The following is a 56,284-nucleotide window of genomic DNA, read 5'->3' as shown; positions in this document are numbered from 1 at the left end:
AATTAACTCTCTATTATTTATTACGCAAAAAAAGAACGATTTTTTCTTAGAAAAGGTAAAAAATGTCTGAAAATACTGAAACTAAAAAATATTTTACGCTCTCTAACAGTAATGATGGGCAAACAACATCAAGAACTGACTTAGATTTAATTAAGCGTAAGGATGCTACTGTTTGGGTGATGAATCACATTTTTCTTAATCCTGATGAACATGATCCACACGAAATAAGTTTGTTGATGAAGCAAGTGCTTGCATATGTGCAAGAATCAGGCAAAAAAGTTTGGCCACTCGATCCAATTGCCATTAAATACTTTGAAAAGCATCCCGAATTAAATGATATTTGGTATCACCATCCATTTACAAAATAGACGCCTTTCTTTTTATAGGCTAAAATATAATTAGATTTCCATAAAAAGGGAGGAAAAATTAATGGCAAAAGAAATTTCTAATGATACAATCGAAAAATTTAAGAACGATTTAACCAATCATCCTGCATACAAAGTAGCTAGCCGTGCAGCTCAAGAAAACGGCATTTTTAAGGCAAGTCAAGACTTACAAACTAAAATCGACCTTGACCCAACCTTCTCAATTGAAATCGACACTGGTAAGCCAGCTGACCAAAAGCAATCAGGTCGTTGCTGGATGTTCTCAGCTTTGAATACCATGCGTCACCCACTTCAAAAGAAGTTTAAGTTAAAGGACTTCGAATTATCTCAAAACTACACTAACTTCTGGGACAAATTTGAAAAGTCAAACTGGTTCTTTGAAAATGTAATTGCAACTGCAGACAAGCCACTTGGCGATCGTAAAGTTTCATTCTTGTTTACTACTCCACAACAAGATGGTGGTCAATGGGACATGCTTTGCGGCATCATCGAAAAATACGGTATCGTACCAAAGAGCGTTTACCCAGAAACTGCTAACTCAAACAACTCTAGCGCATTAAACGATACTTTGAACACCTTGCTTCGTAAAGATGGTCTTGAATTGCGAAAGTTAGTTAACGATGGCAAGTCAGAAGATGAAGTTCAAGCTCGCAAGGAAGAAATGTTAAACGATGTCTTCCGCGTACTTTCAATCTCACTTGGTGTTCCACCTACAAAGTTCAACTTTGAATACAGAGATGACGACAAGAATTACCGCATTGATAAGGATATTACTCCAAAGGAATTCTTCGACAAGTACGTTGGCATGGACCTTGAAAACCACATTTCAACTATTAACGCTCCAACTAGCGATAAGCCTTTCCACAAGGTATTCTCAGTTGAATACTTAGGTAACGTTGAAGGCGGCCGTCAAGTTCGTCACTTGAACCTTAAAGTTGATGAAATGAAGGACTTAATCATCGAGCAATTAAAGAGCGGTGAAGTTGTTTGGTTCGGTTCAAACGTTGTTAAGGATTCAGAAAGAAGAGCAGGTCTTCTTGACACTGATCTTTACCGTCGTGACGAATTATTCGACACTGACTTCTCAATGTCTAAGGCTGAAAAGCTTGATTCTGGTGAAAGCATGATGGATCACGCCATGGTTATTACTGGTGTTGACATTGTTGATGGCAAGCCAACTAAGTGGAAGATCGAAAACTCATGGGGTGAAAAGCCAGGCTTTAAGGGTTACTTCGTCATGAGCGACAAGTGGTTCGATTCATTCGTTTACCAAGCCGTTATCAACAAGAAGTTCTTGCCAGATGACCTCAAGAAAGCCTACGATGAAGGCAAGAAGAACCCTATTCAATTGTTGCCATGGGACCCAATGGGTGCTTTAGCATTTGAATATTAATTCAATAATTTTATATAAAGAAAAGAGCTACGTTTTTAAAGCGTAACTCTTTTTTTCGTGTTCTTTTACCAAATATGAAGCAAACGAGTTGCATCAAGTTTGCTTAAATTGAATTGATGCACATGTTGCTTAGGATTTTCTGGAAATTCCTTAATAAAATCAGCAACATTATACAATCCAGTTGAATATGTCCATACACCCTTCACTTTTCTAATTGGGTCAAGCATTTCATTTCTAATTGGATATGCCGAGATCAAGAAATGCTTGTGGTGAAACTTAAAGACAAAATATGGCAACTTGAATTGCTTTACCGCTTCATCCTCAGTCTTAGCAATTGAAACCACATTGCGGTAAGTTCCATACTTCTCAGTAAACTTTTCATTAAATGAGAAGTAGAAGTTCGAGATATGCACATGTGGAAAATCTTCTTCACTTACCTTATCTGGAACGGCAATCACGTGTGAATAACGATCAAGATTGCTTTCCTTTTGTGATAGTGCATGATCCATTTGTGTTGGGATAATCTTATGTGCCCAACTTGGAACTTCTGGATGTGCTTCATATGAACGATACATTTGCTTAACAACTTCTGGCTTTACCCAATCGTAATGCATTCTGGTTTGATTACGCTTAAGTAAGTTTTCCAACGTGTTGTGCTGCATTAAATCAACTACGAAACATTCATAGTGATACTTGTCTACCCATGGCTTGAAATGCTCAATTGCGCTAGGAACAATATGCGTTCCATCAACAATTACAGTTTCCCCATGTTCCATCTTGTGTTCTACAAGGTGATCCACCATTTGCTCAGTACGCACAGTTACGTGCCGCGGAATCACTTGGTGTAATACATCCGCATCCTCTTGATAATAAACTGTTAAATCCGCCAATAATAACCGAATTTGATCACGACTGATCGCATAAGGCGTTAAGTGATGACGGGCAATAAAAGAAGACTTACCGGAGCCAGGTGCACCTCGCAATAAAAATAATTTACGCATGCAAAATACTCCAAACTAATATACTAGAAATCATATTAAATTCTACCATAATTGTAGGTAAATCCCTCTTTAGAGCATTAAAAAAATGCAGGTTCTCTGCATTTTTAATGTAAAATCTTTTTATCAACAATATTTAACTGATCATCCATCGTATAAACAATTGGTTCTGCATTAGGTACTTCAAGGTTAACAATGTCATGATCATTAATGTTTTCAAGCTTTTTGATCAAAGCACGAAGACTTGAACCATGAGCTACGATTAATTGGTCTTCACCATTTAACAATCTCGAAGCAATATGATCATAGTAATATGGCATCAAACGTTTTTGGGTTTGATGTAAACTTTCTGCTCGTGGCATCAAATGTTGATCGCATAATTTATAGCGACGATCAATCATTGGCGAACCTTGAGCAGGTGGAACGGAATCAAAACCTCTACGCCAGAGTAAAACTTGTTCTACACCGAATACTTTACGCGAGATATCCTTGTTAAGGCCACGTAGAGCCCCGTAGTGACGTTCATTTAGTCGCCACGTCTTAGTGATCGGGAGCCATAACAAATTACATGTATCGGCGACAATATTGGCTGTCGTAATAGCACGCGACAAGACTGAAGTATGGATATGCGTTGGAGCAAAGTCTGAGATAGTATTAATTAATTCGCCTGCCTGCTTAGCCTGCTCCTCACCCTTGTGAGTCAATGGAACATCGTTCCATCCAGTATAAACATTTGCGGCATTGGCAACACTTTCGCCATGTCGAACTAATACTAATTTAGCCATTCTATTATCCTTTATTAATCAAACATCTAATAATCATTACGATTCCACCGATGGTGAAAATCACGCCCAAAATCATAAAAGCCCTAATGCCGCCTTTATTATTAGGCTGCTTGCGTCGATTAAAGGCATATGACATATCGTATATGCCCATAACTAAAACGATTATCGCTGTAAAAATATTGACTGAAAACATTTATCCACCTAATTTTCGTTATTACCGCGGCCTGAAACGATCATCTTATCATTACGGCCACGTTCACATTCTGCTTGTAAAGTAATGTGATTGATGCACAATTCTTCTTTTAGCTTTTTACCAATCTTTTGATAAAGCTGTTCCAGTTCGCCAGCTTGCAGATTACGATCGACGTTAATGTGAGCGTCCATCATAATAAAATCATCACTATAGCGCCAAACATGGACATGGTGAACATTCTTTACTTCAGGGAATGACAACATAATCTCGTTAACTTTAGTCAAATCGATATTAGGATTTGATTCCATTAACACATTGGCTGCCTTCATTGTGATTTCATATGCTTCATGCAAAACAAAGAGTGAAACCAAAATAGTCAAAACTGGGTCAAGCCAAGTCACATTCCAGAAGTAAATAAAAATCGCACCAATTACGACCGCTACACTTGATAATGCATCGCTAAGCATATGAATAAAGGTTGAGCGCACATTCAAATTACCCTTAGAATCTCTGTGCATAGCAAACATTGAGATCAAGTTAGTCACAAGACCAATGATTGAGACAACCAGCATAATTCCGCCATGAATATGTTCTGGCTCCCAGAAGCGTTGAATTGCTTCTACGAATAAAACTACACTGATTACGATCAGAATAACGCCATTCGTAAAGGCGGCTAACGTCTCCGCCCGCTCATAACCGAAAGTCTTGTGTTGATTACGACTACGTCTACTAATCAGGTGAGCAACAAAAGATAAAATAATCGCACCTACATCACTTAAATTGTGGACAGCATCTGAAAGCAAAGCTAGCGATCCTGAAAAAATACCACCTAAGAATTCGGCAATAGTAATAACAACATTTAACAGCGTAACAAATACATAGCGCTTAGTTGTATGATCTTTATTCATTTAAATTTTCCTCTCGCTATCAGTGTACCAAAAAAGGCCCTACTTATGCAGTAGGACTTTCTTATAATTTTTCTGCATCAACATTGTAGTCAACAATTTCAAATTGACCATCGTCATGCAAAATTCCTCTAGTAACGCTGCCGTTATTTGGAAAAATGATGTCATGCTTACCATCACTTCTATTCCAATACTTAATCGACAAGGTTTTAATAAAATCGCCGTGTGTAACTAGCAGAACTCTCTTTTCATTTTTGGTAAGATCACCTAATACTTGGATCCCACGGACCATTCTCTTATCGAGCTCTTCCGTATTCTCTGCTAAGTGACGTGGATCGGCCTTCTTAATAGCCTCACGGAAATCATGCAGGCCCACTTGATTGATAATCTTAGTGACATCGTCTTCATGACCGATTCCGGCTGCCATCGCCACTTGATCCCAGGTTTGGTTAATATCATCACCTTCGAAAGTTCCAAAGAAAACTTCACGAAATTCCGGCAACTTTTTAATTTTACCAATATCCGAGACCAAATTAGCGTCTTTCATTAAGTGAACGGTGTCAATTGCTCTTTTCAAATCTGATGAGTACATGTTGTCAAAGTGAACTTGGCTTAATGCATCTGCAGTTCTCTTTAAATCGTTAATTCCCTTCACAGTTAGTGGAGAATCACACCAGCCTTGAACTTTGTTCAGCTGGTTAAACATAGTCTCACCGTGGCGAACTAAATAAACTTCTGTTGCCATCTATTAACCCCTCCCTTTGTATTAATAAATATTGTATCAAACTTAGCGTAGATATGCTGTATAAAAGAAGTAGGCTGATTGAACGAATGCCAAAGTTGCAATAAAAATTCTAACCAGCTTTTCAGGAACACGTCTTAAAATAGCTGGCCCAATATAACCACCAATGAACATTCCGATTGCTAGCGGAATTGCTTGAAGCCAATAAATGTGAGAAGTAAACATAAAGATTATTAAAGCAACTAAGTTAGCAAAGCCACTAATCACATTTTTAATTGCATTAATTACGATAAACTTCTCATTGGTAATGTAGGTTAAAATTACCAATACGATAACACCACCGGCGGCACCGAAATAACCAGTGTAAGCACCCATGATTAAAAGCGTGCCTAAGTAAACAATTCTTAACCAAGTAGGCTGCTTTTCCGTATTTAATGTATTATGCTTTCCCGAAACAAGAATCATAATTCCAGAAAATGCGATGAAGAACGGTAAAAATCGTGAAAAACCATGTTTCCTTCCAATGTCCCTTTAATTCCTTGGTTGAAGAAATGGTTGAGCCAATAATAAGAAAATAGCTGTCCAGATTGTCATTCTTAAATCCTTTCTAAAAATTATCGAGTTCATTATAATTCTTATAGAGATTAACGCAAAAAGAAGGTACTATATGTCAACATTTGAAACATTAATTTTCATCCCTGAGGGTAGTCTTTTAAATCAAAAACTAGCCGAAAAGACTGCTTTGCGCCAAGCCTTAAAGCATTTTGGCCTCGATTGGGGACCAGCCGAACGCTTAAGGTACACTAGTCTGCAAAAACAATTTAAAACTTTATCTGATGACGAGCAAATCGATTTATCTTTAACCACTTTTTTGGATAAGGATATTAAGGAAACACGCCCTGTTTTTGATAGCTTGATGAAAGAACAAACTAGATTAGTTAAAGGGACGCCCGATTTTCTAGATCAACTTAGTTCTTTTCGCTTAATTTTACTTGCTAAAGAAACTAAAGCAGAAATTGAACCGCGCCTGGCACCATCCGAATTACTCAGTTCGTTTGATTATACTTATTTTGCAGACGATTTTGACGAAAAATTACCTAGCAAAAATATTTTCTTCAAAATTCTCAAAGATCATCCCGAAATTGATCCCGACACAGTTTTAGTAATTGGCACCAATACAGATGAAGAAATTCAGGGTGCAGAAAATGCCAATTTGAAGTCATTGTGGCTTGCACCAAAGAAGGACAAAATTCCTATTTCACCACACCCTACTTTGCATTTAAGTAAATTAAGAGACCTCTCATTTTATTTAGACATTAATTAACTAGTATAATTAATGTAATGAAGAAAGGAAGGTTATATAATGACAAAAGTTGCTGTAATCTTTGCAGATGGCTGTGAAGAAGTCGAAGGTTTAAGCGTAGTTGATGTACTTCGTCGTTTGAACGTGCAATGTGACATGGTTGGTTTAACTAGCAAAAAAGTTGATGGCGACCACCACATTGAAATTACTTGTGACAAAGTTGTTGACGATAGTTTACTTGATTACGATTTAGTCGCATTCCCAGGTGGAATGACTGGTTCCGCAAACTTACGTGATAATGAGACGTTGCGTGATTTAATGGTTAAGCGTCACGAAGAAGGCAAATGGGATGCCGCAATGTGTGCTGCTCCTCGTGCCCTCGCACGTTATGGCGTGTTAGATGACGTTGACTTTACCTGCTACCCAGGTATTGAACAAGAATGCTTGAAAGATCAACCAAATGCCCATTTTTCAGAAAAAATCACTGTTACTGACGATAAACACAAGATCGTAACTAGCCGTGGTCCTGCTACTGCTTGGTCATTCGCTTACGCAATCGCTGAAGCTCTTGGCGTTGATACCAAGGACTTGAAGAAAGGCATGCTTTACGACTACTTAGCTGATAATATTCAAGACAGTTTATAATTCTAATCAAAAAGACCAAGTTCACATGAATTTGGTCTTTTTTTATTTCTCAAGCAATTGCATCCGAGCATTGAAGTAGTTTCTATAAGCTAAATAACCGGCAATCACTGCTCCAAGTCCCGTAGCGGATAGCAACATGAACGTAACCATAATCTGATATTTGATCGCATACACAGGATCGACTCCGGCAAAAATCAATCCTGACATCATTCCTGGTAAGTTAACCAAACCAACGGTTTTAGCTGAATCAATTGTTGGCTGCATCGCAGTCTTGATGCTTCTGCGTAAAATTGGCATGCTGGAATCCTTAATGTCGGCCCCTAAAGCCAATTTCTCTAAAACTTGTTGTCGTTGATCATGGAAGCTTTCATTCAAAGTCTTATAGCACAATCCAATCGCGACCATTTCATTTCCGGCAATCATCCCCGTAATTGGAATAATTTGCATTGGCACTAATTTGATCGTCTTCGAAAGCATTAAGACGCCTAGTGTAATATAAGTTCCAACCAACAATGCCACAAACGATTGCCATAACTTTCTATCTGGATTAGGATCTCGTTTATTGGCATTCCATGAAGCATTAAAAATTATCAACAGGGTAATCACAATCGTGAGCCAAGTATTGTTAATCTTAAAGATATATTTCAGGATATATCCCACGATTGTTAATTGAATAATCGCACGAGCAACACTATAAAAGACATCTTTGGTTAAGCCCAGATGCTCTTTCATAGAAATTCCCACAGAGACCATAACTAACGCAAACGACAGAAACAACGATAAATTGCTAACAGCTAAATCTTTCATTTTACTAATTTCCCTTCTGCCACTCTAATGATTTGACCGGCCTGATGAATTTCATCGTTATCGTGGGTAACTTGAATAATCGTCGTATTATCCTGATGTACATTTTGGATTAAATGATGTACGATTTCTTTGCTATTATTGTCCAAACCAGTGGTAATTTCATCTAATAAAAGCACTTCCGGCTTAAATAATAGATTACGAATTAAGGCTACTCTTTGCTTCTCACCACCTGATAATTCAGTAATATTTTTATTCAAAAAATCTGGTTTTAAATCAACAGACTTTAATGCTTGTTCCATTTTATCTTGGTCAGGTTGCTGTTTTCTGATTTTAAATGGAAACTCTAAATTTTCTTTAACAGTTTCTCCAAAGAGACTTGGCTGTTGAAAACAATATGATACCTGACGCCGATAAATTGTTGGTGAATACGTATTAATATTTTCATCTTTAAAATCAATTTCTCCAGAAGTTGGCGAAATCAAATTAGCTAAAAGTTTTAATAAAGTACTTTTTCCTCCACCGGAAGGACCAATAATCGTTAAAAATGTCCCTTTATCAATATCTAGTGAAAAATCCGAGATAATATTCTTATCTTTTACGCGGTAACTAACTTTTTTTAGTGACAGAATCATTTTGTACCTACTTTGAATAATCAGAACTGTTAGTTTAATTTTACATCTTTCTAACTTGGTGATTTTTCTCTTTAATAAAACTTAGAAATAATTTTGGGCACAAAAAAAGCATTCCAATAAGGGATGCTTTTTTGATATATAAACGTAAAATCCACAGATTAACGCTTTGAGAATTGAGAAGCTTTACGGGCTTTCTTCAAACCTGGCTTCTTTCTTTCCTTCATTCTTGGGTCACGGGTTAAGAAACCTGCCTTCTTAAGTGGACCACGGAAGTCTGGGTCAACTTCAAGAAGAGCACGTGCAACACCGAGACGGATAGCTCCAGCTTGGCCTGAGAAACCACCACCGTTAACATTAACGTGGACGTCGTATTGACCGTCAGTTTCAGTTAATGTTAAAGGTTGCTTCAAATCTTTAACCAAGTTAGGAAATGGAATGTATTGATCAACATCTTTACCGTTAACAGTGATCTTACCGTTACCTGGTACTAAACGAACACGCGCAACTGAATCCTTGCGGCGACCAGTACCTATGTATGCAGCTTGTTGTGCCATTATTTAACCTCCTAGATTAACTTGTTAATATCTAACTTTTCAGGCTTTTGTGCTTCATGCTTGTGATCTTCACCAGCATAAACGTGCATCTTCATGAATTCTTGGTGACCAAGAGTATTCTTTGGAAGCATGCCCTTAACTGAGATTTCAACCATCTTTACTGGGTTATTAGCAAGCAACTCGCCGTATGAAGTAGCTTTTAAGCCACCGCGCCATTCTGAGTGGTGGTAGTAAATCTTGTCAGAAGCCTTTTTACCAGTCAACTTAATCTTTGATGCGTTGATAATAATAACATTATCACCGGTATCAACATTAGGTGTGTATTGAGGCTTGTTCTTACCTCTCAAAATAGTGGCTACAGCTGCAGAAAGACGACCAAGAGATACGTCAGTTGCATCAATAATGTACCACTTACGTTCGATTTCACTAGATTTTGCTAATGGTGTAGTACGCAATTTAAATTCCTCCGTTTATTTGCAGTTTGAAAACAATAAGTTTCCGGGGCCTATCGTGGACAAACATACTATATTAGAGTACGTCCTTTTTTGAAAAAAGTCAATTATAAATGCCAGTCTTAAAGAATTTATTCTTGCATTTTTAGAGAAATAAAAAATCATATTTCAGTAAAAATACCAAAATATGATAATTCTTTATTTTGCCAGTCTAGCAAGCTTTTTCGTCTTATATGCATAAGCAGCAGTATAAGGACCAGCGCCAGTAGCAATACGTAATGCTTTTACCTTCTTGCCCTTAACTTTACGCGTAACAGGAATATAGTAGACTCCGTCTCCTGCTAAACTAACCCAATTATTGACATTGAAGCCTTTTTTATAATTGTAGCCAGCATAAATATTCTTAGTTTTCTCAATAAATTGATTACGTTTCTTCTCAGAAGCATTATAGACATGTTTCTCAAAATACTTTTGTGAAGGAACATATAGTTTATCTTTATCAACAGCATGGGCCGTAATTTTAACAGTATAAATCTTTTGGGTTCCCTTGCTATCACGATCAAGATAATACCAATTACCGCGCGTTGCTACAGGCGTGCTATAGGGATGCAAAATTCCGTAGGCAGCTTCTACCTTTTGTGGTTTTAAACCTAATTGAAGAAGTCCTAAGAACACAAAGAATACAACCGAAAATAAGTAAACAAGTCTCTTTTTCATTTTACTTACCTCCTGAAAAAGCACTTACATTTATTCTAATCATATCATTAATCCTTGGTCTTGACGATATTTTTGTGGAATTTCGTCATAAAATACATGATACAAATATAAGCCGCTTGCTTGTGCCGTCTGACGAACTTCTTGTCTATCTTTGGCTAAAATCACTCGTTTTAAATCATGAACTGGTCGACGATCATTGCCTATCTCTAGCAATGCAGCAACCATAATTCGGACCATATTATACAGAAAGCCTGAGCCAATGAAATCGAATATTATTTCATTTTCTTCTTCGTTTTTCCTGATATTGACATAATAAATAGTTCGAACCTTATCTTCTATTTGACCACCACTGGCTGCAAAACTAGTAAAGTCATGTGTCCCAAGTAAATCTTTAGCTGCCTCTTGCATCTTTTTAATATCAAGGTGGTATTGAAAATGACCTGTATAAAATCGTTTAAATGGGTTCACAAAGTGGTCTAAACTAACGCGATATCGATACCATTTTCCCTTAATTGAATATCTGGCGTGGAAATTTTCGTCCACTATTTGACAATCTGTAAAAACAATATCAGTTGGCATCATTGAATTTAAAGCTAAAATCATTCTGTTGGCTGGAATCGTCTTTCCAGGATAGTCGAAGTGAATCACTTGCCCCACAGCATGTACTCCAGCATCTGTTCTACCAGATCCTTGAACAATAACTCGCTTACCCTTAGTCATCTTCTTAAGAGCATCTTCGATTGTTCCTTGGACCGTTCGCTGATCTGGCTGAAGTTGAAAGCCATGAAACAAATGACCATCATACGACATTGTCATTTTATATCTAGTTAACATAATTAGTGATTCCTAAAAATTAATAGTAACAATACTAATGCGATGAAATAGAATAATGAAATCAAATCATATTTTGACCAATTCAAAACTCTATATTTGGTTCGACCACTACTGCCACGATAGCCACGTGATTCCATAGCAGTCGATAAATCAATTGCGGTTTCTAGAGAGTGAATAAACAATGGCACCAATATTGGCGTAATTGCTTTTGCTCTTTTTACTAGACCACCATCATTGAAATCAGCCCCACGTGATCTTTGAGCATTCATTATCTTCAAAGTTTCATCAAACAATGTTGGGACAAAACGAAGAGCAATTGAAATTACTAGCGCAATTTTATCCACTGGCACTTTAAATATTTTTAATGGTTTTAGTAACCACTCCATCGCATCGGCGATTTCAAGTGGCATCGTAGTAACCGTCATGACCGTTGAGATCAAAATGATCAAAGTGAATCTAATAAAAATATAGGCCGCATTAACTAACCCGTAACTAGAGATAGTAAAAATCCACCATTGCCAGTATGTTTTCCCACCGGTCATAAAGAATAATTGCAATAAAGACGTGAAAAAGATTAACCCAATTAACGGTTTAACCCCATCCCAGAACACTCTTACTTTTAACCTTGTTGCGAAAATCGCTGCTAAACAAAATACTGTGATAATAGCGTAAGTTATGGGATTATTTGCCAAAAAAATCACGAAAATAAATAGTATTGTAATCAATAATTTACCACGTGGATCCATTTTATAGACAAGAGAATTTCCCGGGATATATCGCCCAACAATTATTTTACTCATCAAACTCTCCCTTCAAATTCTCCTTGATTCCATCTACAAGTTGATCAAGCGTTAACGGATTCTGTGCAAAATTATAATTTGCTAATTCTGAAGCAAAACGACTAGGGGTTGGTTCCATTAGATAATGCTTTTCCAGCCAATTTTTATCTTTGAAAATATTCTCCGGTTTATCGTGTTTAATTAGCTGTCCATGTTCCATCACTAATACATCATCTGCAAATTCAGCAACATCATCCATATTATGCGTAACTAAAATTACAGTATGGCCAGCCTTTTGATAGTTCAAAAACAACTTCATCATTTCTTTACGAGACCGTGGATCAAGACCGGCAGCAGGCTCATCCAAGCACAGTACTTGAGGTTCATTTACCATTACCCCAGCAATAGCTACTCGTCTCATTTGCCCGCCTGAAAGCTCAAACGGAGATTTAGTTGCTATCTCTTCAGGCAGTCCTACTTTGCTCAGCCATTCAAAGGCTTTGGTTTTTGCTTCTTTTTCTGTCGCACCAAAATTCTTAGGTCCAAATTCAATATCTTCTAACACAGTATTCTCAAATAATTGTGCTTCAGGAAATTGAAAAACTAGACTAACTCGTTTACGCAATTCTTTTAAATTTTTATTACTTGTTTGAGGAGTGATATGATATCCGGCAATATCTATTGAACCTTTGCTTGGCTTCAGCAACGCATTAAAATGCTGCATAAGCGTAGATTTACCACTACCAGTATGTCCAATCAAAGCAATAAATTTATTGTCAGCTAATTCGAAAGAAACGTTATCTAGCCCCCTTTTTTCCATTGTTGTTCCTGGAGAATAAATATAATCTACTTTTTCGAATTTAATTGACATAAGTACTGTTTCAACTCATCTTTCGTTTGTACATCTTTTGGTATTGTAATGCCTAATTGATTTAATTTATATATCAATTTATCTACAAAAGGAATATCTAATCCTATTTGCCGCGGCATCTCTGTTTGACTGAAAATTTCTGTTGGCGATGCTTGTGCCAATATTTTTCCGTCATTTAGCACAATGACATTATCTGCCATATCAGCTTCATCGATATCATGCGTAATAGAGAGAATGGTTAAATTTTTTTCTGACATTAAGCGTTTAATTATCTTTAATATTTGATCTCTACCGCTTGGGTCTAGCATTGACGTCGATTCATCCAAGATAATAATCTCTGGTTCAACAGCAAGAATACCTGCAATAGCTACTCTTTGCTTTTGACCACCAGATAAATTGGCAGGTTCAGCATCAATATAATCCAGCATTCCCACATCAGATAATACCTTTTTAACGGTCTGTACCATCTGGTCCCTAGGAACACCACGATTTTCTAATCCAAATGCTACATCGTCACCAACTGTAGCTCCAACAAATTGATTATCTGGATTTTGAAAAACTATACCAACTTTTTCTCTAATATCCCAAACATTTTCTGAATTTAGATTCATTCCGGAAACAGTAATTACACTGCCAGAATCCTTATCAGGTAAAAGTAAACCATTAATCAACTTGGAAATTGTGGATTTACCACTCCCATTATGGCCTATTAAAGCTGTCCATGAACCTTTTTTTACTTTAAAATTAATTTTCTTAAGGACAGGTGCTTTAGATTCTGGATATGTAAATGTCACATCTTTAAAATCAATAGCATTGCTAATTGTCATATTTCACTCTCCCTTCCAACTCACTTAATAGTAATTGTAACAGAAAAAAGGGTAAAAAAAATCACCCATGAAGAGGGATGATTTTCATCATCTAAGCTAGACTAAGCTTGCGCCATCATCTTTACGCTTATTCTCGCTTTCATGGATAATTCTTAATACGTATTAAGTTTTTGACTATTCTAGACTAATTCAAGAATAACCATTGGAGCAGCGTCACCTTTACGAGGAACTGCTAACTTCAAAATTCTAGTGTAACCACCATTACGGTCTTTGTAACGAGGTGCTACATCGCTGAAAAGCTTTTGCAATGCTGACTTAACAACTACAGTATCCTTTTCTTCGTGGATATCTGCAACTTCGTCACGTACAAATGCTGCAGCCTTTCTTCTTGAAGCTAAATCGCCGCGCTTACCTAAAGTGATCATCTTTTCGGCAGTCTTGCGAACTTCTTTAGCACGAGTTTCAGTAGTAACAATGCGTTCGTTCATGATTAATTGAGTAGTCATTTCTCTTAGCATTGCTTTTCTGTGAGCACTATCGCGACCTAATTTACGGTATGCCATGGGTTTGCCTCCTTTATTGCCTACTTTTAGTCTTCTTGACGAAGTGAAAGACCTAAGTCGGCTAATTTATTCTTAACTTCTTCCAATGATTTACGTCCTAAGTTACGTACACGCATCATATCTGATTCTGTCTTATCAGTTAACTCTTGAAGAGTGTTAATGCCGGCACGTTTCAGGCAGTTGTATGAACGAACAGAAAGGTCAAGCTCTTCAATTGTCATTTCAAGCTTCTTTTCCTTCTTATCGTCTTCCTTTTCCACCATTACTTCGCTGAATTGAGTATTTGCATCAGCTGATTCAAATACCTTGAAGTGTTCAACTAAGATCTTAGCAGCAAAACTAAGGGCGTCATTAGGCTTGATTGAACCGTCAGTCCAAATCTCAAAAGTGAGCTTGTCGAAATCGTCTCTCTTACCAACACGAGTTGATTCAACTTGGTAGTTAACCTTTTTAATTGGTGAGAATAATGAATCAACAGGAATTACTCCGATTGGCATGTCATCACTCTTATTGTCACTTGCAGTTACATATCCTCTACCATTCTTTACGGCGAGTTCCATATGTAAATGCCCACCTTCAGCAATGGTACAAATATATTGATCTGGATTCAAGACTTGAACGTCTGCATCAACTTTAAGATCATCAGCAGTTACTGTGGCAGGACCTTCAACGTCTAATTCAATAACCTTTTGTTCATCTGAAAGAGACTTTAATTCAAGTTTCTTCAAGTTCAGAATAATTTTGGTTACATCTTCTCTGACGCCAGGAACTGTTGAGAACTCGTGTAAAACGCCATCAATTTGCACATAAACAAGTCCAGTACCCGGAATAGAAGTAAGTAAAACTCTTCTTAAAGAATTACCTAAAGTAGTACCAAAGCCTCGCTCAAGTGGTTCAACAACAAACTTACCGTAAGAATCTTCTTGTTCAACAACGGTAATATTTGGTTTTTCAAATTCAATCATTACTGGGCCCCTTTCAAAACGTAACGTCCTATATCATCAAGGACAAAATTAAACACGACGACGTTTTGGTGGTCTGGAACCATTGTGGGGAACTGGCGTAACGTCACGAATTGCAGTAATTTCAAGACCAGTTGCTTGAAGTGATCTAATAGCAGATTCACGACCAGCACCAGGACCTTTAACTGAAACTTCTACATGTTTCATACCTTGGTCCATTGCACTCTTAGCTGCTGCTTCAGCTGCCATTTGAGCTGCAAATGGAGTAGACTTACGACTACCCTTAAAGCCCAATGCACCAGCTGAAGACCAAGCAACTGCATTACCTTGAACGTCAGTAATCATGACTAAAGTATTATTAAACGTTGAGTGAATGTGTGCAACACCGCTTTCAACATGCTTCTTCACACGACGCTTACGTGCTGTTTTCTTTGCAGGCATCAATAAACCTCCTTATAAATAAAATTAACGGTTTCTCTTAGTACCCTTACGAGTACGAGCATTGTTCTTGGTATTTTGGCCACGAACTGGAAGTCCACGGCGGTGACGAATACCACGATAAGAACCAATATCAACTAAGCGCTTAATGTTCATGCTTACTTCACGACGCAAGTCACCTTCAACACGGTACTTGTCAACTTCAGCACGAAGCTTTTCTTGATCTTCTGGAGTTAAATCCTTTGAACGAACGTCTTCAGATACACCAGCATCAGCACAAATCTTCTTAGCAGTTGTGTCACCAATACCGTAAATGTAAGTTAAGGCAACAACAATTCGCTTATCTCTTGGTAAGTCAACACCAGCAATACGAGCCATAAACTACACCTCCTCTTTTTTCTATTAACCTTGACGTTGCTTGTGCTTTGGATTTGCTGGGCAAATTACCATAACACGGCCATGTCTTTTAATAACTTTACAATGTTCACACATTGGTTTAACAGATGGTCTAACCTTCATGTTTCCCTCCGTTATATTATTTTATAAATCGATACGTAATTCTACCTTTAGTTAAATCATATGGAGACAATTCAACAGTCACACGGTCTCCTGGCAAAATACGAATGTAGTGCATTCTAATTTTACCGGAAACGTGTGCTAAAATAGTAGCTCCATTTTCCAATTCAACTTTAAACATAGCATTAGGTAAGGTATCAACTACCTTACCTTCTACTTCAATGACATCATCTTTTGCCAAAGTTGTTCCTCCGCAATTAATACAGTCATACTTTGAAATTATAACACGGATAAAAAATTATACAAATTTTTCTTTTATTGATTATTACTCAATACCGCATCAATGTCTTCAAAGACTTTTTCTGGAGTTTGTTCACCATTAATTACAGTAAGCAAACCTTTCTTTTGATAAAAGTCTTTCAAAGGAGCATTCATCTTTTCGTTAACTTCAAGACGATTCTTAACTACTTCTGGCTTATCGTCTTCACGTTGGTAGAATTCGTGTCCACCACAACGATCACAAGTACCTTCAACTTTAGGTTGCTTAGAAATCTTGTTGTAAGTAGCGCCACAATTCTTACACATGTATCTTGCTGATAAACGCTTGATCAAAGTATCTTCGTCAACTTCAAGCGCGATGACATTTGTTAAAGGCTTGTTCAAACGTTTAGTAATGCCTTCAAGAAGTTCTGCTTGTACAGTAGTTCTTGGAAAACCGTCTAAGATGAAACCTTCTTTAATATCAGGTTGACCTAAACGTTCTTCAACTAATCTAGCAGTAACTTCATCTGGTACCAAATTACCTTTGTCGATGTAGCTTTTAGCTTCAAGACCAACCTTGGTCTTGTTAGCCATTGCTTCCCTAAACATATCTCCAGTTGAGATATGAGTTAAGTGATATTTGTCAACGATTCTCTCTGATGCTGTACCCTTACCAGCACCTGGTAAGCCTAAAAGAATTAAGTTAATCATTTTTTCCGTTCCTATCTGATGAATCCAACATATTCTCTCTTCATTAACAAACCGTTAATTTGACGAGATAACTCAAGAACAACCCCAATTACAATTAAAAGACTTGTTCCTCCTAAACCAATGGAACTTGGGAGATTCCAGAAGTTTGTGGCCAATTGAGGCAATAGAGCAACTAAACCTAAAAATACTGAACCTACAGTTGATAATTTAATCAACATCTTTGAAATATAATTCTGGGTATCTTTTCCTGGCCAAACACTAGGAATGTAAGCACCTTGCTTTTGTAAGTTTTCTGCCAGCTTCTCAGGGTTAACCTGTACGAAAGCGTAGAAGAATGTAAATAAGATAATCAATAAGGTGTAGATGATAACCCCAGGAGTAGTTTGTAAACTAAAGATCTGGTTCATTACTTTAAACCATTGTTGATCGCCTTGGGTTCTTTGAAAGGCCATTAAAATTGTTGCCGGTGTAATGATAAATGAACTGGCGAAAATAACTGGAATAACTCCAGATACATTAACTTTTAATGGTAGAAAACTTTCAGAACCACTAATCGTCGCTCTTCTTGTGTATTGAATAGGAATGCGACGATCAGCTTGTTCAACCCATGTAACTAATTGAGTAACTACAAGGATTGCAACTATAACCGCGATGAAGAACAAAATGCCTTTCCAACGATCACTGGAACTATTGTTAATAATTGATTCTTTGTAGATTTGCCATAAACCACTTGGTAATCTTGCAATGATACCAGCAAAAATAATTACTGATACACCATTACCAAGACCTTTATCGGTGATTTCATCACCCAACCATGTCAATAACATGGTACCAGCGGTCATGATAATAGCAATTTCTACATAAGTTTGAGGGGTTTGGTTTTTAACCAATCCCATTTGAGTCAAGGCATTGAAACCTAACGTAATACCAATACTTTGAACAAAAGCAACAACTAATGCTAAATATCTTGTTACTTGATTAGTTTTACGACGACCTACTTCACCTTGTTTTCCCCATTCTACCAATGTCGGTACAATATCCATCTGTAACAGCTGGATTACAATTTGTGCCGTGATGTACGGGGAAACACCCAAAGAAAATATTGAATAGTTATCTAGCCCACCACCAGATACAGTATCTAGCATTGGAACTAATCCAGTTTGAGCAACCTGTGTGATCGCCTTTGCATTAACACCTGGAACAGTGATATTAGCACCGATCCGGTAGATTAATAGAATAAAGAGAGTGAAATAAATTTTATTTCTAATTTCTTTATCCTTAAAGGCGTTCTTCAAGGTCGAAAACATTAGATCACCTCAACAGTTCCGCCAGCGGCTTCAACTGCTTTCTTAGCAGCTGCGGAAACTTTATTAACCTTTACAGTTAACTTAACTTTTAATTCTCCGTTACCAAGTAACTTAACGCCTGATAATTCTTTCTTTACCAAGCCGTTTTCCTTAAGAGTTTCAACAGTTACTTCACTGCCATCTTTGAACTTATTTAAGTCATCTAAATTTACGATTGCGTATTCTTTACGGTTGATGTTCTTAAAACCACGCTTTGGCATAGTTCTGAACAATGGCATTTGACCACCTTCAAAACCTAAACGTGTGTGACCGCCTTGACGAGCCAATTGACCCTTTTGACCACGGCCAGAAGTCTTACCGTAACCACTTGAAGTACCACGACCGACACGTTTTCTATCACGACGTGAGCCTTCAGCAGAATGTAATTCATGAAGCTTCATTAAATTGGGCACCTCCTTGATATCCTATTTATTAATCTCTTCAACAGAGATTAAGTGAGCAATTTTCAATAATGCACCACGAGTAGCAGCGTTGTCTGGAAGAACAACAGTACTATCTACTCTACCCAAGCCAAGAGCTTTAACAATCTTTCTTTGTTCAGGTAGACGGTGAGCAGCACTTCTAATTAAAGTAATCTTTAAATCAGTCATCTATGATCTCCCTAATCTAAGCTCTTTCAGGTTGACGAAGTTTTTCTACTTCTTCACTAGTTCTAAGCTTCTTCAAACCATCGATAGTTGCACGAACAACGTTGATTGGAGTATTAGAACCAAGTGATTTTGAAGTTACGTCTGAGATACCAGCCATATCCATAACGATACGTACAGCACCACCAGCAGCAACACCAGAACCAGCTTCGGCAGGCTTCAATAAAATGTTACCTGAACCGTAGTGACCAATAACTTCATGAGGAATAGTAGTACCAACTTTAGGTACATTGATCATTTTCTTCTTACCGTCTTCTACAGCCTTACGGATTGCTTCTGGGACTTCTTGAGCTTTACCAGTACCAAAACCTACACGGCCTTTCTTGTCGCCAACAACAACAAGAGCAGCAAATCTCATGCGACGGCCACCTTTAACAACCTTAGTAATACGGTTGACAGCGACTAATTGATCTTCGATATCGTCTTTGTTTCTACGATTGTTACGAGAATCATTGCGGTTTGCCATGTGTTAATCTCCTTTCCTAGAATTCTAATCCGTTTTCACGAGCAGCATCAGCTAATGCTTGAACACGGCCGTGGTATAAGTAACCACTTCTATCAAATACAACGGCAGAAATGTTCTTTGCCTTAGCAGCTTCAGCAATTGCCTTACCTACAGCAGCAGCTTGTTCTACCTTAGTTGCATCTTCTGATACGTTTTCATCCAAAGTTGAGGCGCTTGCAAGCGTAACACCCGCTACGTCATCAATTAATTGAGCGTAGATGTTTTTATTTGAACGAAAAATGCTTAAGCGTGGGCGCTCAGCAGTACCAGAAATCTTACTACGAATACGTTTACGACGCTTTAAGCGTAACTTGTTTTTATCTGGTTTAGAAATCACAATTTCACCTCAAAATAAACTACTTATTACTTACCTGTCTTACCTTCCTTACGACGTACGTATTCGTCAACGTAACGAATACCTTTACCCTTGTAAGGTTCTGGTGGACGTACGGCGCGGATTTCAGCTGCAAATTGACCAACATCTTGCTTTGATACACCTTCAACTTCTACATCAGTTGCTGAAGTTGCCTTTACAGATACACCTTCTGGTGCAGTCAATACAACTGGGTGTGAGTAACCAACATTCAAAGTAATCTTGTTGCCTTGTGCTTGTGCACGGTAACCAACACCGATTAACTTCAAAGTCTTCTTGTAACCATCAACTACACCTTCGATCATTGAAGCTAAGTTAGCTCTTTCAGTACCGTGAAGTGCTTTATCGCTTTCACTTGAACGTGAGAAGTTGATCTTACCATCTTTTTGTTCAAAAGTGATCTTTGGATCGAAGTATCTAGTTAATTCACCTTTAGGACCCTTAACAGTAATGTTGTCGCCTTCTTTGGTAACAGTAACACTGTCAGGGACTTCAATAGTCTTTAAACCGATTCGGCTCATTGATTGTTCTCCTTTCTGTCAGTATTACCAAATGTAGGCAATTACTTCGCCGCCAACGTTCTTTTGTCTTGCTTCCTTGTCGGTAATAACACCAGCAGAAGTAGAAACGATGGCAATGCCCAAACCATTAAGAACTTTAGGTAAGTCTTCAGCGCTTACGTAGTTTCTAAGACCTGGCTTAGAAATACGCTTCAAACCTGAAATGACACGTTCTCCATTTGGACCGTATTTCAAGAATACCTTGATAACGCCTTGCTTGTTGTCATCTGCAACTTCGTAATCACGGATGAAACCTTCGCGCTTCAAAATTTCTGAAATAGACTTTTTAATGTTTGATGCAGGAATTTCAACTGAATCGTGCTTTGCCATGTTGGCATTTCTGATTCTAGTCAAGTAATCTGCGATTGGATCTGTCATGACCATTTAAGCTATCCTCCTAACCGTATCCTACCAACTAGCCTTTTTAAGACCAGGGATTTGACCCTTGTGTGCTAATTCCTTTAAGCAAATACGGCATAAACCGAATTTACGGTATACGGAGTGTGGACGACCACATCTCTCGCAACGTGTATATTCACGTGAAGAGAACTTAGCAGGACGACGATTTCTGATTTTTTGTGATGTTTTAGCCATTAATGTCCTCCACTATCTTGCAAACGGCATACCAAATTGAGTCAAAAGTTCACGAGCTTCTTCGTCAGTGTTGGCAGTAGTTACGATAACAATGTCTAAACCTCTAGTGCGGTTAACTTTATCAAAATCGATTTCTGGGAAAATCAATTGTTCCTTGATACCCAAAGTGTAGTTACCACGACCATCAAATGAACGAGTTGATACACCACGGAAGTCACGAACACGTGGAAGAGAAACATTGATCAACTTGTATAAGAAGTCGTACATTCTATCGCCTCTAAGAGTAGCCTTAGCACCGATAGACATACCTTCACGTAAACGGAAGTTAGCGATTGACTTCTTAGCCTTAGTGATTAATGGCTTTTGGCCTGAAATCAAAGTTAATTCTTCAACTGCTTCGTCCAAGTTCTTGGCGTTTGAAACAGCGTCACCAACACCCATGTTTAAAACGATCTTGTCAATCTTAGGAATTTGCATTGATGAAGTGTAGTTGAACTTTTCTTCCAATGCAGGAGCTACTTTTTCTTTGTATTCTTCAGCTAAATAACTTGCCATTTGTGTCCTCCCTTCTACTTATCTTCTTTTTTACTAATTACTTTAACGTTTGATGCGTGAATTGAACCTTCTGATTCAACTACACCACCATTAGCGTTAACTTGTGAAGGCTTTTGGTGCTTCTTAATCTTGTTAACGCCCTTAACAACTACGCGGTTCTTCTTAACGTTAACAGAAAGAACAGTACCTTCTTTACCTTTATCTTTTCCGGCAATAACTTTTACCTTGTCACCAGTTTTAACGAACATCAGTGCACCTCACTATCAATTATAAGACTTCAGGAGCAAGAGAGACGATCTTCATAAAGTCGTGCTCACGTAACTCACGTGCAACTGGCCCAAAGATACGAGTACCACGTGGGCTCTTATCTGCGTTAATAATTACGCCAGCATTTTCGTCGAATTTGATGTATGAACCATCTTCACGACGTGCACCTGATTTGGTTCTAACAATAACTGCTTTTACAACGTCGCCTTTTTTGACAACGCCACCTGGTGTTGCTTGCTTAACAGTACATACTACGATGTCACCGATGTTACCAGTCTTACGCTTTGAACCACCTAAGACTCTAATAACTAAAAGTTCTCTGGCACCAGAGTTATCAGCAACCTTTAAACGGGATTCGTTTTGAATCACTGTGTAATCCTCCCCTCACTAAATCCGCAAATTAAACAGATTTCTTAACAATCTTTACTAAACGGAAGCGCTTCTTACGAGATAATGGACGGGTTTCCATGATACGTACAGTATCGCCAACTTTAGCTTCGTTATTTTCGTCTTGTGCGTAGTACTTCTTTGAATATTTGATACGCTTGTTGTAAACAGGGTGGTTCTTGTAAGTGTCAACAACGACTACGATAGTCTTGTCCATCTTATCAGAAACTACACGACCTTGGTATACGTGACGATAATTTCTTTCGTTTGTTTCGCTCAAGTTAATAGCTCCCTTCCATTAATTGTTTTCTAACGCTTTTTCGCTCAGAATAGTCTTAATTCTGGCGATATTCTTGCGGACTTTGCTCAAGCGAGCGGTATTTTCTAATTGACCCGTTGCTTGTTGGAAACGCAAATTAAAGAGCTCTTCTTTATATTGCTTTTCTTTTTCTAACATTTCATCAGTGGTTAATGCTCTGATATCTTTAGCCTTCATTAGATTCGCCACCTACTTCCGAACTTCTAGTTACAAACTTAGTCTTAATTGGTAACTTAGTTGAAGCAAGACGTAAAGCTTCACGAGCAGTTGCTTCATCAACACCACCAATTTCAAACATAATCTTTTCTCTCTTAACTACAGCTACCCAACCTGCTGGTGCACCTTTACCAGAACCCATACGTACACCAACACCTTTAGCAGTGTATGACTTTTGAGGGAAAATTCTAATCCAAACTTTACCGCCACGCTTCATGTAACGTGTCATAGCAACACGGGCAGCTTCGATTTGACGGTTAGTAATCCAATGTGATTCGAGGGCTTCAAGACCATATTCACCAAAGGCAATATACTTACCACCTTTAGCAGCACCACGCATCTTACCACGGAATTCACGACGGTGTTTTACTCGTTTTGGTACTAAAGGCATTATCTATTTCCTCCCTTCGCTGGCTTTGAAGCTGGCTTATTCTTACGAGTTGGTAAGACTTCACCACGGTTGATCCAAACTTGGACACCAATTTCACCGTAAGTAGTGAATGCATTTACCCAAGCGTAATCAATATCAGCTCTCAAAGTTTGTAATGGAACACGACCTTCTGTGTGCCATTCTCTTCTTGCCATGTCGGCACCGTTCAAACGACCTGAAGTTTGAACCTTAATACCCTTGGCACCAGCACGCATAGCTCTTTGAGTAGCTTGACGCATAGCACGTCTGAAAGCAATACGAGCTTCAAGTTGACGAGCGATACCATCAGCTACTAATTCAGCATCAAGATCTGGTTTCTTAATTTCAACAATATTAATGTGAACTTGCTTACCAGTTAAAGCATTTAATTGTTTTCTTAAAGCTTCAACTTCAGAACCACCTTTACCAATTACCATACCTGGCTTAGCAGTATGAATTGAGATGTTGATTCTGTTAGCTGCACGTTCAATTTCAACAGTAGATACTGAAGCATCCTTCAATTTTTCTGAGATAAATTTTCTGATTCGAAGGTCTTCGTTTAAAGTTTCTTTGTATCCCTTGTCAGCATACCATTTTGATTCCCAATCGCGGATAACACCGAGACGAAAACCGTTTGGGTTAATCTTTTGACCCATTAATATACCTCCCTTAATCGTTCTTTTCTGAAACTACTACAACTACGTGACTGGTTCTCTTGTTAATTGGAGAAGCCATACCCTTAGCACGTGGACGGAATCTCTTCAAGGTTGCACCTTCGTTTACGTAAGCTTCTGATACGTAAAGGTTAGCACTTTCAAGATCGTAGTTGTGTTCTGCGTTAGCAATAGCTGAACGTAAAACTTTTTCAACGATTGGGGAAGCAGCTCTAGGCGTAAATTCTAAGATTGCTAATGCTTCAGCAACGCTCTTGCCACGAATTAAGTCAACGACTAAACGAGCTTTTCTTGGAGCGATGCGAACAGTTCTTGCTTCAGCCTTAGCTGAACTAATTTGTTCTGCCATTTAGATGTTTCTCCTTCCTCTAAGCTTGTGTTGTGGCTTTATCATCAGTGGATCTGTGTCCGTGGAAAGTTCTTGTTGGAACAAATTCACCTAACTTATGACCAACCATGTCTTCAGTAACATATACTGGAACATGTTTTCTACCATCGTAAACAGCTATAGTCAAACCTACAAAGGAAGGGAAAATAGTTGAACGACGTGACCAAGTCTTAATAACTTGTTTCTTATCTGCATCTGCTTGTGCATCAACCTTCTTTAATAAAGATGCATCAGCAAAAGGACCTTTTTTAATACTACGGCTCATTAATTAACCCTCCTTCTATTATTTGCTACCCTTACGGTGACGAATGATTAACTTCTCGCTAGCCTTCTTGATATCTCTAGTCTTGATACCACGAGCCTTCTTACCCCATGGAGTCATAGGTTGTGGACGACCAACAGGAGCCTTACCTTCACCACCACCATGTGGGTGATCGTTAGGGTTCATTACAGAACCACGTGATTGAGGACGCTTGCCTAACCAACGCTTACGACCAGCTTTACCTAATTGGATTAGGGAGTGTTGTTCGTTACCAACCACACCGATAGTAGCACGGCATGATGATAAAATCTTACGAACTTCGCCACTTTGTAATCTAATCAAAGTGTAGTCTCCATCAACACCTAAAACTTGAGCTGAAGCACCAGCACTTCTTACAAGTTGACCACCCTTGCCTGGCTTCAATTCAATGTTGTGAATTGCAGTACCAGTAGGAATGTTCTTCAATGCTAATGCGTTACCTGGCTTAATATCAACTTCGTCGCCTGATTCAACGATGTCGCCAACCTTTAAGCCCTTAGGTGCCAAAATGTAAGCCTTGATACCATCAGTGTAGTGAAGCAAAGCGATGTTAGCAGTTCTGTTTGGATCGTATTCGATTGCCTTTACAACTGCCTTTGCATTGTCTTTGTTACGCTTAAAGTCGATGATACGGTATTTTTGTTTGTGACCACCACCACGGTGTCTTACAGTGATATGACCATATGAGTTACGACCTGCAGTGTGTGATTGTGATTCAAGTAAAGTCTTTTCAGGCTTTGTCTTGGTAATCTCAGCAAAGTCGGAAGAAGTCATATGACGACGACCATTCGTGGTTGGCTTGTAAATCTTAATAGCCAATTGACTGACCTCCTATTACTTGTTGTCTTCTTTATCTTCGTCTTGGAAAATCTTAATGCTGTTTGAATCGTCAGTTAAAGCAACAATAGCCTTTCTACGACGAGCAGTCTTACCAGTGTAACGACCTACTCGCTTGTCCTTGCCGCGAACGTTCATAATGTTAACGCTCTTTACTTTAACATCGAAGATTTCTTCAACAGCACTGCGAACTTGTGTCTTGGTTGCAGTTAAAAGCACGTCGAAAGTGTACTTCTTATCATCCATTAAGTTCGTGGACTTTTCAGTAATGACAGGTCTTAAAATGATATCGCGTGCATCCATTAAGCCAAAACCTCCTCGATCTTCTTAACAGCATCTTGAGACAAGATTAACTTGCCGTAGTTAACAGCATCTTCAACATTCAAACCGTTAACTGGAACAGCCTTAACCTTAGCCAAGTTTCTTGCGGAAAGTTGTACATTGTTATCATCAGTAACAATTAAAACCTTACCGTCAGCGTTTAAGCTGTTTAACATTGATACTAATTCCTTAGTCTTAGGAGCTGACATAGTCAACTTGTCTAAAACGATTAAATCATTGTCAATCAACTTTTGGGAAAGAACTGACTTAATAGCCAAACGACGTTGCTTTCTTGGCATAGTGTATGCGTATGAACGTGGAGTTGGGCCAAATACTGTACCACCGCCACGCCATTGTGGAGCTCTGATAGAACCTTGACGAGCACGACCAGTACCCTTTTGTCTCCAAGGCTTCTTACCACCGCCGCGAACAGCAGATCTATTCTTAACCTTTGAGGTACCTTGACGCTTGCCGGCTCTTTGTCTAATAATTGCTTCAAAAACGACGTTATCGTTAGGTTCAATACCAAAAACTTTATCGTTCAAAGTAACTTCACCAGAGTCTTTACCGTTTTGATCCATAACTTTTAAATTAGCCATTCTAGTCCTCCTTCCTATTTATCAGCCTTAACAGCTTTAGAAGCAGTCTTAACAACGATTAATGAGTTCTTAGCACCAGGAACATTACCCTTAATCATTAATACGTTCTTATCTGCAACAACTTTTTCAATTACTAAGTTTTCAATGGTAACTTTCTTTACACCCATGTGACCTGGCAAACGCTTGCCCTTTGGTACACGGTTAATGATGGAACCCATTGAACCAGGAATTCTGTGGTATCTTGAACCGTGGGTTTCTGGTCCTCTTGATTGGCCCCAACGCTTAATGTTACCTTGGTATCCATGACCTCTTGAAGTACCAGTAACGTTTACAACGTCACCTTCCTTGAATGTATCCACAGTAACTTCTGAGCCGACTTCATAGTCCTTAAGCTCAACACCGCGGATTTCCCGAATGAAGCGCTTAGGCGAAGTCTTTGCTTTATCAGCATGACCTTTTTCTGGTTTGTTGCTCAAAACTTCACGCTTGTCTTGGTAACCTAATTGAACTGCTTCGTAACCGTCTGATTCAACAGTCTTAACTTGCATAACAACGTTAGGAGTTGCTTCTACAACAGTTACAGGAACAAGAACACCATCTTTAGTAAAGATTTGAGTCATACCAACTTTTCTTCCTAAGATTCCTTTGGTCATGTTTACACCTCTTTCTATTATTTTAATTACAGTTTAATTTCGATGTCTACGCCGCTTGGAAGATCAAGCTTCATTAATGAATCAACAGTCTTAGGTGTTGGATTCAAAATGTCGATCAAACGCTTGTGAGTGCGCATTTCAAATTGTTCACGTGAGTCCTTGTTCTTGTGTGGTGAACGAAGAACAGTGAATAAAGTTCTTTCTGTTGGAAGAGGAACTGGACCTGAAATTTCAGCACCAGTTCTCTTTGCAGTAGCTACGATCTTAGCAGCTGATTCATCGAGAATACCATGTTCGTAAGACTTAAGTCTAATACGAATTGTTTGACTTGCCATTAAATTACCTCCTTAACGTCTTCTTTAAAAGATGACTAGCTCGGCAAAAATTCCCCGCACGCCACTGTGGCAATGCAGCCTGGTGTGCCGCAACCTTTTGCGTCAAAGCTTTACAACAATATTCTAGCTTTAGAGCACAATTGCCCCTCAAGCACAAAGACTATTGTACTTTGTCTCCCCTTAAATATCAAGGGTTAAGGGCATTTTTCTAAAAATTTTTTTCAAAAAAAGAGCTATTGAAAAATCTTCAATAACTCTTTTTTGTATGTAATTGTTTTCAATTAAGCTAAAAGCATTTCGGCTTTTTTAACTGAAATTATTCAGCTTCGCCGCCACGCTTCTTGATGATTTCAGCTTGAATTGACTTAGGAGTTGGTGAGTAGTGATCAAATACCATAGTAAATGTACCACGACCTTGAGTTGATGAACGCAAAGTAGTTGCGTAACCAAACATTTCTGAAAGTGGAACAAATGAGTTAATGATCTTAGCACCGGCTCTGTCTTCCATACCTTCCATGGTACCACGACGAGCAGTGATTGAACCCATAACGTCACCTAAGTATTCTTCTGGAGTAGTTACTTGAACCTTCATAATTGGTTCCAAGATAACCGCGCCGGCCTTTGAAGCAGCGTTCTTCAAAGCAAGTGAAGCAGCAACCTTGAAGGCAGCTTCTGATGAGTCGACTTCGTGGTAACTACCATCGTAAAGCTTAGCCTTAACGTCGATCAATGGGTAACCTGCAAGAACACCATTCTTCATAGCTTCTTGTAAGCCTTGGTCAACTGAAGGAATGAATTCACGAGGAACAACACCACCAACGATGGCATCTTCGAATTCGTAACCCTTACCTTCTTCGTTAGGAGTAAAGTCAATCCAAACGTCACCGTATTGACCTTTACCACCTGATTGACGAACAAACTTACCTTGTGCCTTAGCTTCCTTAGTGAAGGTTTCACGGTAAGCAACTTGTGGTTCACCGATTTTAGCATCAACGTTAAATTCACGTCTCATACGTTCAACCATGATGTCAAGGTGAAGTTCACCCATACCTGAAATCAAAGTTTGACCAGTTTCTGGGTTAGTTTCAGCACGGAAAGTTGGGTCTTCTTCAGTAAGCTTTTGCAAAGCAACGTCCATCTTATCACGGTCAGCCTTTGACTTAGGTTCAACTGATACTTGGATAACTGGATCTGGAACTTTCAAGCTTTCCAAAATAAGTGGGTGATCTGGGTCAGTTAATGAGTCACCAGTAGTGGTGTTCTTCAAACCGATGGCACCAGCGATATCACCTGAGAATACTTCTGGAATTTCAGTTCTTGAGTTGGCGTGCATTTGAAGCAAACGACCTACACGTTCACGACTGTTCTTTGAAGCGTTCAATACGTATGAACCTGATTCAAGAGAACCGGTGTAAACACGGATGAAAGTCAAACGACCTACGAATGGGTCAGTAGCGATCTTGAATGCAAGAGCTGCAAATGGCTTCTTATCGTCAGCCATAAGTTCAACTTCATCACCAGTCTTAGGATCGTGAGCAACGTAAGGCTTAACGTCAAGTGGTGATGGCAAGTAGTCAATAACACCGTCAAGCATCATTTGAACACCCTTGTTCTTGAATGCTGAACCAGCGTAAACTGGGAAGAACTTCAAGTCCAAAGTAGCTTTACGGATAGCTGCCTTTAATTCATCGTTAGAAATTTCTTCACCGCCAAGGAATTTTTCCATGATGCCGTCATCAACATCGGCTACGGCTTCAATTAAGTCGTTACGACGTGCTTCAGCTTCTTCCTTGTATTCGTCAGGAACTGGAACAGTATCCCACTTAGAACCAAGCTTGTCTTCGTCGTAGATGTCGGCAACCATGTTGATTAAGTCGATAACACCTTCAAAAGTGTCAGCTGAACCAATTGGCATTTGAACAGCATGTGCATTAGCGTTTAAACGTTCGTGCAATGACTTAACTGACTTATCGAAGTCAGCACCGATCTTATCCATCTTGTTAACGAAAACAATACGAGGAACACCGTAAGTTTCAGCTTGACGCCATACGTTTTCAGTTTGTGGTTCAACACCAGCTTGGGCATCAAGAACAGTTACGGCACCATCAAGAACACGAAGTGAACGTTCTACTTCGATAGTGAAGTCAACGTGTCCTGGGGTGTCGATGATGTTAATTCTGTGGTCTTTCCATTGTGCAGTAGTAGCTGCAGAAGTAATGGTGATACCACGTTCTTTTTCTTCATCCATCCAGTCCATTTGTGAATCACCTTCGTGAGTTTCACCAATTTTGTGGATCTTACCAGTGTAGTAAAGGATACGTTCAGTAGTAGTAGTCTTACCCGCATCGATGTGGGCCATAATACCAATGTTACGTGTCTTTGCTAATGGAAATTCACGCTTGTTAGCCATAAATTATTCTCTCCTTAAATTAAAACGAACAAATTAGAAGCGGTAATGTGCAAATGCACGGTTAGCTTCAGCCATACGGTGAACATCTTCACGCTTCTTAACTGCTGAGCCAGTGTTGTTTGAAGCATCGATAATTTCGTTAGCTAAACGTTCATCCATAGTGTGTTCGTTACGTAAACGAGCGTATGAAACAAGCCATCTTAAACCTAAAGTAGTTCTTCTTTCAGGACGTACTTCAACTGGGATTTGGTAGTTTGAACCACCGATACGGCGAGCTCTAACTTCCAAAACTGGCATAACGTTGTTCATAGCTTCTTCAAATACATCAAGTGGTTCCTTACCAGTCTTGTCTTGAACAATGTTGAAAGCATCGTAAAGGATTGAAGATGCCTTAGCTCTCTTACCATCAATCATTAAGTGGTTGATTAACTTGGTAACAAGCTTTGAGTTGTAAACTGGATCTGCTAAAACGTCTCTCTTAGTTACGTGACCTTTTCTAGGCATTATTTAACTCCTCCTTTAATCTTTCTTAGCACCGTACTTAGAACGGCTTTGCTTTCTGCCATCAACACCAGCAGTATCGAGGGCACCACGAACGATGTGGTAACGTACACCAGGAAGGTCCTTTACACGACCACCACGGATTAATACAACTGAGTGTTCTTGCAAGTTGTGGCCTTCACCTGGGATGTAGGCAGTAACTTCGATCAAGTTTGAAAGACGAACACGAGCGTACTTACGCAAAGCTGAGTTAGGCTTCTTTGGAGTCATAGTACCAACACGAGTTGCAACACCACGCATTTGTGGAGCTGGGTTGAATACTGATTCCTTCTTCATACTGTTGTAGCTGTAATTCAAAGCAGGTGACTTTGATTTAGTAACCTTTGAATGACGGCCTTTTCTTACCAATTGGTTAATGGTTGGCATTAATTTTTCCTCCTAAAAATTACTATTTTGTTCACACATCCGGGAGTTTCTTTTTTGACTCACGGATAGACTGTTCAAAACATACAAAGACTATTGTACTCGGTTTTAAACAGAAATCAAACTTTTTCAAAATAAAAAAAGAAAAATCACCTTTTTTGCGTAATAAATAATGAGGTGATTTTTTTGAATTCAATATATTATTTTTTCAATTTTATGATTGGTAGTTGCTTGGCATCCCATGCCCTAGTTATTTATGAGCGCTGGCCCGAGCAAAACACTATCTTTTCTCGTTCTCATTGCAGCAATTGCAAATTTGAGCTTTTGCTTTTAGATGAAATACCAATTTTTTCTTTTTTATTCTTAAAAGGTCGTTGTCGATATTGCCAATCCCCTATTCCTGCAGAATTATTTTTATTTGAAATAATTGGCGGCATTGCTTTCACTACAATTGATTTTAGTAATAAAAATTGCATTTTAACATCAATCTTACTTTTTTCATTACTATTAACTACAATCGCAGATTATAACCAACAAAGTTTTGATTTGCTTTTTCTTGTTCCCGCTGCTGTAATTACTCTCCTATATAATCAATTCGCTAACTACAAGCTAATAGATTGGATTTCTTTTGGCTGCATCACATTTGTTTTAAGTTGGAATATTTTTAAGCAAAAAATGGGATCTGGCGATCTACTCATTTATTTAATAATTGCAAGCTACTTTTCTGTAACTGCAGCTAGCCTTGCTTTACTTGTGGCTTCTTTTCTAGCAATTACCGTTTTTATAATTGAGCAAAACAATAAAAAGCAGAGTTTTCCTTTTTTACCCTATATCTTTATTGGCTTAATCTTCACTCAATTTTTAATATAAAAAAGCGTTTCTACCAATAAGATAGAAACACTTTCTGTTAGATAAAGCTATTTTTACTTAGCCTTGTCCTTTTCTTTCATTTGTTTTTCGATATCAGCAATTGAGTAAACTGAATCTGGCTTCTTTACATCAGCTTCAGGTTCCATGCTGCGGTATACAGGCATACCAGTACCAGCTGGAATAATCTTACCGATAATAACGTTTTCCTTAAGTCCAAGAAGTGGGTCGTTCTTGCCTCTGATTGAAGCATCAGTAAGCACACGAGTAGTTTCCTGGAACGAAGCAGCTGACAAGAAACTGTTAGTTTCCAAAGCGGCCTTAGTAATACCTAAGATTACGCTTTGTGCAGTTGCTGGAATACCACCAGAAATGATTACTTCCTTGTTGCGGTCTCTAAATTGACCGATATCCATTACTTCACCTGGTAAGATGTCAGTTTCACCTGGGTCAAGTACACGTACCTTTTGAAGCATTTGACGAGTCAATACTTCGACGTGCTTATCAGAAATATCTACACCCTGCATTCTGTAGGCCTTTTGAACTTCAGCTAAGATGTACTTTTCAGTAGTCAAAGTATCAGTTACTTGGATCAATTCCTTAGGGTCAACAGAACCAAGAGTCAACTTATCACCACGGTGAACAGTATCGCCTTCAGCTACGGCAACAGAGGCAGTGTAAGGAACACTGTAACTTCTAGTATCAATCTTGCCCTTAACTGTGATTTCACGAGTATGTTCTGCTGGGTTTTCTTGAATTGAATCAACTACACCATCTACTTCAGAAACGGTTGCACGACCCTTAGGGTTACGTGCTTCGAACAATTCTTGAACACGAGGCAAACCTTGAGTAATATCTTCAGCACCGGCAACACCACCGTTGTGGAAAGTTCTCAAAGTAAGCTGAGTACCTGGTTCACCAATTGATTGTGCGGCAACAGTACCAACTGCTTCACCGACCTCAACTTCTTCACCAGTAGCAAGGTTCATACCGTAACACTTGCGACATACACCGTGAGGAGTATCACAGGTAAGAATTGAACGAATCTTAACGTGAGTTACACCAGCATCACAAATCTTGTGAGCCATAGCTTCGTCCATCATGACATCTTTACCAACGATAGCTTCACCGGTCTTTGGATCCTTAACAGTTTCAGCAGTAAAACGACCAAGTAAACGGTCAAATAATGGTTCGATTAATTCGTCACCTTCCATGATGGCGCTAACTGTAATACCACGATCAGTACCACAATCGTCTTCACGGATAATAACATCCTGAGCAACATCAACCAAACGACGAGTCAAGTAACCTGACTGAGCAGTCTTCAAAGCAGTATCAGTCATACCTTTACGAGCACCGTGAGTGGACATGAACAATTCAAGCACAGACAAACCTTCCTTGAAGTTTGAGGTAACTGGAATTTCGAACAAACCACCGTTTGGAGTAGCCATCAAACCACGCATACCGGCTAACTGAGTAAAGTTAGAAATGTTACCACGGGCACCTGAGTCGGCCATGATTGAAATTGGGTTGCGAGGTGAGTGAATTTGAGCAATTTCGTTTTGGATTTCATCCTTACATGCATTCCAAATACTAATTACTCGATCGTGACGTTCTTGTTCAGTAATTAAACCACGTCTGAATTGCTTAGAAACAATATCAACTTGCTTACGTGCCTTAGCTACCTTTTCATCCTTATCGTGGATTTCAGGAACGTCGTTCATACCAATAGTAATACCTGAAGTAGTTGAACTAGTATAACCTAACTTCTTCAAGTCATCCAAGTATTCTGAAGTTCTTTGAACCTTGTAGTACTTGTAGATAGTAGCAATAGAATCTGATAAGAAGCTACTCTTGAATGGACTAGCAATCAAATAATCGGCAACTTTATCGATTCTGTCCTTAATGTCTTCACCTTCGTCTAAGAAGTACTTAGCATCCAATGGATTGTTCAAATTCTTCTCAGTTGGTTCATTGATGTAGAAGTAGTCATCTGGGAACAATTGGTTGAAGACGATCTTACCATAAGTGGTAATGAAGATACCGTGTTCATGTCCCTTAGGCCATGGCTTCTTAGGCATAGAATCTGCTGACATACCAATAATAGTATGGTAGTGAATGTCACCATTTTCGTAAGCTACAGTTGCTTCTGCTGGTGAACTGAAGATCATGCCTTCACCTTCACGACCACGTTCAGCTTGAGTTAACCAGTAGTTACCCAAAACGATATCCTGTGATGGAGTAACGATTGGCTTACCATCCTTAGGAGCCAAGATGTGGTGAGCTGCAAGCATAAGCAAACGTGATTCAGCAACAGCTTCATCTGAAAGTGGAACGTGGATGGCCATCTGGTCACCATCGAAGTCGGCGTTGTAAGCTTCACAAGCTAATGGGTGAAGTCTGATTGACTTACCTGATACCAAAACTGGTTCAAAGGCTTGGATACTCAAACGGTGAAGAGTAGGGGCACGGTTCAAAAGAACTGGACGTTCCTTAATAACATCTTCAAGTACATCCCAGATATCGTCATCTTCACGATCGATCTTACGCTTAGCATTCTTAATGTTAGAAGCAATACCACGCTTAACCAATTCGTGCATTACAAATGGTTTGAACAATTCCAAAGCCATTGGACGAGGAACACCACATTGATAGAACTTCAATTTTGGTGAAACATCGATAACTGAACGACCTGAGTAGTCTACACGCTTACCAAGCAAGTTTTGACGGAAACGACCTTGCTTACCTTTAAGCATGTGTGAAAGTGACTTAAGTGGACGGTTACCTGGTCCTACAACTGGACGACCACGACGACCGTTGTCAATTAAAGCATCAACAGCTTCTTGAAGCATACGCTTTTCGTTTTGAACGATGATGTTTGGAGCGTTCAAATCAAGCAATCTCTTCAAACGGTTATTACGGTTAATAACACGTCTGTACAAATCGTTCAAATCTGAAGTTGCGAAACGTCCACCTTCAAGTTGAACCATTGGACGAAGATCTGGTGGGATAACTGGAACAGCATCCATAACCATCCATTCAGGCTTGTTGCCTGAGTTCTTGAATGCATCCAAAATATCCAAACGTCTGATTGCACGAGTACGCTTTTGACCAGTTGCAGTTTGAAGTTCTTTCTTCAAATCCTTAACTTCTTTGTCAAGGTCAACCTTCTTAAGCAAATCACGGATAGCTTCAGCACCCATTTTAGCTACAAAGCGATTACCGTATTTTGCCTTTTGTTCACGATATTCAGCTTCAGTTAATAATTGCTTAGGTTCAAGATCAGTATCACCTGGGTCAATTACGATGTATGCAGCAAAGTAAATTACTTCTTCAAGCAATCTTGGAGAAATATCCAATACCAAACCCATTCTTGATGGAATACCTTTGAAGTACCAAATATGAGTTACAGGAGCTGCTAATTCGATGTGACCCATACGTTCTCTTCTTACCTTTGAAGAAGTAACTTCAACGCCACAACGATCACAAACTATGCCGCGGTATCTAACACCCTTGTACTTACCACAAGCACATGACCAATCTTTTGTTGGTCCAAAAATTCTTTCATCAAACAAGCCATCTTTTTCAGGCTTTAAAGTACGGTAGTTGATGGTCTCTGGCTTCTTAACTTCACCATATGACCAGCTTCTGATCTTGTTAGGTGATGCAAGACCAATTTGCATACTTTCAAACTTATTTACGTCGATCAAAAGTTTAACCTCCTACTATTTAGAAACTTTACCGTCAGATTTGTCTGCAGGAGCTGCTGGCTTGTCTGCAGTCTTTTCGTCATCTTTTTTATCTTCTGATTTTTCAGTTTCTTCGGCTAACTTCTTCTTTTCTTGTTCTTCTGCCATGCGTGACAATGTATCGATATTCAAGTGTTCACTTGATTCTCCATCCATATCACGAAGTTCAATTTCCTTGTGGTTCATATCAAGAACACGAATGTCCAAACCTAATGATTGAAGTTCCTTAACAAGAACACGGAATGATTCAGGTACACCTGGCTTAGGAATTCTTTCGCCCTTAACGATAGCTTCATATGCTCTTACACGACCAACAACGTCATCTGACTTGTAAGTCAAGATTTCTTGTAATGTGTAAGCAGCACCGTAAGCTTCAAGAGCCCAAACTTCCATTTCACCGAAACGCTGACCACCGAATTGAGCTTTACCACCCAAAGGTTGTTGAGTAACCAATGAGTAAGGCCCGATTGAACGAGCGTGGATCTTGTCGTCAACCATGTGAGTAAGTTTCAAGTAGTGCATGACACCAACTGATACACGGTTGTGGAATGGTTCACCGGTACGACCATCGTAAATAACAGTCTTACCGTCTTTATCAACACCAGCTTGACGAACAGTATCCCAAACATCGTTTTCGTTTGCACCATCAAATACTGGAGTTGCAACGTGAATACCTAATTGACGGGCAGCAGCACCCAAGTGCAATTCAAGAAGCTGTCCAATGTTCATACGTGATGGAACACCCATTGGGTTCAAACAAATGTCTACTGGAGTACCATCTGGAAGGTATGGCATATCTTCTTCTGGAACAACTGCGGCAACAGTACCCTTGTTACCGTGACGACCAGACATCTTGTCACCAACTTGGATCTTTCTCTTTTGGGCAATGTAGACACGAACCATAGTGTTTACACCTGGAGAAAGTTCGTCGCCGGCTTCACGAGTATAAACCTTAACGTCTTGAACGATACCGCCACCACCGTGTGGTACACGAAGTGAAGTATCACGAACTTCACGAGCCTTTTCACCAAAGATAGCGTGAAGTAATCTTTCTTCAGCAGATAATTCGGTTACACCCTTAGGAGTTACCTTACCTACCAAAATGTCGCCATCGTGAACTTCTGCACCGACACGAACGATACCATCGGCATCAAGATCCTTCAATGCATCTTCACCAATGTTAGGCAATTCTCTAGTGATTTCTTCAGGACCAAGCTTAGTATCACGAGCTTCTGATTCGTAGTCTTCGATACTAATTGAAGTGTAGACATCATCCTTAACCAAACGTTCTGAAAGCATGATAGCATCTTCGTAGTTATACATGTTCCAAGTCATAAATGCGATCAATGGGTTTTGACCTAAAGCAAGTTCGCCGTGATCCATAGTTGGACCGTTAGCAATAACATCGCTTACGTCAACGTGATCACCTAATTTAACATTAGGAGTTTGGTTGTATGACTTAGAGTTGTTTGAACGACGGTACTTTTCAAGAGTGTACTTGTCTAAGGTGCCATCTTCACGTCTAATACGGATTTCGTTGGCATCAACGTATTCAACAGTACCTGCAGCCTTAGCAATTAAAGCGGCACCTGAATCGTGAGCTGCACGATATTCCATACCAGTACCAACAAGTGAACCATGTGGGTTGATCAAAGGAGCAGCCTGACGTTGCTGGTTGGCACCCATCAAAGCACGGTTGGAGTCATCGTTTTCAAGGAATGGAATACATGCTGAAGCAACTGAAACAACTTGCTTAGGAATAACGTCCATGTAGTCAATCTTGTCTGGAGTAACTTCGACGTTATCTTCCTTTTGACGAGCCAAAATAATGTTTTCCTTAAATGAACCATCGTCATTCAAAGGAGTGTTAGCACCGGCAATGATGTAGTTATCTTCTTCATCAGCAGTCAAGTAGTCGATCTTGTCAGTTACCTTGTGAGTATCCCAAGAAACACGACGGTATGGAGTTTCAATGAAACCATACTTGTTAATGATTGCATATGAAGCAAGTGAGTTGATCAAACCAATGTTAGGACCTTCAGGTGTTTCAATAGGACACAAACGACCATAGTGAGTATAGTGAACGTCACGAACTTCATATCCGGCACGGTCACGAGTCAAACCACCAGGCCCTAAAGCTGACATACGACGCTTGTGGGTCAATTCACCTAATGGGTTGTGTTGGTCCATGAACTGTGAAAGTTGTGATGAACCGAAGAATTCCTTGATACTTGCAACAATTGGACGAATGTTGATCAATTGTTGTGGAGTAACAGTTGATGGATCTTGGATTGACATTCTTTCACGAACAACACGTTCCATTCTTGCTAAACCAATTCTGAATTGGTTTTGAAGAAGTTCACCAACACGACGAATACGACGGTTACCCAAGTGGTCGATATCATCAGTAGTACCGATCTTGTCTTGCAATGCAAAGAAGTAGTTGATTGAAGCCAAAACATCAGCTGGAGTTAAGTGCTTAACATCTGCAGCAATATGACCGTTAGACATCAACTTAACTTCACGTTCAGGGTCAACCTTTGAGTAAACCTTAATTTCTTGAACAGTAATAGGATCCGGCAATACACCTTCCTTTGAAGGTTGGTAAGTTACCATCTTGAAGTCATCACGATCAAGGTATGGAGCAAGCTTGTCCATTACTTCGTGGTTAACAACAGTATCCTTTTTAGCAATGATTTCACCAGTATCTGGATCAGCCAAAGTTTCAGCTAAAGTTTGACCGTACAAACGGTTCTTAAGTGAAAGCTTCTTGTTGATCTTGTAACGACCAACTGGTGCCAAGTCGTAACGACGTGGATCAAAGAAACGGGCATATAGCAATGAACGTGATGAATCAGTAGTCTTTGGTTCACCTGGACGAAGTCTTTCGTAAATGTCCTTCAAAGCTTCAGCTACACGTGAGTCAGCTGGGTTCTTGTGAACATCCTTGTCCAAAGTAAATTGCAAAGTATCGCTTTGACCAAACATATCAATAATGTCACTGTCAGAGCTAATACCCATTGCTCTAATCAAAACTGTAAGTGGCAACTTACGAGTACGGTCAACACGAACAAATGAAACATTCTTAGCATCAGTTTCATATTCAAGCCAAGCACCACGGTTAGGAATAACAGTAGTACCAAAGATTTGACGACCGTTCTTGTCGTAGTCGCCAGTGTAATATACACCAGGAGATCTTACTAATTGAGAAACGATAACTCTTTCAGCACCATTAACGATGAATGAACCTGATTCAGTCATCAATGGTAAATCGCCAAAGAATACATCTTGAGTCTTAATTTCACCAGTTTCTTGGTTAGTAAGCTTCAAAGTAACGTGCATTGGTGCAGCATAAGTTGCATCGTGATCACGAGCTTCATCAACTGTGTACTTAGGCTTTTGAAGCTTGTAGCCAACATATTCTAATGAAAGCTTACCTGAGAAGTCACTAATAGGCATAATGTCGTCAAAGACTTCTTTAATGCCTTTATCAAGAAACCACTTATATGATTCGGTTTGAACATCGGTCAAGTTTGGCAGCTTCAATACTTCCTTAATTCGGGAAAAACTGCGTCTAGTTCGATGCTTACCGTAGTTCACTACGTGTCCATTTAACAAGGAAAAACATCCTTTCTGTCTAAGAAAGCAAATATTACATTTCTGTTACAAATTCAAAAAACCGCAATTTTAGGCATAAAAAAGACAAAAACAACGTATGTCGTTTTTGTCAATATCATTTTGCTGGACAATAGATCAGCAAAATCCTGAATCTCAGTTTTTTTAAATCAGCAAAAATTATATGTTATTTTCGGTAAACTGTCAAGGTTAAATGCCTATTACTACTTGACTTTTTCCAATTTTTTGGTAGCTTTAGCAATTTCAAATTTTAACTTGCCATGTTGACTGCCAATCTTCAAAGTATCACCTTTTTGAACTTCACCAGTTATCAACATTTCAGCCACTTTATCTTCAATGTCATTTTGAATTGCTCTTTTAAGAGGACGTGCTCCGTTTTCTGGATCATAACCATCTTGAACAATCTTGTCCAAAGCAGCACGAGAAAGCTTAAGCGTAATACCCTTCTTTTGCAAACGTTCAACCAATTTGTGAGTAAGCAAAGTAACAATGCTACGCAATTGCTTCTTATCCAATTCATCGAAGACAATTGTTTCATCAATTCTGTTCAAAAATTCTGGACGGAAGAATTGCTTGATTGCTTGTTCAACCTTGCTTTGTCTTTCCTTAGCTTGATCTGCATTGTCAGCATTAAAGCCAACTGCGTTTTGATCAAACAATGAACGTGAACCTAAGTTAGAGGTCATGATGATAATAGTATTTCTAAAGTCGACTTTTCTACCCTTAGAATCGGTCAAAAATCCTTCATCAAGGACTTGTAAAAGCAAGTTAAATACATCTGGGTGGGCTTTTTCTACTTCATCAAGCAAAACTACTGAGTATGGGTGACGACGAACTTGTTCTGAAAGTTGACCACCTTCTTCATAGCCAACGTAGCCAGGAGCCGAACCAATCAACTTGCTTGAAGCAATTTGATCCATATATTCAGACATATCGAGTCTGATCATGTTGTCTTCTGAATCAAACATTGCTGCAGCAACTGACTTAGCAAGTTCAGTTTTACCTACACCTGTTGGTCCTAAGAATAAGAATGAACCAATTGGACGATGTTCATCCTTAATTCCACTTCTACTACGACGAATAGCGCGAGCAACTGCAGAAACAGCCTTGTCTTGGCCGATAACACGCTTGTGCAAGAGGCTCTCCAGGTTAGCCAATTGACGTGTTTCGTTACGCTTCATTTGGGTAACTGGCACACCAGTCCAATCTGAAACAACCTTAGCGATGTCTTCAGGCTCAACGATTGCACTTGCACTTACCTTAGAATGCAAAGTATCGATCAACTTTTCACGTTGTGCTTGCAAGTTATTTTGTTCATCTTGCAATTGAGCAGCCTTAACAAAATTTTGACTTGCAGCAGCTTCATTCTTTTGATCGATCAAATTCTTAATCTTATCGTTGATTTGCACTAATTTGTCATTAGAGCCGACATTATTGCGGATCTTTACTGCTGCACTAGCTTCATCGACTAAGTCAATCGCCTTGTCTGGTAAAAATCTGTCAGAAATGTAACGACTTGATAAATCAACAGCGTCTTCAAGGCTAGCTTCAGGAATAGCTACGTGGTGGAACTTTTCATATTTTGGCTTTAAGCCTTGTAAAATAGCCAATGCTTCTTTTCTTGAAGGTTCGTTAAGACGAACTTGTTGGAAACGACGAGCCAAAGCTTGATCTTTTTCAATGTACTTTTGATATTCATCAAAAGTAGTTGCACCAATCATTTGGATATCACCACGAGCAAGTGATGGCTTCAAAATATTAGAAGCATCGATTGCACCTTCGGCACCACCAGCACCAATCAAGGTATGCATTTCATCAACAAACAAGATGACCTTGCCGTCTTTTGCGATTTCATCCAAGATCTTCTTCATTCGATCTTCGAATTCACCACGGTACTTAGTGCCGGCAACCAAGTTACCCATATTCAGTGCCATGACACGCTTATCAAGTAAATCTTCTGGCACCTTTTTCTTAACGATTTCTGTGGCAATTGCTTCAGCTACGGCAGTCTTACCAACACCTGGTTCACCAACCAAAACTGGGTTGTTCTTAGTACGACGAGAAAGAATTTGAATTACACGTTCAATTTCTTTAGAACGACCGATAACTGGATCGATAGCTCCTTCGCGTGAACGTTGATTCAAGTTAATTGCAATCTTATCCAAGGTAGGTGTTGTACTTGCCTTACGTTTCTTTTGTGCTGGTGCTGAGGATGTATTATTGTTGCCTAACCAGTTAGCTGAATCCGCAAAATCTTGGTCTTGTGCCAAACTATCAATTGCATCTTGACGCAAACGACCAATATCAACATTCAAATTCTTTAAAATTATTGCTGATAAGACTTGTTCACTAGCAGTTATTCCTAGCAAAACATGGTTAGTTTGAATTTCCTTGTATCCACCTTGATCCGCTTGTCTCTTAGCGTAGTCTAGTGCCAAGCTCAAACGAGGTGACATTTCCATATAACTAGCTTTAGGTGCTGAACCGTAACCGGTGTAGCGCTCAATTTCTTCACGCACAGCAGTAGGAGTTAAGCCCCATGAACGAAGTATCTTCCCTGCTTCACCGTCTGTTTCAATTACTAAAGCCAATAAAACGTGTTCTGTTCCGATTAAGCGATGATGGAAATTCTGTGCTTGTTCACGTGCAATTTCCAATACTTGATTAACGCTTTTACTATATGAGTTTTCCATACAAACACCACCCCTTTAAAATACGTTATGGTATTTTACTTTTATTTTGTCAGTAAGTAAAATAATTTAACTTATCTCCGTGATCATTATGATCAAAAACGCGCAATTAATCAAAAATTGCGGCGGCAATTTCAGTTAAATATTTTTGATCTGTTTCATCAAAATTTTTTAGCTTAGTAGAATCAAAATCGAAAACGCCCCATAATTTTTCATCCTTAAAAATAGGCACGACGATTTCAGAATTCGAAGCACTGTCGCAAGCGATGTGACCAGCAAATTCATGGACGTTGGGCACAATTTGCGTTTTTTCTTCCTTAGCTGCTGTTCCGCAAACGCCTTTACCCATTTGAATATGCACACAAGCTGGCATCCCTTGGAATGGGCCTAAAATCAACTCGCCGTTTTCAAAGCGATAAACACCAGCAAAATTAACATTATTAAGCGAATTAAACAAAAGCGCAGATAAATTAGCAGTATTGGCAATCCAGTCATCTTCGCCATCAACTAGTGCCTTTGCCTGCTGCACTAACAATTCATAATTTTCTTTCGTAGTAGCTGTCATTCTCATGTCCCCTATAGTTTTAGTGTGTATTATAGCAAAAAGAAAAAAGCTGTCTATTAAGACAGCTTAAATATAATCGGGAAAACGCGATTTGAACGCGCGACCTCTACGTCCCGAACGTAGCGCTCTACCAAACTGAGCTATTTCCCGAAAAAAAGACTCACCATTCGGTGAGCCTTCTATCTTGGAGCGGAAGACGGGATTCGAACCCGCGACCCCCACCATGGCAAGGTGATGTTCTACCACTGAACTACTTCCGCACAACAGTTATTATTATAGCAAATACATTTTTCATTGCAAGGTATTTTGCCAAAAAAGATAAATTTATTTTAGGCACAAAAAAAGCTCACATTCGTGAGCTCTTCATCTTAGAGCGGAAGACGGGATTCGAACCCGCGACCCCCACCATGGCAAGGTGATGTTCTACCACTGAACTACTTCCGCGACAACAGGTATTATTATAGCAAATACATTTTTCTTTGCAATACCTTTTTATCAAAAAAGATAAATTTATTTTAGGCACAAAAAAAGCTCACATTCGTGAGCTCCTCATCTTGGAGCGGAAGACGGGATTCGAACCCGCGACCCCCACCATGGCAAGGTGATGTTCTACCACTGAACTACTTCCGCGATACAAAAAGTATTATAGCAAAGATTATTCTCTTTGCAAATACTTTTTGAAAAAATATTACTTATCTGTTTTTAACTAAGTTAATTTTAGTTATTGTACCGAATTAAAAAAATTGCTACAATATCTTCAATTTAATTAAAGGAGATTTCACATGAGATTACGTACTATTGCTTTCTAAATCAAAATCTTAATATTAGGAAGCGAGAAAAACATGCCAAAATTTAATATCAGAGAATATCAACCAAACGATTATGCTGAAGTATGCCGCATTCACGACGTTAGTCGTAAAGAAGAGCTAACAATTGGTGGTGCGGAAAAATACTTCATACCTTTAGAGACAGCTCCATATAAGGATGATTTTTTCTCCTGCAAAATTTATGTAGCTTATGATGCTGACAGCATATTGGGCTTCGTTGCAGTTCATCCCCAAGAACTGGATTACATTTATGTAGATCCAATTCATCAAAATAAAGGTATCGGGTATGCTTTAGCAACGACAGCTTTGAGGTACATGAGTCGACCAGTTAGTCTTGACGTATTTGCAGAAAATACTAAGGCCAAAAAGCTTTACAAAAAATTAGGCTTTAAGTGTCAAGAAGTTAGATATCAGCAATGGGATTTAAATGATCCTAAAAAATACTCTGATGAAAAATTGATTCTCAATTAAAAAATACATAAACAAAAACTCTTATCCATGCTTAAAACATAGATAAGAGTTTTTTAATTTATAAGATTACTTGTTTTCTTTATTCTTCTTTTCCATATCAGCCTTAACTTCAGCTTCTACGCTTTCAACACGTTCTGGACGCATTGTTGGGAACAAAAGAACATCACGAATAGCTGGAGCATCAGTCAAAAGCATTACCAAACGGTCAATACCGATACCCAAACCACCTGTAGGTGGCATACCGTATTCCATAGCACGAAGGTAATCTTCATCGATCATGTCAGCTTCGTCGTTACCTGCTTCACGTTCTTCCATTTGAGCTTCGAAACGTTCACGTTGGTCGTCAGGATCGTTCAATTCTGAGAAGGCGTTACCGTATTCTTCACCCATGATGTAAATTTCGAAACGATCAGTAAATCTTGGATCGTCAGCATTCTTCTTAGCAAGTGGTGAGATTTCTACTGGGTGACCGTAAACGAAGGTTGGGTCAACAATAGTTTCTTCACAGTACTTTTCAAAGAAGGCGTTAATAATGTGACCAACTTTCCAGAACTTTTCAACGTGGATGTCGTGGTCTTCCGCAATCTTAGTTGCTTCTTCAAGAGTCATTGGCTTCCAGAAGTCAACGCCAGTCTTTTCCTTGATCAAGTCAACCATGTGAACGCGACGGAATGGCTTGCCTAAGTCAATGTCAGTACCTTGGTAAGTGATCTTACCGTCATCTGAAACAACCTTAGCTGCAGCACGGATAATACCTTCAGCTTCATCCATAACATCGTGGTAGTCCCAGTATGCTGCGTAACTTTCAAGTTCAGTAAATTCTGGGTTGTGGTGAGTGTCCAAACCTTCGTTTCTGAATACACGGCCGATTTCGTAAACACGTTCCATATCACCAACAATCAAACGCTTAAGTGGAAGTTCCAAAGCAATTCTCATGTAAAGGTTAATATCCAAAGCGTTGTGGTGAGTAATGAATGGACGAGCTTCAGCACCACCAGGAATGTTGTGAAGTACTGGAGTTTCAACCTCCAAGAAGTTTTGACCATTTAAGTAGTCACGAATAGCTTGAATGATTTGAGTACGGTGAACAAAGCGCATGTAGCTGTCACGGTTAGTGATCAAATCAAGGTAACGTTGACGGTAAATTGCTTCAACATCCTTCAAGCCGTGGTACTTGTCTGGTAAAGGACGAAGAGCCTTGGACAAGAATGTTACGTGAAGAGCTCTAATAGTAAGCTCGCCAGTATCGGTTTTCATAACTTCACCATCGATACCTAAGAAGTCACCGATATCTGATTTCTTGAAGATCTTGTAGTTGTCTTCACCAACGATGTCTTTACGTACGTAAATTTGAATCTTGCCAGTACGGTCGTAAAGGTCAGCGAAACCCACCTTACCCTTACCACGCTTAGCAAGCATACGACCAGCAATTTTGGTCTTAGGCATGTCATCGTTTAATTCATCTTTATCTTCTTTGCCATACTTTTCTTCTAAAGTACTTGCTAAATCTTGACGATCAAATTTTCTTTGGCCAAATGGTTCAATTCCATTTTCGCGCATTTCGTCCATCTTTTGGCGACGAACTCTTAATTGATCGTTCATTTCATTCTTTGCCAATTTATCTTTCCTCCATTTATTTGTTCTTTTTCGCGCGCCGTGCAACACGAGCTTCTTCTCTTTTTTCGTATTCATCTACAAAGTTATCAAGCAAGTCATACACTTCTTGACGCGTCCAGACCTCATTTATTTTAGCACGAGTACGGGCCGAACGGGGAATTCCCTTTAAATAGTATGCAGCTTGTTGACGAAATTCAGGAACTGCCCGCTTTTCGCCGTGAATTTTAATCAATCCTTCAAGCTGATGCTTAGCTGTTTCAACTTTTTCACGCACAGTTTGTGGTGGCAAAGTTTCACCAGTCTCTAAATAATGTACCATATCCTGCAAAATCCAAGGATTACCTAGTGCGGCACGTCCTACCATCACTGCAGTACAACCAATTTCATCTAGAGCCTTCTTAGCAAGCTCAGGGGTTCTGATATCGCCGTTTGCTACGAATGGTACATCCAAAACTTGGGCAACATCATGCAAAACTCCCCAATCAGCTTCACCTTGATACATTTGCTTTCTAGTTCTACCATGCATTGCAATCATGCTGGCACCTGCTTCTTGAGCAGCCAATGCATTTTCTACGGCAAAAATATGCTTGCGATCCCAACCAATTCTCATTTTAACAGAAACTGGTTTTTGCACATTCTGTACCACGGCATGAACCATTTGATAAATCTTATTAGAATCAAGAAGCCATTTAGATCCTGCATCAGTTTTAGTAACTTTAGGTACAGGACAACCCATGTTGATATCAATGATATCAGCATCAGTATGTTGATCAACGTATTGAGCAGCTTGTAGCAATGTTTCTTCGGTCCCTCCGAAGATTTGAATACTCATTGGGTGTTCTCTTGGGTCAACATCCATCATGCTCAAAGTTTTCTTATTTCGATAAATAATCCCATGATCTGAGATCATTTCGCAGACAACCAGCCCAGCTCCGAATTCCTTACATACAACGCGGAATGCTGAGTTTGAAACTCCCGCCATCGGCGCAACAACAACTCGGTTTGGAATGGTGATATCGCGAATTTTCCAGCTGTTATCCACCAAATCATCCTTTCAAAATACCCTATTATAATATCAAAAAAGCCCCAGAGGATAAAACCTTAGGACTTTTTAATTAAAATTAATAATCTTTGTCGTCTTTTTTCTTGGCTAAAATTTCTTTCAATTCATCTTCAGTGTAGTGATATTTGTTGCCACAGAAGTTGCAAGTAAGTTCAGCACCGTGATCTTCATCGATCATAGCTTTTAATTGTGAGGACTTCAAGGTTTCAAGGATTCCAGCGTACTTTTTCTTTGAACAGTCACAGCTGAATGCGACGTCGTCTTTTTCAAGGATCTTGCAGTCAGTACCTAAAATCTTGTGGGCCAAATCTTCTGGAGTCATTCCGTCTAAGAATGAAGTTGAAAGAGCTGGTAATTCATCGATGCGCTTGATAGTTTGATCAATCAAGGCATCACTTGCACCTGGTAAAGCTTGAAGCATAAATCCGCCGGCTTCACCGATTGAATTATTTGGATTTACAAAAACAGACAAACCAACGGCTGATGGAATTTGTTCTGACTTAGTAAGGTAGTATGCAAAGTCTTCGGCAATTTCACCAGAAACGATTGGCACTTGACCAGTGTAAGGTTCCTTTAAGCCGAGGTCCTTAGTAACTTCAAACCAACCTTGACCAACAGCCTTTTTAACATCAATGTGACCATTCTTCTTAGGTGGCAAAGCAATGTGTGGGTTCTTTACATAGCCCTTAACAGTTAAATCAGACTTGGCAGTTACAATTGTTGGGCCAACTGGACCGTTGCCTAACAATCTAACAGTTAATTCTTCTTTATCAGTAAGTTCGGCACCTGCCAAAAGCAATGAACCTACTAAAGTACGACCAAGTACTGCTGCAGATGCTGACCATAAATCATGACGCTTTTGGGCTTCGCTTACCACACCTTTAGCAGTAATTGTTAGTAAACGTAAATTCTTAGTTTTATCAATTGATTTTACTAAATAATCATTCATCATTTATCCTTCTCTCTAAAAAAATAGAGCCTTTTTCAGGCCCTACTTTTTATTTAATTATCTTTGTGCTCATCGTCTTCTGCAGGTGAATCTGTCTTAGTTGAATCAGTGTTTTGATTCTTTTCAGGATTTTCTGCATTGTGTTCTTCAACTTCATGATTCTTTTCTGATGGAGTTTCCAAAGCATCCTTTTCTTGATCAGCTAAAGCTTGATCTGAATCTTTCTTTTCTGCCTTTTCAACTTCACGCTTTTCTGCAGCGGCTTTAGCCTCTTCGTAAGTTGAAGCCTTTGATTCGCTTGGATATTCGCTTTCGTACTTTTCAGGCATCTTACCAGTCTTGTACAAAGACATGATTTGCTTTTCGTCCAAAGTTTCGTATTTAAGCAAAGCTTCCGCAATAATTCTGTGCTTTTCTTTGTTTTCTTTTACGATTTCTAAGGCCTTAGCATGAGCTTCATCCAAGATCTTCTTGACAGCTTCATCAATCTTAGCAGAAGTTGCTTCACTGTATGGCTTGAATCCGTAAGGATTGGTTTCGCCTTCTTTTTCAAGCTCAACCATACCTAAGGAGTCAGTCATACCGTAGTTAACAACCATGCTATGAGCAATTGCTGTAGCTTGTTCAAAGTCGTTTGAAGCACCGGTTGATTTATCACCAATGGTTGCTTCTTCACCAGCACGACCACCCATTAAACCAACAATTTGTTCAAATAATTGTTTCTTAGTCAAAATGAATTGATCGTCTTTTGGAAGCATGATGTTGTAACCACCAGCACGACCACGTGGCACGATAGTTACTTTACGTACAGTTCTTGAATCGCTTAAGACCAAACCACAGATTGAGTGTCCAGCTTCGTGGAAAGCAACTCTACGTCTTTCGGGTTCTGCAATCAAGCGGTCCTTCTTAGCTGGACCAGCGATTACACGGTCTTCAGCTTCATCAATATCTGAAGCAGTAATTTCGGTACCGTTTCTACGAGCAGCTACCAAAGCAGCTTCGTTCAAAACGTTAGCTAAGTCAGCACCTACAAAACCAGGTGTTTGACGAGCAATTTCCTTCAAGTCAACGTCTGGAGCAAGTGGCTTGTTCTTGGCATGTACCTTCAAAATAGCTTCACGACCACGAACGTCAGGACGACCAACCAAAACCTTACGGTCGAAACGACCAGGACGAAGCAAGGCTGGGTCCAAAACGTCTGAACGGTTAGTAGCGGCAATGACGATTACGCCTTCGTCGCCTTCAAAACCATCCATTTCAACCAATAATTGGTTCAAAGTTTGTTCACGTTCATCGTTGCCACCACCGGTGCCGTTACCACGACGACGACCAATGGCATCAATTTCATCGATAAAGATGATACTTGGTGCATTCTTCTTAGCGTTGTTGAACAAGTCACGTACACGACTAGCACCAACACCAACAAACATTTCAACGAAGTCTGAACCTGAGATTGAGTAGAATGGTACGTTAGCTTCACCAGCTACGGCACGAGCAAGCAAAGTTTTACCAGTACCGGGAGGACCCTCAAGTAAAACACCGGATGGGATTCTAGCACCCAATTTAGTGTATTTCGATGGGTCTTTTAAGAATTCAACAACTTCGACCAATTCTTGCTTTTCTTCTTCTTCACCAGCTACGTCAGAGAAACGGACCTTATTCTTAGAAGGATCCTCTGGTTTAACATGTGAGCGACCGAAGTTCATAATTCCGCCGCTGCCACCACGACCAGCACCGCTTTGGTTCATCATCATCCAAAGCATGACGATAAATAAAACAGTTGGCACAAGCATGACAATGGTTGAAATCCAATTGCCTGATTGTGATTCTCCCTGAGTAGTCATCCGAGCATTACTCTTTTGTGCCAAGTTCTGCACATTAGAAACTGTCGAATCATTTTGTAACATGGTAGTAGAGAAGTTAGACACTTTTCTACTTGAGTTATTACTAAAGAAATCAAAACTATTATTTGATTGATTCTTTGTTGTTTGTGCATTCTTGTAACTACCTGTAACAGTGTAGACACCATTAGCAGGTTGAACACTAAAGTTTTTAACTTTGCCTTGGCGTAAATCCTTAACAAATTGGGAGTAGCTGATATTTTCACTACCGCCTCCATTGTTAGAACCGCCGAGTGCCCAGTTGATTCCCCATAGGAGTAGAAGGAACACAACTATATAGAAAAGGCCATTTGAAAGTAGCCTATTCCGGTTATTCTTCATAAAAAACCTCCGCAAAGTCTTCAAGTTATACGTTTAAAATTCTATCACAAAATATGTTGCGACCACTAATATTTTCAACTATTTTGAAGACTTTTTAACATTTATATAAAAAATACTGTTTACCGTTTTCAATCCAATTTTGATTTTGATATGCCACTTCGACAAAAACTGGTTCATCATCTGCATAAATAGTTAGACATAGTGGTCGTAAAGATAATGGAACAGCATGTTCCGCAAATTTTTTCTTTGCTTTGGTTCTTTGACCATCTTGAAGCAAAAGTTTTGCCCCAGGAATCAGTGACCCTGCACTAAAATCCGCTTTTTCTTCAAACCAAAAATCACCTATTTCTGCCTTATCTTTTGCTTTTTGATCAGTTAATACAAATGTCACACCTTGAAAAGCAAACGGAATATTCAATTGAATCGGATAAGGAACGATCATATTTATTTTTGCTTTTTTAGTCAAATAAAAATAGCCCTGATACTCAATTACGGCAAAATTACCTAAATTTTTATTAACGCGGCGGTGGAATTTTTCCCAGATATTCTTCTGCCAAAAAATATTTCGCTCATTTTCTGGTAAAGCAGTTAATTTTTCACTTTTAATGCGATATGCCTGCCCCAAAAAGGGAGTCAATTGACCAATGTCGTCTACTTTTTGGTCAATAAATTCATCTAAATTAGTCATTTTCTTGCTATAGTTCAAAGCATTCGCAATTAAAGCAGGATTTTCTTTTTTTAGTAGCGGAACAACATGGTGGCGCAGTCGATTGCGCATGGTTTCATCCTCGTTGTTAGTCGAATCCGTGATAAACTCAATGCCATTTTTTCGATCATACTCAAACAGTTCTTGCTTGCTATAAGCCAAAAGTGGCCTAAGTAGGGAAACTCCATGCATTACCCCTACTGCTTGCAAGCTATTCATTTCTTCGGGATTGCCCGAGCGAATAAACTTAAGCAAAATATTCTCTAGCAAATCATCACCATGATGGGCCGTTAACAAATAATCTGCCTTTTCTTTCTTAGCTATTTGAGTCAAAAAAGCATAGCGTGCATCCCTCGCCGCTGCCTCAATCCCTGCAGCCGGATGCTCATCTTTTGCCCACACTGCCGTAAACAGCGGAATATCGTACTTCTTGCAATACTCCTGCAAAATCTTAGTCTCGTTTTTACTATCGCTGCGCAATTGATGATCAAAATGAGCCGCAATTACCTGCACCTTCATCTTCTGCAACATATCGAGTAAGGCCATCGAATCCGGCCCCGCACTTGCCGCTACCAAGAATTTTTTATTATTCAGCTCGATGCCGTTATCTTCAAAAAAATCATTAATCTTCATAAATTTACCTAACAAAAAATGGCCCACTACAGGCCATTTCCTAATTTTCAGTTAACACTTGCTTTAACTTGGCAATTTCTTTTTTGGCATCTTTAGCCGTCTTATTTAGAACTTGATCAAATTCAGCAGGCTTTACATCTGAAAATTGATTATCATGATCAATTAACTTCGGATCATTCACACGAGTAATCGACAAATTAAATCTGCCCTTATGAATATGAACGACAACTACGCGGACTTCTTGTCCAACCTTGTATTGCCGTCTTTCTCTTGGCCAATTATTGCCAAAATCACCATGGTGAACTAATCCTGAATGCTTATTTGGCAAAGTAACGAAAATTCCTAAGTCAGTAATATTGTTAATTACTCCCGTTACTCGATTGCCAGCTTGGTATCTTTCCATTAATTATCGTTTCCTTCGTGGACGTTATAAATCTTCTCATTATTTTTAGAGTAATAGAACTTATAACGAATTAGCTTTGCAACATAATTTGGATCCTTTAGATCCTGTCTTTTCGTTGTCAACTCGCGATCTTTAGCTTTCACTTGAGCTAAAGTTTGTTTTTCAGCTTCAACTTGGTTATTTATTCGTCCAGTTTGAGAAATCTTAATTGCAATTTGTACGCCTAATACAACAAAGATAATTGCAAAAACAGCAATTATTCTGTTCAATCTTACGCGATGCACTTCTTTTTCTCTTTTAGCCTGTTTACGTTTTAAACGCGCCCTTTGCTCTTCTGGACTCATCGAATTATAAATACGTGGACCATGATTCATTTTTGTTAATCCCCTATTGCTTGTTACTGTAAATGCAATTAAGTTAAGTATAACAGCGACTCACTTAAAAGTCATTAATCAACTAATTCGTAAAGTTCGCTTGCTTCAGCCTTTTTAGTAGTCTCACGAATATTCAAAACCTTGGCTTTAATAACTCTAGCACCGTAGCCAATTTCAATAATGTCATCAATTTTAACATCATAACTTGACTTAACGACACGACCATTAACCTTGATTCTGCCTTGGTCTGCCATTTCCTTAGCTACAGTTCTTCTTTTAACTAATCTTGAAACTTTCAAAAATTTATCAATTCTCATTTTTATTCCTCGCAATTATCTTTGTACAATATTGCTTGCTGCCTGCAAGAATGTGGCTAATTCATTGAATAAAACACGATTCTTCATTTCATCAGGCATTTGCAGCAATACTACCATCCGTTTTTCTTGATTCATGCTAATACGGGCTTTCATATTCACGTGTTCAAGTGCCTTGAAGATATTAGGTCCTTCTAATTCACGTGAAGCCGCATTATTGAATTCAACTTTAATTTTATCGCCAGTTTTAAGGACAGTCAGCACTTGCGCCAAATCTGCATCAACCTTTAAACCAGCAACCGCCAACAAGTTCTCTACTGCTGTAGGATAATCACCGAAACGATCAATTAATTCGTCTTCAATTTTATCCAACTCATCTTGATCGGCAACAGCTTTAATCTTCTTATAGAATTCGATCTTTTCTTCCTGATCGCCAATATATGAATCAGGAATATATACTTCAAGCTTAAGATCGATTTCAGCATTCGACTTCTTAACGGCCTTTTTGCCCTTACGTTCTTTAATAGCATCACTCAACATTTGTGAGTACAAGTCATAGCCAACACTATCGATAAAGCCGTGCTGCTGGGCACCTAGCATGTTGCCGGCACCTCTGATTGATAAATCACGCATGGCAATCTTGAAACCTGACCCAAGTTCAGTAAAGTCGCGAATCGCATCTAGCCGCTTTTCACCAACTTCAGTCAAAACCTTATTTGGTTGGTAAAGGAAATAGGCATAAGCCAATCTGGCACTTCTACCAATTCGACCACGCAATTGATACAGCTGACTCAAGCCATAGTGATCGGCATCTTCAATGATCATAGTATTAACGTTAGGCATATCAATACCAGTTTCAATGATCGTGGTCGTTACCAAAATATCAAATTCACGATTCAAAAAACGATACAGAATATCTTCCAGCTGGTTCTGACTCATTCTGCCGTGTGCACTAGCGATCCGGGCATTTGGAATCAACTGCTGCAACTTTTCAACCGTTTCGTCGATGTCGCTAATTCGGTTGTGTAAATAAAAGACTTGACCGCCACGCTTCATTTCTCTTAGACAGGCATCCTTGATTACGCTAGGAATTTGTTCCATGACGTAAGTTTGAATTGGATATCTATTTTGTGGTGGAGTTTCCATAACTGATAAATCACGTACCCCAACCATTGACATGTGCAACGTACGTGGAATTGGCGTAGCCGTCAGCGTCAAAACATCGATATTTGCCTTTAATTGCTTTAACTTTTCCTTGTGTTTAACACCAAAGCGCTGCTCTTCATCAACAATTAACAGACCCAAGTCCTTGAAATGCACATCTTTAGACAAAAGCCGGTGAGTTCCCACAACTATGTCGATTTTGCCATCTTCAAGTCCTTCGATGATCTCTTTTGATTCAGCCGGAGTTTGAAAACGTGACAACATCGCCGTGTTTACTGGGAAATCCTTAAACCGATCCTGAATTGTCTCATAGTGCTGCTGAGCCAAAATAGTCGTAGGTACCAAAAAGGCAACCTGCTTATTATCTTGAATTGCCTTAAAAGCAGCCCGCAAAGCAACTTCAGTTTTACCAAAACCAACGTCCCCAACTAGCAAACGATCCATTGGCTTCGGCTTTTCCATATCTTCTTTAATTTCCTTAATTGAACGCAACTGGTCAGGCGTTTCAGGGTATGGAAAGGCATCATCGAATTGGCGCTGCAAGTCATCATCTGGTGAAAAGGCAAAACCTTTTTCAGATTCACGTTTAGCATAAAGTTCGATCAAATCATCGGCAATATCTTCAACCTTAGATTGAACTTTCCGCTTGGTTTTAGCCCATTCGCTACCACCTAGTTTGTTAATATGTGGCGTCTTGCCCTCTGAACCAACGTATTTTTGAACCAAGCTCAATTGATCCGCTGGCACGAAAAGCTGGTCGCCATGCTGGTAAGTAATGGTGATGTAGTCTCGTTTTACGCCATTATTTTCGAGAGTCTTAATTCCTTCAAAACGGCCAATACCGTGATTGACGTGAACAACGTAGTCGCCAGGTTTAAGTTCGGTATAATTACGCAATCTTTGCGCGTTTTCCAAGGTCTTAATTCGTTTTTTACGTTGCGGACGCTTATTAAATAGTTCTCGTTCAGTTAAATAAACTAATTTAACCGTTGGTAAAGAAAAGCCGCTGGCATAGCCACCAACCATGATTTGAGCTCTGCCTTCAACTAATTCGTCTTCACCGACAATTGGCAAATTAAGGCCAAAATCAGCCATTGTTTGATCAATCTGTCTAGCTCTTTTATCATTGTCGGCTTGCAAGACAACCGTTTGACCAGACTTTTGGTAGGATTCAAGTTCTGATTTAATCAACGGCATTTGACTAAAGAATTGTTCCGGCTCACGCGTTTGCCAGTTGAGCATCTGTCCTAAACGCAAGCGTCCCATGCTTCTTTGGAAAAGTGAGAAGTAAATCCGATGATGCTTATCTTTACTTAAAACATCATCAAAATCAGACCGCAATTCTTGATGTGACAACATTGCGCCAGTTTTTAGTTCATCACTAATAAATGCCGCATTTTGCTTATCCACGTCTTCAACTGCTTGCTTAATCAATGGCAAATCATCCAATAAAATTTCACCATTTTTAGGCAAATATTCTAATAAGCTGCTTGGCTTTTCAATTAAGTAGTCGACCAAAAAGGCGTAATTATCCGGCAACCCGCCATCTTCAAGATTATCGAGCGCTACTGCAAAGTGATCTTTTACAGCCTTAGCTGGTGCAGGTGCATCGACCATATCCTTTTTAATTTTTTCCGCTGCATTAAAAATTGCATCCTTGGCAAAAACGCGGTCTTGCGCAGCAGCCACCGTTACCTGCTCAATTTCTTTTTGACTCCGTTGACTTGCCAAGTCAAATTCCTTGATAGTATCAATTTCATCGCCAAAGAATTCGATTCTGACCGGATTTTCACGATCTAGTGGATAAATATCCAAGATATCACCACGAATGGCAAATTCACCAGGACGGGCTACCAATGCCTCTTTTTTATAGCCAGCACCAACTAACCAATTATTCAGTTCGGTTAATTCATATTCTTTTTCTGGTGCAAATTCTCGCCGTGCCTTGGCAAAATCTGCCGGCGACGACAATTTATACTGCAATCCCTGTGGTGTGGTTACCACAATGCCTGGTTTACCGCTCAATAAAAAATTCAAAGATTGGATTCGGCTGCTTAATTCGTCTGGTGAACTAACCGCAGTTTGCGTAGCAATGGTTGCATCGACTGGAAAATAATGGGCAGCATCGTCTTCCAAAATTGAGTTTAATTCACCATATAGGTTCTGGGCCTTGCTTTCATTTTCTTCAATTAAAATTAAAGGCGCATTTGGCTCAGAAACAATTTGCTTTAAGAGTAGACTAAAAGCACCGGCATTAGCGCCAGTGATTAGTGAGTTTTTTACTTGTTTTGTTTTTGCAATAAAATTATTTAAATCTTGATCTTGTTTAAGTATTTCTGTTAAACGCATTTTAATTATATTTATTCATCAAATATTGACTATCGCGACCTGCAATAAAGTCGTCGATAATCTTTACGCTTGTATCAAATGCATCATCCATCAACTTTTGTTGTTCATCATTAAATGGGGTAAGCACCCATGAAACGACAGTTGCATTCTTAGGGTGACGAATACCGATCTTTAAACGGTTGAACTTTTCAGTTCCTAAATCACGGATAATGCTCTTAATTCCGTTATGACCACCAGATTTACCATTGGCTCTAATTCTAATTTTACCAATTGGCATATCCATATCGTCTTGAATGATCAAAATATCTTCAGGATCAACCTTAAAGAAGTTAGCGACTTGACTAACTGAACGACCCGATTCATTCATATAAGTTTGTGGTTCAAGCAAAATTACATCTTCACCGTTAATTTTTTGCTTGGTCCAAAGTCCTTCAAATTTATCCTTATCTAGTGACAAGCCCTTTTCATCAAGATAATGATCCATTGTCATAAATCCTGTGTTGTGCTTGGTTTTATCGTATTTTTGGCCTGGATTGCCTAAACCTGCAATTATTTTCATTAATATATACCCCTCATTACATAATCCCTCATATAATAGCACAAACAATAAATAATAATTTTATTAATGCTTGCTAACATGGTATAATTTGCTTTGTTAAAATTATCACTAATAAAAAGGAGACTTTATTGTTATGGCAAGAGTTGAAAAACCCCGTAAAGTTATTTTAGTCGGTGACGGTGCCGTAGGTTCTACCTTCGCATTCTCAATG

The 56,284-nt window shown here is 39.1% G+C and carries 67 protein-coding genes, 4 tRNA genes and 1 pseudogene (1 of these 72 running past the window's edge); 7 read left to right on the top strand and 65 right to left on the bottom strand.

The features are described from left to right. The first annotated feature begins 62 nt into the window (after positions 1–62). Complete coding sequence (locus BN1206_RS01350) at positions 63–368, top strand: GNAT family N-acetyltransferase (protein ID WP_013437165.1); 306 nt, start codon at positions 63–65, stop codon at positions 366–368. 61 nt (positions 369–429) lie between these two features. Then, entirely contained in the window at positions 430–1,779 is a 1,350-nt protein-coding gene (gene pepC, locus BN1206_RS01345) for an aminopeptidase C (protein ID WP_013437164.1), read from the top strand. Positions 1,780–1,844: 65 nt separating this feature from the next. Here the strand turns inward: pepC and BN1206_RS01340 are convergent, their stop codons facing one another. The 6 genes and pseudogenes from BN1206_RS01340 to BN1206_RS01315 form a co-directional block, all read right to left on the bottom strand. Further along, positions 1,845–2,780, bottom strand: a complete 936-nt coding sequence (locus BN1206_RS01340; RefSeq protein WP_013437163.1) for an AAA family ATPase — start codon at positions 2,778–2,780, stop codon at positions 1,845–1,847. Positions 2,781–2,884: 104 nt separating this feature from the next. Further along, positions 2,885–3,562 carry a 2,3-bisphosphoglycerate-dependent phosphoglycerate mutase gene (locus BN1206_RS01335; protein ID WP_013437162.1) on the bottom strand — a complete coding sequence of 226 codons (678 nt, stop codon included), beginning with the start codon at positions 3,560–3,562 and terminating at the stop codon, positions 2,885–2,887. Positions 3,563–3,566: 4 nt separating this feature from the next. Next, positions 3,567–3,755, bottom strand: a complete 189-nt coding sequence (locus BN1206_RS01330) for a DUF308 domain-containing protein (protein ID WP_013437161.1) — start codon at positions 3,753–3,755, stop codon at positions 3,567–3,569. 8 nt (positions 3,756–3,763) lie between these two features. Continuing rightward, the gene (locus tag BN1206_RS01325; protein WP_022087069.1) at positions 3,764–4,663 is read right to left on the bottom strand and encodes a cation diffusion facilitator family transporter; all 900 of its coding nucleotides are present in this window, start codon (positions 4,661–4,663) and stop codon (positions 3,764–3,766) included. A 61-nt stretch (positions 4,664–4,724) separates the two neighbouring features. After that, on the bottom strand, positions 4,725–5,405 hold the full coding sequence (locus BN1206_RS01320) for a histidine phosphatase family protein (RefSeq protein WP_013437159.1): 681 nt from the start codon (positions 5,403–5,405) through the stop codon (positions 4,725–4,727). Between the two features lie 42 nt (positions 5,406–5,447). Beyond that, positions 5,448–5,967: pseudogene (locus BN1206_RS01315) on the bottom strand (sulfite exporter TauE/SafE family protein); the annotation flags it as partial. A gap of 102 nt (positions 5,968–6,069) precedes the next feature. Here BN1206_RS01315 and BN1206_RS01310 point away from each other — a divergent pair. Both BN1206_RS01310 and BN1206_RS01305 read left to right on the top strand, forming a co-directional pair. Beyond that, on the top strand, positions 6,070–6,726 hold the full coding sequence (locus BN1206_RS01310; RefSeq protein ID WP_052542783.1) for an HAD family hydrolase: 657 nt from the start codon (positions 6,070–6,072) through the stop codon (positions 6,724–6,726). Between the two features lie 39 nt (positions 6,727–6,765). Next, positions 6,766–7,350, top strand: coding sequence for a DJ-1 family glyoxalase III (locus BN1206_RS01305; protein WP_013641488.1), 585 nt, complete (start codon positions 6,766–6,768; stop codon positions 7,348–7,350). 42 nt (positions 7,351–7,392) lie between these two features. Here BN1206_RS01305 and fetB read toward each other — a convergent pair whose 3' ends face one another. The 41 genes from fetB to rpsL form a co-directional block, all read right to left on the bottom strand. Next, positions 7,393–8,157, bottom strand: coding sequence for an ABC transporter permease (gene fetB / locus BN1206_RS01300; protein ID WP_013437155.1), 765 nt, complete (start codon positions 8,155–8,157; stop codon positions 7,393–7,395). Further along, positions 8,154–8,789, bottom strand: coding sequence for an ABC transporter ATP-binding protein (locus BN1206_RS01295; RefSeq protein ID WP_013437154.1), 636 nt, complete (start codon positions 8,787–8,789; stop codon positions 8,154–8,156). Before BN1206_RS01295 ends, fetB begins: the two co-directional genes overlap by 4 nt. A 158-nt stretch (positions 8,790–8,947) precedes the next feature. Continuing rightward, entirely contained in the window at positions 8,948–9,343 is a 396-nt protein-coding gene (rpsI, locus tag BN1206_RS01290; protein WP_013437153.1) for a 30S ribosomal protein S9, read from the bottom strand. 11 nt (positions 9,344–9,354) lie between these two features. Then, complete coding sequence (gene rplM, locus BN1206_RS01285) at positions 9,355–9,798, bottom strand: 50S ribosomal protein L13 (protein ID WP_013437152.1); 444 nt, start codon at positions 9,796–9,798, stop codon at positions 9,355–9,357. 195 nt (positions 9,799–9,993) lie between these two features. After that, entirely contained in the window at positions 9,994–10,512 is a 519-nt protein-coding gene (locus BN1206_RS01280) for a hypothetical protein (RefSeq protein ID WP_013641478.1), read from the bottom strand. Positions 10,513–10,551: 39 nt separating this feature from the next. Beyond that, positions 10,552–11,346, bottom strand: a complete 795-nt coding sequence (truA, locus tag BN1206_RS01275; RefSeq protein WP_013437150.1) for a tRNA pseudouridine(38-40) synthase TruA — start codon at positions 11,344–11,346, stop codon at positions 10,552–10,554. 2 nt (positions 11,347–11,348) lie between these two features. Beyond that, positions 11,349–12,146 carry an energy-coupling factor transporter transmembrane component T family protein gene (locus BN1206_RS01270; protein WP_013437149.1) on the bottom strand — a complete coding sequence of 266 codons (798 nt, stop codon included), beginning with the start codon at positions 12,144–12,146 and terminating at the stop codon, positions 11,349–11,351. Then, the gene (locus BN1206_RS01265) at positions 12,139–12,996 is read right to left on the bottom strand and encodes an energy-coupling factor transporter ATPase (protein ID WP_013437148.1); all 858 of its coding nucleotides are present in this window, start codon (positions 12,994–12,996) and stop codon (positions 12,139–12,141) included. Before BN1206_RS01265 ends, BN1206_RS01270 begins: the two co-directional genes overlap by 8 nt. Next, the gene (locus BN1206_RS01260) at positions 12,972–13,823 is read right to left on the bottom strand and encodes an energy-coupling factor transporter ATPase (protein ID WP_013641477.1); all 852 of its coding nucleotides are present in this window, start codon (positions 13,821–13,823) and stop codon (positions 12,972–12,974) included. The genes BN1206_RS01265 and BN1206_RS01260 overlap by 25 nt, the downstream gene beginning before the upstream one ends. A 179-nt stretch (positions 13,824–14,002) precedes the next feature. Beyond that, positions 14,003–14,386 carry a 50S ribosomal protein L17 gene (gene rplQ, locus BN1206_RS01255; RefSeq protein WP_013437146.1) on the bottom strand — a complete coding sequence of 128 codons (384 nt, stop codon included), beginning with the start codon at positions 14,384–14,386 and terminating at the stop codon, positions 14,003–14,005. A 26-nt stretch (positions 14,387–14,412) separates the two neighbouring features. Continuing rightward, positions 14,413–15,351, bottom strand: coding sequence for a DNA-directed RNA polymerase subunit alpha (locus BN1206_RS01250; RefSeq protein ID WP_013437145.1), 939 nt, complete (start codon positions 15,349–15,351; stop codon positions 14,413–14,415). Positions 15,352–15,399: 48 nt separating this feature from the next. Further along, positions 15,400–15,789: a 30S ribosomal protein S11 gene (rpsK, locus tag BN1206_RS01245; protein ID WP_003625817.1), complete on the bottom strand. Its 390-nt coding sequence runs from the start codon at positions 15,787–15,789 to the stop codon at positions 15,400–15,402. A gap of 24 nt (positions 15,790–15,813) precedes the next feature. After that, positions 15,814–16,164 carry a 30S ribosomal protein S13 gene (gene rpsM, locus BN1206_RS01240; RefSeq protein ID WP_013437144.1) on the bottom strand — a complete coding sequence of 117 codons (351 nt, stop codon included), beginning with the start codon at positions 16,162–16,164 and terminating at the stop codon, positions 15,814–15,816. Between the two features lie 24 nt (positions 16,165–16,188). Then, a complete protein-coding gene (gene rpmJ / locus BN1206_RS01235; RefSeq protein WP_002878160.1) occupies positions 16,189–16,305 on the bottom strand; it encodes a 50S ribosomal protein L36 in 117 nt (38 codons plus the stop codon). A 16-nt stretch (positions 16,306–16,321) separates the two neighbouring features. Further along, a complete protein-coding gene (gene infA / locus BN1206_RS01230) occupies positions 16,322–16,543 on the bottom strand; it encodes a translation initiation factor IF-1 (protein ID WP_002878178.1) in 222 nt (73 codons plus the stop codon). A 74-nt stretch (positions 16,544–16,617) separates the two neighbouring features. Next, a complete protein-coding gene (locus BN1206_RS01225) occupies positions 16,618–17,274 on the bottom strand; it encodes an adenylate kinase (RefSeq protein WP_013641476.1) in 657 nt (218 codons plus the stop codon). 11 nt (positions 17,275–17,285) lie between these two features. Next, entirely contained in the window at positions 17,286–18,581 is a 1,296-nt protein-coding gene (gene secY / locus BN1206_RS01220; RefSeq protein WP_013437142.1) for a preprotein translocase subunit SecY, read from the bottom strand. Next, positions 18,581–19,021 (bottom strand): 50S ribosomal protein L15, encoded by a 441-nt coding sequence (rplO, locus tag BN1206_RS01215; RefSeq protein ID WP_013437141.1) that lies wholly within the window; start codon positions 19,019–19,021, stop codon positions 18,581–18,583. Before rplO ends, secY begins: the two co-directional genes overlap by 1 nt. Positions 19,022–19,045: 24 nt before the next feature. Further along, complete coding sequence (rpmD, locus tag BN1206_RS01210; protein ID WP_003549042.1) at positions 19,046–19,231, bottom strand: 50S ribosomal protein L30; 186 nt, start codon at positions 19,229–19,231, stop codon at positions 19,046–19,048. A 16-nt stretch (positions 19,232–19,247) separates the two neighbouring features. Then, complete coding sequence (gene rpsE, locus BN1206_RS01205) at positions 19,248–19,754, bottom strand: 30S ribosomal protein S5 (protein WP_013437140.1); 507 nt, start codon at positions 19,752–19,754, stop codon at positions 19,248–19,250. A gap of 16 nt (positions 19,755–19,770) precedes the next feature. Continuing rightward, positions 19,771–20,130 carry a 50S ribosomal protein L18 gene (gene rplR, locus BN1206_RS01200; protein WP_013437139.1) on the bottom strand — a complete coding sequence of 120 codons (360 nt, stop codon included), beginning with the start codon at positions 20,128–20,130 and terminating at the stop codon, positions 19,771–19,773. Positions 20,131–20,156: 26 nt separating this feature from the next. Continuing rightward, positions 20,157–20,687, bottom strand: coding sequence for a 50S ribosomal protein L6 (gene rplF / locus BN1206_RS01195; RefSeq protein WP_013437138.1), 531 nt, complete (start codon positions 20,685–20,687; stop codon positions 20,157–20,159). 24 nt (positions 20,688–20,711) lie between these two features. Then, the gene (gene rpsH / locus BN1206_RS01190; protein ID WP_013437137.1) at positions 20,712–21,110 is read right to left on the bottom strand and encodes a 30S ribosomal protein S8; all 399 of its coding nucleotides are present in this window, start codon (positions 21,108–21,110) and stop codon (positions 20,712–20,714) included. Positions 21,111–21,134: 24 nt separating this feature from the next. After that, positions 21,135–21,320 carry a type Z 30S ribosomal protein S14 gene (locus BN1206_RS01185; protein WP_003549037.1) on the bottom strand — a complete coding sequence of 62 codons (186 nt, stop codon included), beginning with the start codon at positions 21,318–21,320 and terminating at the stop codon, positions 21,135–21,137. Positions 21,321–21,332: 12 nt separating this feature from the next. Beyond that, positions 21,333–21,875 carry a 50S ribosomal protein L5 gene (rplE, locus tag BN1206_RS01180; protein WP_013437136.1) on the bottom strand — a complete coding sequence of 181 codons (543 nt, stop codon included), beginning with the start codon at positions 21,873–21,875 and terminating at the stop codon, positions 21,333–21,335. Between the two features lie 14 nt (positions 21,876–21,889). Further along, a complete protein-coding gene (rplX, locus tag BN1206_RS01175; protein ID WP_013437135.1) occupies positions 21,890–22,123 on the bottom strand; it encodes a 50S ribosomal protein L24 in 234 nt (77 codons plus the stop codon). Positions 22,124–22,142: 19 nt separating this feature from the next. Next, complete coding sequence (gene rplN / locus BN1206_RS01170) at positions 22,143–22,511, bottom strand: 50S ribosomal protein L14 (protein ID WP_007126804.1); 369 nt, start codon at positions 22,509–22,511, stop codon at positions 22,143–22,145. Positions 22,512–22,542: 31 nt separating this feature from the next. Next, complete coding sequence (gene rpsQ, locus BN1206_RS01165; RefSeq protein WP_013437134.1) at positions 22,543–22,809, bottom strand: 30S ribosomal protein S17; 267 nt, start codon at positions 22,807–22,809, stop codon at positions 22,543–22,545. Between the two features lie 18 nt (positions 22,810–22,827). After that, complete coding sequence (gene rpmC / locus BN1206_RS01160; RefSeq protein WP_003549032.1) at positions 22,828–23,025, bottom strand: 50S ribosomal protein L29; 198 nt, start codon at positions 23,023–23,025, stop codon at positions 22,828–22,830. Next, on the bottom strand, positions 23,015–23,455 hold the full coding sequence (rplP, locus tag BN1206_RS01155; RefSeq protein ID WP_003625792.1) for a 50S ribosomal protein L16: 441 nt from the start codon (positions 23,453–23,455) through the stop codon (positions 23,015–23,017). Before rplP ends, rpmC begins: the two co-directional genes overlap by 11 nt. After that, entirely contained in the window at positions 23,455–24,129 is a 675-nt protein-coding gene (rpsC, locus tag BN1206_RS01150; RefSeq protein WP_013437133.1) for a 30S ribosomal protein S3, read from the bottom strand. Before rpsC ends, rplP begins: the two co-directional genes overlap by 1 nt. Positions 24,130–24,142: 13 nt before the next feature. Further along, positions 24,143–24,496 (bottom strand): 50S ribosomal protein L22, encoded by a 354-nt coding sequence (gene rplV / locus BN1206_RS01145; protein ID WP_003625788.1) that lies wholly within the window; start codon positions 24,494–24,496, stop codon positions 24,143–24,145. A gap of 19 nt (positions 24,497–24,515) precedes the next feature. Next, entirely contained in the window at positions 24,516–24,800 is a 285-nt protein-coding gene (gene rpsS, locus BN1206_RS01140; protein WP_013437132.1) for a 30S ribosomal protein S19, read from the bottom strand. 18 nt (positions 24,801–24,818) lie between these two features. Further along, positions 24,819–25,655 (bottom strand): 50S ribosomal protein L2, encoded by an 837-nt coding sequence (gene rplB, locus BN1206_RS01135; protein ID WP_013437131.1) that lies wholly within the window; start codon positions 25,653–25,655, stop codon positions 24,819–24,821. Between the two features lie 15 nt (positions 25,656–25,670). Continuing rightward, a complete protein-coding gene (gene rplW / locus BN1206_RS01130; RefSeq protein ID WP_013437130.1) occupies positions 25,671–25,976 on the bottom strand; it encodes a 50S ribosomal protein L23 in 306 nt (101 codons plus the stop codon). Beyond that, positions 25,976–26,593 (bottom strand): 50S ribosomal protein L4, encoded by a 618-nt coding sequence (gene rplD, locus BN1206_RS01125; protein WP_013437129.1) that lies wholly within the window; start codon positions 26,591–26,593, stop codon positions 25,976–25,978. The genes rplW and rplD overlap by 1 nt, the downstream gene beginning before the upstream one ends. Before the next feature lie 14 nt (positions 26,594–26,607). Then, complete coding sequence (gene rplC, locus BN1206_RS01120; protein WP_005720335.1) at positions 26,608–27,246, bottom strand: 50S ribosomal protein L3; 639 nt, start codon at positions 27,244–27,246, stop codon at positions 26,608–26,610. A 26-nt stretch (positions 27,247–27,272) separates the two neighbouring features. Then, entirely contained in the window at positions 27,273–27,581 is a 309-nt protein-coding gene (rpsJ, locus tag BN1206_RS01115; RefSeq protein ID WP_003549023.1) for a 30S ribosomal protein S10, read from the bottom strand. A 316-nt stretch (positions 27,582–27,897) separates the two neighbouring features. Beyond that, entirely contained in the window at positions 27,898–29,991 is a 2,094-nt protein-coding gene (gene fusA, locus BN1206_RS01110; RefSeq protein ID WP_013437128.1) for an elongation factor G, read from the bottom strand. Between the two features lie 33 nt (positions 29,992–30,024). Continuing rightward, positions 30,025–30,495 (bottom strand): 30S ribosomal protein S7, encoded by a 471-nt coding sequence (gene rpsG / locus BN1206_RS01105; protein WP_003549021.1) that lies wholly within the window; start codon positions 30,493–30,495, stop codon positions 30,025–30,027. Between the two features lie 15 nt (positions 30,496–30,510). Further along, positions 30,511–30,918, bottom strand: coding sequence for a 30S ribosomal protein S12 (gene rpsL / locus BN1206_RS01100; RefSeq protein ID WP_013437127.1), 408 nt, complete (start codon positions 30,916–30,918; stop codon positions 30,511–30,513). Positions 30,919–31,101: 183 nt separating this feature from the next. Between rpsL and BN1206_RS01095 the strand changes: the two genes are divergently transcribed. After that, positions 31,102–31,785, top strand: a complete 684-nt coding sequence (locus BN1206_RS01095) for a prepilin peptidase (protein ID WP_013437126.1) — start codon at positions 31,102–31,104, stop codon at positions 31,783–31,785. A gap of 53 nt (positions 31,786–31,838) precedes the next feature. Here BN1206_RS01095 and rpoC read toward each other — a convergent pair whose 3' ends face one another. From rpoC to BN1206_RS01055, 8 genes are all read right to left on the bottom strand, one after another. After that, positions 31,839–35,492, bottom strand: coding sequence for a DNA-directed RNA polymerase subunit beta' (rpoC, locus tag BN1206_RS01090; RefSeq protein ID WP_013437125.1), 3,654 nt, complete (start codon positions 35,490–35,492; stop codon positions 31,839–31,841). Positions 35,493–35,507: 15 nt separating this feature from the next. Next, positions 35,508–39,149, bottom strand: coding sequence for a DNA-directed RNA polymerase subunit beta (locus BN1206_RS01085; RefSeq protein WP_013437124.1), 3,642 nt, complete (start codon positions 39,147–39,149; stop codon positions 35,508–35,510). A gap of 221 nt (positions 39,150–39,370) precedes the next feature. After that, positions 39,371–41,860, bottom strand: a complete 2,490-nt coding sequence (locus BN1206_RS01080) for an ATP-dependent Clp protease ATP-binding subunit (protein WP_013641472.1) — start codon at positions 41,858–41,860, stop codon at positions 39,371–39,373. Between the two features lie 106 nt (positions 41,861–41,966). Then, positions 41,967–42,422 (bottom strand): GAF domain-containing protein, encoded by a 456-nt coding sequence (locus BN1206_RS01075; RefSeq protein WP_013437122.1) that lies wholly within the window; start codon positions 42,420–42,422, stop codon positions 41,967–41,969. A gap of 76 nt (positions 42,423–42,498) precedes the next feature. Beyond that, positions 42,499–42,572: transfer RNA gene (locus tag BN1206_RS01070), tRNA-Pro, on the bottom strand. Between the two features lie 35 nt (positions 42,573–42,607). Next, positions 42,608–42,682: transfer RNA gene (locus tag BN1206_RS01065), tRNA-Gly, on the bottom strand. Between the two features lie 112 nt (positions 42,683–42,794). Further along, a tRNA-Gly gene (locus BN1206_RS01060) sits at positions 42,795–42,866 on the bottom strand. A 111-nt stretch (positions 42,867–42,977) separates the two neighbouring features. Then, positions 42,978–43,052: transfer RNA gene (locus BN1206_RS01055), tRNA-Gly, on the bottom strand. A 212-nt stretch (positions 43,053–43,264) separates the two neighbouring features. Between BN1206_RS01055 and BN1206_RS01050 the strand changes: the two genes are divergently transcribed. Then, positions 43,265–43,720: a GNAT family N-acetyltransferase gene (locus BN1206_RS01050; protein WP_022087079.1), complete on the top strand. Its 456-nt coding sequence runs from the start codon at positions 43,265–43,267 to the stop codon at positions 43,718–43,720. A 66-nt stretch (positions 43,721–43,786) separates the two neighbouring features. Here BN1206_RS01050 and lysS read toward each other — a convergent pair whose 3' ends face one another. The 10 genes from lysS to pth form a co-directional block, all read right to left on the bottom strand. After that, positions 43,787–45,337, bottom strand: coding sequence for a lysine--tRNA ligase (lysS, locus tag BN1206_RS01045; RefSeq protein WP_013437121.1), 1,551 nt, complete (start codon positions 45,335–45,337; stop codon positions 43,787–43,789). 16 nt (positions 45,338–45,353) lie between these two features. Beyond that, a complete protein-coding gene (gene dusB, locus BN1206_RS01040; RefSeq protein WP_013437120.1) occupies positions 45,354–46,379 on the bottom strand; it encodes a tRNA dihydrouridine synthase DusB in 1,026 nt (341 codons plus the stop codon). 79 nt (positions 46,380–46,458) lie between these two features. Further along, the gene (gene hslO, locus BN1206_RS01035) at positions 46,459–47,349 is read right to left on the bottom strand and encodes an Hsp33 family molecular chaperone HslO (protein ID WP_013437119.1); all 891 of its coding nucleotides are present in this window, start codon (positions 47,347–47,349) and stop codon (positions 46,459–46,461) included. Positions 47,350–47,402: 53 nt separating this feature from the next. Next, positions 47,403–49,571, bottom strand: a complete 2,169-nt coding sequence (ftsH, locus tag BN1206_RS01030) for an ATP-dependent zinc metalloprotease FtsH (protein WP_013437118.1) — start codon at positions 49,569–49,571, stop codon at positions 47,403–47,405. A gap of 94 nt (positions 49,572–49,665) precedes the next feature. After that, complete coding sequence (tilS, locus tag BN1206_RS01025) at positions 49,666–50,910, bottom strand: tRNA lysidine(34) synthetase TilS (protein ID WP_052542801.1); 1,245 nt, start codon at positions 50,908–50,910, stop codon at positions 49,666–49,668. Between the two features lie 40 nt (positions 50,911–50,950). Beyond that, positions 50,951–51,313: a S1 RNA-binding domain-containing protein gene (locus tag BN1206_RS01020; protein ID WP_013437116.1), complete on the bottom strand. Its 363-nt coding sequence runs from the start codon at positions 51,311–51,313 to the stop codon at positions 50,951–50,953. After that, on the bottom strand, positions 51,313–51,687 hold the full coding sequence (locus tag BN1206_RS01015; protein WP_013437115.1) for a septum formation initiator family protein: 375 nt from the start codon (positions 51,685–51,687) through the stop codon (positions 51,313–51,315). Before BN1206_RS01015 ends, BN1206_RS01020 begins: the two co-directional genes overlap by 1 nt. Positions 51,688–51,761: 74 nt before the next feature. Further along, on the bottom strand, positions 51,762–52,004 hold the full coding sequence (locus BN1206_RS01010) for an RNA-binding S4 domain-containing protein (protein ID WP_011254102.1): 243 nt from the start codon (positions 52,002–52,004) through the stop codon (positions 51,762–51,764). Positions 52,005–52,019: 15 nt separating this feature from the next. Next, positions 52,020–55,514: a transcription-repair coupling factor gene (gene mfd, locus BN1206_RS01005; protein ID WP_052542781.1), complete on the bottom strand. Its 3,495-nt coding sequence runs from the start codon at positions 55,512–55,514 to the stop codon at positions 52,020–52,022. Position 55,515: 1 nt separating this feature from the next. Next, on the bottom strand, positions 55,516–56,073 hold the full coding sequence (gene pth / locus BN1206_RS01000) for an aminoacyl-tRNA hydrolase (RefSeq protein WP_013437113.1): 558 nt from the start codon (positions 56,071–56,073) through the stop codon (positions 55,516–55,518). A 133-nt stretch (positions 56,074–56,206) separates the two neighbouring features. Between pth and BN1206_RS00995 the strand changes: the two genes are divergently transcribed. After that, a protein-coding gene (locus tag BN1206_RS00995; RefSeq protein WP_013437112.1) for an L-lactate dehydrogenase crosses the window boundary here: on the top strand, positions 56,207–56,284 show its beginning. Its footprint extends 894 nt past the window's final position; 78 of the gene's 972 nt are visible here — the first part of the coding sequence; its start codon is at positions 56,207–56,209; its stop codon lies beyond the right edge, outside the window.

Origin of the sequence: Lactobacillus sp. OTU4228 (assembly GCF_001006945.1) — a bacterium.
Classification (GTDB): domain Bacteria; phylum Bacillota; class Bacilli; order Lactobacillales; family Lactobacillaceae; genus Lactobacillus; species Lactobacillus amylovorus.
This window is presented reverse-complemented; position numbering and strand designations above follow the sequence as displayed.

What these genes read in the sequence shown, in the direction of transcription:
- pepC (WP_013437164.1), top strand. Translation starts at nt 430, where the DNA reads ATGGCAAAAGAAATTTCTAATGATACAATCGAAAAATTTAAGAACGAT.
- rplP (WP_003625792.1), bottom strand. Translation starts at nt 23,455, where the DNA reads ATGCCTTTAGTACCAAAACGAGTAAAACACCGTCGTGAATTCCGTGGT.
- secY (WP_013437142.1), bottom strand. Translation starts at nt 18,581, where the DNA reads ATGTTTTCGACCTTGAAGAACGCCTTTAAGGATAAAGAAATTAGAAAT.
- pth (WP_013437113.1), bottom strand. Translation starts at nt 56,073, where the DNA reads ATGAAAATAATTGCAGGTTTAGGCAATCCAGGCCAAAAATACGATAAA.
- rpsS (WP_013437132.1), bottom strand. Translation starts at nt 24,800, where the DNA reads ATGAGCCGTAGTATTAAAAAAGGTCCTTTTGCTGATGCATCTTTATTA.
- rplV (WP_003625788.1), bottom strand. Translation starts at nt 24,496, where the DNA reads ATGGCAGAACAAATTAGTTCAGCTAAGGCTGAAGCAAGAACTGTTCGC.
- BN1206_RS01050 (WP_022087079.1), top strand. Translation starts at nt 43,265, where the DNA reads ATGCCAAAATTTAATATCAGAGAATATCAACCAAACGATTATGCTGAA.
- rpsK (WP_003625817.1), bottom strand. Translation starts at nt 15,789, where the DNA reads ATGCCTGCAAAGAAAACAGCACGTAAGCGTCGTGTGAAGAAGCATGTT.
- rpsM (WP_013437144.1), bottom strand. Translation starts at nt 16,164, where the DNA reads ATGGCTCGTATTGCTGGTGTTGACTTACCAAGAGATAAGCGAATTGTT.
- rplF (WP_013437138.1), bottom strand. Translation starts at nt 20,687, where the DNA reads ATGAGCCGAATCGGTTTAAAGACTATTGAAGTCCCTGACAGTGTTACT.
- fusA (WP_013437128.1), bottom strand. Translation starts at nt 29,991, where the DNA reads ATGGCTAACAAGCGTGAATTTCCATTAGCAAAGACACGTAACATTGGT.
- BN1206_RS01015 (WP_013437115.1), bottom strand. Translation starts at nt 51,687, where the DNA reads ATGAATCATGGTCCACGTATTTATAATTCGATGAGTCCAGAAGAGCAA.
- rpsI (WP_013437153.1), bottom strand. Translation starts at nt 9,343, where the DNA reads ATGGCACAACAAGCTGCATACATAGGTACTGGTCGCCGCAAGGATTCA.
- BN1206_RS01320 (WP_013437159.1), bottom strand. Translation starts at nt 5,405, where the DNA reads ATGGCAACAGAAGTTTATTTAGTTCGCCACGGTGAGACTATGTTTAAC.
- rpsL (WP_013437127.1), bottom strand. Translation starts at nt 30,918, where the DNA reads ATGCCAACCATTAACCAATTGGTAAGAAAAGGCCGTCATTCAAAGGTT.
- rplW (WP_013437130.1), bottom strand. Translation starts at nt 25,976, where the DNA reads ATGGATGCACGCGATATCATTTTAAGACCTGTCATTACTGAAAAGTCC.
- BN1206_RS01075 (WP_013437122.1), bottom strand. Translation starts at nt 42,422, where the DNA reads ATGACAGCTACTACGAAAGAAAATTATGAATTGTTAGTGCAGCAGGCA.
- tilS (WP_052542801.1), bottom strand. Translation starts at nt 50,910, where the DNA reads ATGAAGATTAATGATTTTTTTGAAGATAACGGCATCGAGCTGAATAAT.
- fetB (WP_013437155.1), bottom strand. Translation starts at nt 8,157, where the DNA reads ATGAAAGATTTAGCTGTTAGCAATTTATCGTTGTTTCTGTCGTTTGCG.
- BN1206_RS01340 (WP_013437163.1), bottom strand. Translation starts at nt 2,780, where the DNA reads ATGCGTAAATTATTTTTATTGCGAGGTGCACCTGGCTCCGGTAAGTCT.
- BN1206_RS01010 (WP_011254102.1), bottom strand. Translation starts at nt 52,004, where the DNA reads ATGAGAATTGATAAATTTTTGAAAGTTTCAAGATTAGTTAAAAGAAGA.
- hslO (WP_013437119.1), bottom strand. Translation starts at nt 47,349, where the DNA reads ATGAATGATTATTTAGTAAAATCAATTGATAAAACTAAGAATTTACGT.
- BN1206_RS01080 (WP_013641472.1), bottom strand. Translation starts at nt 41,860, where the DNA reads ATGGAAAACTCATATAGTAAAAGCGTTAATCAAGTATTGGAAATTGCA.
- rpsJ (WP_003549023.1), bottom strand. Translation starts at nt 27,581, where the DNA reads ATGGCAAGTCAAACAATTCGTATTAGACTTAAGTCTTACGAACATGGT.
- BN1206_RS01325 (WP_022087069.1), bottom strand. Translation starts at nt 4,663, where the DNA reads ATGAATAAAGATCATACAACTAAGCGCTATGTATTTGTTACGCTGTTA.
- rpsH (WP_013437137.1), bottom strand. Translation starts at nt 21,110, where the DNA reads ATGGTCATGACAGATCCAATCGCAGATTACTTGACTAGAATCAGAAAT.
- rplC (WP_005720335.1), bottom strand. Translation starts at nt 27,246, where the DNA reads ATGACCAAAGGAATCTTAGGAAGAAAAGTTGGTATGACTCAAATCTTT.
- rplD (WP_013437129.1), bottom strand. Translation starts at nt 26,593, where the DNA reads ATGGCTAATTTAAAAGTTATGGATCAAAACGGTAAAGACTCTGGTGAA.
- BN1206_RS01260 (WP_013641477.1), bottom strand. Translation starts at nt 13,823, where the DNA reads ATGACAATTAGCAATGCTATTGATTTTAAAGATGTGACATTTACATAT.
- rpmD (WP_003549042.1), bottom strand. Translation starts at nt 19,231, where the DNA reads ATGACTGATTTAAAGATTACTTTAATTAGAAGTGCTGCTCACCGTCTA.
- BN1206_RS01265 (WP_013437148.1), bottom strand. Translation starts at nt 12,996, where the DNA reads ATGTCAATTAAATTCGAAAAAGTAGATTATATTTATTCTCCAGGAACA.
- BN1206_RS01335 (WP_013437162.1), bottom strand. Translation starts at nt 3,562, where the DNA reads ATGGCTAAATTAGTATTAGTTCGACATGGCGAAAGTGTTGCCAATGCC.
- rplO (WP_013437141.1), bottom strand. Translation starts at nt 19,021, where the DNA reads ATGAAGCTTCATGAATTACATTCTGCTGAAGGCTCACGTCGTGATAGA.
- mfd (WP_052542781.1), bottom strand. Translation starts at nt 55,514, where the DNA reads ATGCGTTTAACAGAAATACTTAAACAAGATCAAGATTTAAATAATTTT.
- BN1206_RS01310 (WP_052542783.1), top strand. Translation starts at nt 6,070, where the DNA reads ATGTCAACATTTGAAACATTAATTTTCATCCCTGAGGGTAGTCTTTTA.
- rpmC (WP_003549032.1), bottom strand. Translation starts at nt 23,025, where the DNA reads ATGAAGGCTAAAGATATCAGAGCATTAACCACTGATGAAATGTTAGAA.
- rpmJ (WP_002878160.1), bottom strand. Translation starts at nt 16,305, where the DNA reads ATGAAGGTTAGACCATCTGTTAAACCAATGTGTGAACATTGTAAAGTT.
- rpsG (WP_003549021.1), bottom strand. Translation starts at nt 30,495, where the DNA reads ATGCCTAGAAAAGGTCACGTAACTAAGAGAGACGTTTTAGCAGATCCA.
- BN1206_RS01185 (WP_003549037.1), bottom strand. Translation starts at nt 21,320, where the DNA reads ATGGCTAAAACATCACAAAAAATCAGAAATCGTCGTCCTGCTAAGTTC.
- BN1206_RS01305 (WP_013641488.1), top strand. Translation starts at nt 6,766, where the DNA reads ATGACAAAAGTTGCTGTAATCTTTGCAGATGGCTGTGAAGAAGTCGAA.
- BN1206_RS01350 (WP_013437165.1), top strand. Translation starts at nt 63, where the DNA reads ATGTCTGAAAATACTGAAACTAAAAAATATTTTACGCTCTCTAACAGT.
- BN1206_RS01330 (WP_013437161.1), bottom strand. Translation starts at nt 3,755, where the DNA reads ATGTTTTCAGTCAATATTTTTACAGCGATAATCGTTTTAGTTATGGGC.
- rpsE (WP_013437140.1), bottom strand. Translation starts at nt 19,754, where the DNA reads ATGGCAAACCGCAATGATTCTCGTAACAATCGTAGAAACAAAGACGAT.
- BN1206_RS01225 (WP_013641476.1), bottom strand. Translation starts at nt 17,274, where the DNA reads ATGATTAACTTAATTCTTTTAGGCTTACCAGGTGCTGGTAAGGGTACA.
- rpsC (WP_013437133.1), bottom strand. Translation starts at nt 24,129, where the DNA reads ATGGGTCAAAAGATTAACCCAAACGGTTTTCGTCTCGGTGTTATCCGC.
- truA (WP_013437150.1), bottom strand. Translation starts at nt 11,346, where the DNA reads ATGTTAACTAGATATAAAATGACAATGTCGTATGATGGTCATTTGTTT.
- ftsH (WP_013437118.1), bottom strand. Translation starts at nt 49,571, where the DNA reads ATGAAGAATAACCGGAATAGGCTACTTTCAAATGGCCTTTTCTATATA.
- rplX (WP_013437135.1), bottom strand. Translation starts at nt 22,123, where the DNA reads ATGTTCGTTAAAACTGGTGACAAGGTAAAAGTTATTGCCGGAAAAGAT.
- BN1206_RS01020 (WP_013437116.1), bottom strand. Translation starts at nt 51,313, where the DNA reads ATGGAAAGATACCAAGCTGGCAATCGAGTAACGGGAGTAATTAACAAT.
- rplE (WP_013437136.1), bottom strand. Translation starts at nt 21,875, where the DNA reads ATGGCAAGTTATTTAGCTGAAGAATACAAAGAAAAAGTAGCTCCTGCA.
- BN1206_RS01295 (WP_013437154.1), bottom strand. Translation starts at nt 8,789, where the DNA reads ATGATTCTGTCACTAAAAAAAGTTAGTTACCGCGTAAAAGATAAGAAT.
- BN1206_RS01280 (WP_013641478.1), bottom strand. Translation starts at nt 10,512, where the DNA reads ATGAAAAAGAGACTTGTTTACTTATTTTCGGTTGTATTCTTTGTGTTC.
- BN1206_RS01250 (WP_013437145.1), bottom strand. Translation starts at nt 15,351, where the DNA reads ATGATTGAATTTGAAAAACCAAATATTACCGTTGTTGAACAAGAAGAT.
- rplQ (WP_013437146.1), bottom strand. Translation starts at nt 14,386, where the DNA reads ATGGCATACCGTAAATTAGGTCGCGATAGTGCTCACAGAAAAGCAATG.
- BN1206_RS01270 (WP_013437149.1), bottom strand. Translation starts at nt 12,146, where the DNA reads ATGAGTAAAATAATTGTTGGGCGATATATCCCGGGAAATTCTCTTGTC.